Genomic DNA, 57,671 nt, shown 5'->3' with positions numbered 1-57,671 from the left:
GTCTAAAAGGAGATACTCACCTATTTTCTGACTTCAGCCGGAACAACGATAGGGGTAAGGACACTATCTTTGAGCATTTCTACACATTGAACCATATAAGCTCCAACCTTTTCCGAAGGATCCTCTGCGGGAATTCCCAGTGCTTTAGACACCAATTCCGTCAGGTCTGCCTGCTGAACTTTCGTCCCCATTGCATGACACGTCGCGTTAAACTGAGAGCCGCAACCGGCACAATTGGTAACCAGCCATTCGGCCTTTGTATTCTCTGCTTCTTGGACCCTCTTCATGCCACTATGAGAAACAGAAGCCAAAGAGTCAAAGGCTGATACCAACCCGCAACAAAGCCCCTGTTCTTTAATATGCTCCATTTCCCGCAGCTCTAAGCCGGGAATAGCCCGAAGCACATTGCGGGGCTCGTCATAATGGCCGAACCAGCGGCCAACATGGCAGGAGTCATGATAAGTCACCGTACTATGAACCGGCACTTTGAATTTAAGTCGACCCTCTCCAATCAATTCACTTAAATACACCGCAATATGCTTGAAACGTATAGTGCACTCCAGGCCTAATTCCATAGCTATTTGCCGATAATTCTCATTAAAGGTAGCGTAACATCCGGGACATGAGAAAAGAATCGTGTCAACGCCGGATTCATTAAACATATTTAAATTTCTGCGGACTATAGTCTGAAAATCCTCTTTGTATCCGCCCAGAGACAAATACAGTCCACAGCATTGTTCCTTTTCTCCATAATGAACAAAGGGTATCTCCAATGCATTTAAAATTCTTGTACTATTTTGCGCCATAGTGTCCATAATGGTGCTGGCCCAGCATCCGGACCAATAAGCAAGTTTGCCGTGAGTTTGTACCGGCACATCCAGCCAATTCAATCGCTCATTTCCCGGCACTCCCCAGAAATTACCTATATTCAAAACATTATTGCGAATGATCTCTAAGCCTGTATTATGAAGTTTATTCTTGCTGAATTCATAACGCAAAGACATCCAATGATGAGCATTATGGGAACGCACCTGGCAGACTGTATCACATTTTTTACAGGTTGTGCACGGATAAAGAGCCCTCCCCACTTCATCATCCAGCTTGATCTTGCCTTTGATATATTGATTGAGAATAAAGTATTTTCCTCTTGGGGAATTGCTTTCCCAGGGCACAGCATCAAATACAGTACAAATATTTCGGCAGTATCCACACATGGCGCAAGCAAAAGTATCATCCGTCAAGTCTTCCTCCAAAGGAGAACTGAATTCTCCCTTTTGCCATTTCGTTAATAAACGCCCGGCTAAACCGATCACACCACTTCCCGCATTAGCAATCTTCATCGCCCCGCTAAGCATTTTGATGGGAGATTGTTTATCCAATGATGGAGGTATGACCTTGCCCGGATTCATAATTCCTTCCGCGTCAATCGACTGTTTATATTCCCATATCCTCTCCAGTTCTTTTTGTCCATAAAAAGATTTGGCCCGATCTGTAAAATACATACCCAGGGTAAAGACCCTTCCGCCCATTTTTTCCGCCGCATCAATGACATCCAGGGCACAAGCATAGGCAAGGGGAAAACCTAATTTTCTTTCATCTGTAAGCATAAAACCAAGAAGGGAGATCTCCCCCACTCCGACCATGGTGCCCTCCATGGCAAACTCACCTTTATATTTTTCTTCTACTTCACTGACAAATTGGGCCAGTTTGCCGATCGGTAATACAACCTCACTGGCAACAAAGGTAGGACCTAACTTTTTAAACCGCATAGGATAGAACTTTTCCCGCCACTCTTCTTCAGCCAGTTTGTCCCGCATTACATTCCCGCCGTGTTTCGCTGTTAATTCCTTAACCTGCTTTTCCGCCGCTGATCGGCGGTGCTTTGGAAATACTATGGTGACCAAATATTCGTCTTCCGGAAGAGAATAGTGTTCCTGGGCTTTTTGCTTTAAAGCCGTAAATGAGGGTGTCGAAAAACCTACATTCCATACCGGTACCTTGGCTTTTGATAAATTGGTAAGAAAATCTGCCGCACTTTTTAAGTCTGGAAATGAGGAAAGCATCACTCTTTCTTCATCGATCTCCCTTAGTTTAACGATAACTTTCACAATGATACCTGTAGTTCCACATAAACCATAGACATTGGCTATTTCTTCACCGGCAAAAGTTTTCAATTCTCCTGTCGGCAGCACAACATCAACGGAGACAATATTTTCCCCGCACTCCCCATATTCGTAACCGCCATAGCCGCATCCCCCTTGAGCTACCCATCCTCCAACCGTTGAACTATTCGAACTGGAGGGATAGGTTCTCAACGTCTGCCCCTGCTTTACCAGCTCCGACTCCAGGTTACTCCAAATTACCCCAGGTTCAACAGTTGCCGTCCCCTTCTTATTATCGATCTCCAGCACCTTATTCATTCGCACAAGATCGAGAACAATTCCCCCTTTGGCAGGGACACTTCCTCCAAAACCGGCACTTGCTGCTCCTCTCGGAACTATGGGAATCTTTTCTGTTTGGGCCATTTTTACAATCTCAATAATTTCATCCACATTGATGGGCTGAACAACTGCGTCTGGAAGGCAACGGATCAAAGAGCGTATTTGTTCCGGCATAATCCCCATATCATGTGAATAAACCAACCGTTCAATCTTATCAAAACGAGCGCGGTCTCCCAACAATCTTTGAATTTTATTCATTTGACCTGTTGTCAGGTTGTTTTTCATGAACAAAACCTCCTTATACTCTTTGAATACACCCCTACCCCTAGTATCTTTCCGCAAGGTTCTTCATCCCAAAAGCAATCACATCCTTTTTTGAGGTTAAAAGTATTTTCACTAATATTAAATTATTATACAAAAAAATTTGATCCCCCCTTCTCTGTCTAAGGTTGAACGATCAGCAAAAACTTGCTTTTGAACCAAGGTTCAATTTAATTCAACCCCAACTAAATTATACTTAGCTATTCGACGGTAAACCCTATTCTCCTTCCGCTTTTTAGAGATAAAATGAAATTTTCAGATTTTACTACTCACTAAAAAAACTGCCTCCCGGCAGCTTTTATCTAATCTGAACTTAAACTGTTATGGTCTTTCTCCGCTTTAGAGGACAGCAGAGCTCTGTTGCGTTTGAAAAACTGAATATAATTAAGGATAAATTTCAAATCTCCGGCTTCAAAATCCCGAACGGCTCTTAATACAGATTGAACCCTGGGATCACCCAATAGGGATAAAACATCAGGATTAAGAGAAGATAAAAGATTTTCCACGTCTTCCTGCTCTAAGAGAAAGTAACAGACAGATACCCCTAATGCTTCTGCAATACTTTCCAGGGTATCAAGGGAAGGTTCCGCCTGATCATTCTCAATCTGGCTTATCATAGACGGACTGACTCCTGCCTTATCCGCCAATGTGGAACTTTTTAGCCCCAATTTTTCCCTTTCTCTTTTAATTCTCCCACCGATGGATAGTTTATCGGCTGACTTTTCCAGAAAATACCTCACCGTAACATTGAGTACCTCGGCCAACGTGTTCAGGGATTCAAAATCCGGCTTGTCGGAGCCTTCTTCATAAGCTCTGATAAGTTCAGGGGATATTCCCGAGAGTTCACTCAACTCTTCTATGGAGAGACTTCTACCTTGTCTGATAAACTTTATTTTTTCTCCATAAACCTTTTCTGTATCACTATCCAGAAGATAAGTGGGGGAAATGTTCAATACTTCGGAAATTCTTCGCACCATAGCTACAGAAGGTTTTTTTATCTCCCGTTCAACAGCACTGAGAAAAGAGCAGGAAACTTCCAACTGATCTGACAAAGCCTGAAGGGTTAATCCCCGTTGTTTGCGGAAATCGCGGACTTTCACACCTAGACCCATTTTAACTCCACCTTACAATCTATAGACTAGACTATTTTATTATAATTCAACACCTTCTTAAATACTCCTCCAAAACATCTCTATATAAGCGATTGAAAATAAATAAAGGGGTTGCCTGCCGACAACCCCTTTTGCTATCTTGGTTCAACTAATACACTCTTTTTGCTCCCACATAAGCATTTTTCCAATAGGGTGTAAAGCTATAAGTGATGACACCTTTACCGGATGTCGCACTGATAAATTGTCCGTCTCCCAGGTAGATCCCCACATGGCTGACAACACTGCCTGAGTTGAAATTAAAGAAGACCAGATCCCCTGGAATTAAAGAGTTAAAGCTCACAGCGGTACCTGTTTGGTATTGCTGGCTGCTGGTCCGCGGAAGAGTAATTCCATTTTTCTTAAATACATATTGGGTAAATCCGGAACAGTCAAAGCCGGAAGGTGTCGTCCCGCCCCAGAGGTAAGGGACACCGGTATAACCTTTGGCTGTGGATAAGATCTTTTGAGTTTTAAGGGAACGATTCGTGGTACTTTTGGAGCTCAAGGCTTTGGTCAATGCTTGTTGGGTTTTAGGTCCAACGATTCCGTCCACTTGAATCCGGGAATTCTTTTGGAAAGCCTGAACAGCTGTTTTTGTCTTGGCACCAAAAATTCCATCAACGGCACCCACCTCATAGCCAAGGGTTTTCAAATTCGATTGCAATGTTACTACAGCCGAACCTCTTGAGCCAACTTTAAGCAATGGGGTAGCGGCCTGAGTAATCTGAGCGCTAACCAGAACCATCACGAGTGTGACACTAAGCAGAAACACAATTCTATTCTTCAAAAAAAATACTCCTCTCCTCGTTGATTAAGGAAGCTTGTCCTTAAGTATAAGGAGAGGCGACTTAAAGGTAAATGCAAAGTTGTTTCATATTCTGGTCAATTTTTCCTCAATTGGCTTCCGATCCATGCGGTGCAGTTCAAATTATAGCCCCACACCAAAAATTTCTTTACCGCAAAAAGGACAATTTCCGTTGTGGAGAAGATTCCGGATTCGATAGTTCTCCCGTAAAATCACCTTTTTCCCACATTGAGGACAAATAGTGTTCTCTCCCCCAGCGATATTTCCCATATAGACGTAATCTATTTCTTCTTTGGCAATTTCCCAAAGTTCCATCAGCTTTCGGGGAGCCGTGGGCGGAGTATTGAGTTTATAAGCCGGAAAATAACGGCTTAGATGCCAAGCCAGAGGGGTATTGAGTCTGCGAAGCCATCTCCCTAATTCCCGAAGCTCTTTAGGGTCATCATTGGCTTCAGGAATGACTAAGGTCGTGATCTCCAGATGGACGCGCCCGGCTAATCGTTCTACCGTGTCGAGAACCCAGGACAGTTTGCCGCTGCAGAATTTTTGGTAGAATCCTTCATTGAACGCTTTAATATCGATGTTTACAGCATCGATTAAGGGAATAAGCTCTTCTACATATCGCGGAGCGATGGTTCCGTTACTGACGAATACCACCTTACCACCGTCCTTATGAACAAGGGGGGCTGTGTCCCGGATCATTTCAAACCAAGTGGTGGGTTCCGAATAGGTAAAACATAAGCCCAAAGAACCCCGGGCTTGTTCTGCCAGCTCATCCGGTGTAACACGCAATCCCCTTTGCTGGGATTGAGAAATTTCATAGTTTTGGCAAAAGGTACAGTTAAGGTTGCAGCCGAAGCCACCCACAGAAAATACCCAGCTTCCCGGATGAAAATGGAACAAAGGTTTTTTCTCGATGGGATCAAGGTGCCAGGATGCTGCTTCCCCATAATTAAGGGATTCCACACCATTTCCCCTGTTTCCCCGCACATGACAACGCCCGACCTGTCCTGAACGAAGCTGACAATTCTGGGGACAAAGCAGGCAGCTTGCAGTTTTTCCTTCCATGGATAACCCTTACCTCGTTTCCTTTGCATCAGTTACATCAGATGATGATGAATGATCACTCAAAATAGCGAACGACCTCAAACCGCCACATTTCTACCGGCTCATCCGGGCCTAATCCAGCTTTACGCTTGGCTATGTCCACTTGCTCCTGGGCTGTGTTGATTCCTTCCAAGCGGGGGAGCAGCAGCCCAGTTCTTCCCCGTCCCCGTACGACTACACCATAACGCCAGGGATCAAGCTCATCCATACCGCTGATTTTTTCCATCTCTCCCAATACATCCACAGAAATCGTCAGGAAGGGTAATTCCTCTGCTTCCACCGGCCAAAAGCGGGGATCTTCCCTTCCGGCGGCAATCGCATTATGCTCAATTTCTTGAGCCAGATTTTCCCGATAGGGAGCAGTGGTTCCAATACAGCCGCGCAAATCCCCATCTTTGTGAAGGGTTACAAAACAGGGGCGCCGCAGCTGCAGTAAGGGGACATCGGGAACTGTGAGTCCTTGAGTCGTGCCCTTGTTCAAATAGGCTTCAAGGCATTGTCTGGCCCATTGGGGTAAAGGAGAGGATTGGTACAGTTCAGCTGCGAGATATCCCACCCCGAAATGTCCTTCATAGGAAAGAACCCTGGGCAACCCTTGCTGTACCGCTAAGGCCAGGCGCAAACTCCGCCAACCGCATTCCCCGGCTTCCTCGGCCAAGTCCCGGGGGATCTTCTTGATGGCAGAGGGCTCTCTGGATAACCCTTCAAAAATCTTAGTGTCAAATTGAGGACCCGAAGGATGAAATCCATAGGGACCATCGTTTTTTAAGCGATGGGAAAGATCTCCACTGGCTACCAGGGCAATGGGCTCGGCATAACTTTTGAGAATATCACGGATGATCTCCCCATAGCCTTCAGGATTCTCCAAGGGCATACTCATTACCACAAGCTTACCGTCCCAACCTGCTTCCTGTAGGAAATACAAGGGGACAAGAGCTCCATGATCCAGTTTTCCGGATGTGAGCACCCCTCCGGGCAGTTCCTTGGCTAAAGTTCCGGCCAGGAGTTGATTATTGGAAAATAACAACTTAACTTTAGGCACTCCAAATTGGGCGAAATCCCCTCTAAGGGTCTCATCCTGAAGAATGACGACTCCATCCCGCAAGAGAGGAGTATGAGGAGAAACGAGGACAACGGTGTCGATCTGAGCTTCATATAAGCTCCTGGCAAGATATCGGTAAGCTTCCAGAGTAGCTGAGCATTTTCTTTCCTCTCCCTGTCCTATCTCAGGGACAAGGAGGGGCGGATGAGGGACAAAGATAGAATAAACCAAGGGCATAGCAATCACCTCTTTATATCTTCACTATCTTTACCGCCGGTGGTATTTCTATACCATCAATCTTACCTATCCTTTGACAATGAGTTCACTTATTTTCCCATCAAGCCGTTGGAGACATTCGCTCTCGTGTGCTTTCATTTCCAGCAGTTTTTCTATAATCATTTGCACCTGGTGTTTAATGTTTTCAACGCTGGCTTGGGATTCATTAATTCTGCTTTGCATAAACCAGTCCGCAATGATTCCATCGAAGAAGAAGTCGGCAAATTTGATAAATCCTTCTGTTTTAAGATTTAAGTCCGTGCCAATGCGGATATCTGTTAACTCCGTTCTAAACTGACGTAAGAGACTTTGGGTTTTCTCAATCTCGGCTTGGGCAGAATTAATATGGGAGTGCTTAGCCAGACCGGAAATCATTCCCCCGCCGAGAAGATCCCAAGTTCCCCACCCTTCCGCACTTGAAAGACTACCCAGAGCATTGTTAAGACTATCGAGAACCCGGTTTCCCACCGCAATGGCTTCATTAATTTCCTTAAGATTAATGCGCCTGTGAGATACCTCATCAGTAAGCGCAATGATTTCCTGAGCTTTTGCTCCCTTCTCTTCCAGGAGCATTTTTCGCTTTTGGGCATAGAGATCCTTATATTCTAAGGGGCAGTCAACATAATTCAACCGCTCAGAAGAGAGCTTGGCTATACCGGAATGGACTTCTTCAATATCTTTCAAAGCTTGATCATATTTAAGCCTGGCCGCAAGGGCCTCACTCCGCTCCTTCTCGATCCGCTCCTCTAAATTTCCCATCACTGAGTAGAAAAAAGCGGCCAGACCTTTATTTTCCAGCTTTTCCACATCAATATTCTCTTGCTCCAGAATCCTTTTCAGCTTTTTTTCATGGGTTTCGAGTTCCTGGAGCTCCCCTCGCAACTCCTTAAGCATGGCATCAATCTTCTGCAGACGGGCTGAACCTTGTTGGGCTTGGGCCAGCCTTGCGTTGAGATCCTGATTCATTCTATCACTCTCCAGTCCTTTAGGGATCATACTGAAAGTCGCTACTTTCTTCATTCAACATATCTCCCAAACCTCCTCCCCTCCCAGACTATTTTTATTATTGTCCATGAGGATATGTAGGTTAAGGGTAAGGGTAAGAGTAAAGGCCGGACAAAGAACGTCCAGCCTTTCCAAATACTTGGCTATACTACATGAACGATATAATCATTAATAATCACATTGACCAATCCGGCCCCGCTCTTTACCCTGGACTCCCTCTTCAGGGATTGGGCTTCCACATGGGTCACCGTACCGCCGGCTTGAATGATGTGCAGGATCTTATCTTCTTTAGGTCCGATAGGGATCAAGGAGACCAGATACCCTGTCTTTTCAGCATCAATCTTGGCAATGGCTATCCCTCGTCCGGCACGGCCCTGGGGTTTATATTCATCAAAGGAAGTCCGCTTAACATATCCTTGCTCAGTCACCGTGATCAGATCTCCTTCCTCCCCGTCAGCGGCGGGTTGAATCAGGAGGGCATCCACCACATAGTCCTCTGCGTTTAAGGTCATGCCTTTCACTCCTCGGGATTTCCGGCCCATGGGATTCACTTCAGCCTCGGCAAAACGTATGGCCTGGCCTTGAAAACTTGCTAAGAACAGATCTCCTTCCCCTTCGCTGAGGAATACCTTAATGATTTCATCCTGGTCCTTTAAGCCCATGGCCTCGGGAGTTCTTGCGTTGAGGAAATCTTTTACCGGACTTCTCATGACCTGCCCATCCCTGGTGACAAAGACAAAGTGCTGTCCTTCTTTGCCTTCTCTTAAGGAAAGCATGGCAACGATGCGCTCTTCCTCCGGCAAGGGGAACAGGTTATTGACGGCTCTTCCCTTATCCTTGGCTCCTCCTTCAGGAACTAATTTTGCTTTGGCATCATAGTATTTGCCATTGTGGGTGAAGAAAAAGAGGGTATCCTTTGATGTACAGGACAGCTGTTCCGATATTACATCCCCGTCTTTAAAGGCAAAAGCAACGGCATTAATCTGGCTCTTCCGGGTTGGGGTGGGCATCTGTTTGATGAAGCCCTTCTTCGTCAGTAAGACTTCCATGGGTTTTTCCGGCTCTTCAAAGGCGCTAAAATCGATGTCGTCCCCCGCATCCTCAGGAAGAATCAAAGTGCGGCGATCATCCCCGTATTTATCAGCGATCTCTTTAAGTTCATTTTTGATGATAGCATAGACTTTGTTCACATCAGCCAAAATGCTCTCCAGTTCAACGATTAGTTTTAAGATGTCCGCATATTCCTTGCGGATACCATCCAGCTCAAGATTGGTTAAATGCTGAAGCCTCATATCCAATATGGCTTGGGCCTGAGCCTCGGAGAATTCAAACCGGGTGATCAAACCAGCCTTGGCCAGGGTTGGAGTTTTACTGGAACGGATGATATGTAAGACTTCATCCAGATTATTAATGGCGATGACCAAACCTTCCAGGATATGAGCCCGGGCTTTGGCCTTTTCCAGTTCATATTCCGTTCTGCGTATAACTACTTCTTTGCGATGCTGAAGATAGGACCGATTAATCTCTTTTAACCCCAATACCCGGGGTGTTCCTTCTTCGGTAATGACCAGGTTGATGATACCAAAGGTTTCCTGGAGCTGGGTATATTTATAGAGAAGCTTCAGGATCTGTTTGGGATCCGCGTCTTTTTTGCACTCCACCACAAGGCGTATCCCTTCCCGGTCTGATTCATCCCGGACTTCACTGATTCCTTCGATCTTGCCATTTTCCGCTTGAGTTTCAATTTTGGCAGCCAAGGTGGATTTGGAGACTTGGAAAGGAATCTCGGTAATGACAATGAGATTTTTGCCGTTTTTCCCGGACTCGATGACCGCTTTTCCCCTCATGATCACTTTCCCCCGGCCACTCCGGTAAGCCTCGGTAAAGCCCTGGGAACCGATAATCAGGCCTCCGGTAGGAAAATCCGGTCCCTTGATCCTTTCCATCAACTGTTCTAAAGTGACATCTGGATGATCGATCTGGAAGATCAGGGCTGCTACGACCTCCCGCAGGTTATGGGGAGGGATATTGCTGGCCATGCCCACGGCGATTCCCGAGCCGCCGTTCACTAAGAGATTCGGGAAGGGGCTGGGTAAGACGATGGGCTCTTTTTGGCGCTGATCATAATTAGGCTTGAAAGGAATAACGTTCTTTTCAATATCCTGGGTCATCAGCTGGGAGAGAGGAGTCATGCGCATCTCCGTATAACGCATGGCCGCCGCACCATCCCCGTCGATGGAGCCAAAATTCCCTTGTCCGTCAATCAAAGGATAGCGGGTAGCCCAAGGCTGGGCCATACGTACCGCGGCATCATAGATGGAGGAATCCCCATGGGGGTGATATTTTCCCATGCAGTCCCCTACCAGGCGGGCGGATTTGCTGTAGGGTTTATCAGGATTCATACCCAGCTCGTCCATGGCATAGATAATCCGCCGGTGAACAGGCTTGAGGCCGTCCCGGACATCAGGAACAGCCCGCTGTAAGATCACATGTTTGGAATAGCCCAGAAAGCTCTCCGGCAGAACTTCTTCCAGGGAGCGCTGGGTTATATTTTCTTCAGGAATGCTCATTCTTTCACCTCAAGTTGAATTTACATATCATCTTCCGTAAATACGATATTTTCCATTAAGAACTCCCGGCGGGGGTCCACTTGTTCGCTCATGAGGATCTTCAGTTTCCGCTCCGCCTCCAAAGCATCATCGATGGTCACCTGGATCATGCGGCGATTGACAGGATTTAGGGTGGTCTCCCAGAGCTGTTCCGGATTCATTTCCCCTAATCCCTTATACCGTTGAATCTTGGCGCTTTTACCCAATTCCTTTAAGGCATCCTTCAGCTCAGCCTCGTCATAGGCGTAGCGGACCACCTTACCCTTTTCCTTTTCTGCCTTATACAAAGGTGCTTGAGCGATATAGACTTTCCCTCCTAAAATAAGGGGTTTCATATAGCGATAAAAGAAGGTAAGCAGCAAGCACCGGATATGAGCTCCGTCAATATCGGCATCGGTCATGATGCAGACACGGGCGTAGTTGGACTTATCCACTTCAAATTCTTTACCGATACCTGCTCCGATGGCTGTGATCATACTGCGGATCTCTTCATTTTCCAGGACTTTATCCATCTTGGCCCGATAGGTGTTAATGACCTTCCCTCTTAAAGGAAGAATAGCCTGGAAACGGCGATCCCTTCCAGTCTTGGCCGAGCCGCCCGCACTATCCCCCTCCACAAGAAAGAGTTCATTGCGGCTGCGATCTTTTTCACTGCAGGCAGCTAATTTGCCGCTGAGAGCTTTGACTTCAGCGTCCCGGGCTTTCTTCTTCAACTCCTTGGCTCTCTTAGCCGCCAGACGCTCCAGACAAGTGGTCAATGCCCGATTGATGGCATCCTTGGCCACGGCCGGATTCTGTTCAAAGAAGGTACTGATCCCCTCATTGGTCAGGGATTGTACGATACCCTCCACCTCTGTATTGGAGAGCTTGGTTTTAGTCTGCCCCTCAAATTGGGGTTCACGGACTTTTACGGAAAGAACGCAGGTTAAGCCGTCCTTAAGATCATCCCCAATCAGGCTTTCATCCTTTTTGAAGATGTTGTTTTTCTTGCCATAGGCATTAAAGACTTTGGTCAGAGCCGTACGGAATCCCGACTCATGAGTCCCCCCTTCATCCGTGGGAATATTATTGACATAGGAACGAAGGTGCTCATCTTCCCCATCGTTGTATTGAATCGCACATTCAACGATAATTTCATCCTTTTCTCCTTTGAAGAAGATAGGCTTTTTATGTACGGGGTTGTAATCGGACTCTTTGTTAAGGTGTTCAACAAAGCCGATGACTCCATTCTTGGATTGAAAGGTTTCACTTTTCGGCTCTTTGCGATGGTCTGTTAACACAATCATTAAGCCGGGATTAAGGAAAGCAAGTTCCATCAGCCGGCTGCGCAAGGTGTCAAACTTAAAGGATGTGGTCTCTTTAAAGATCAGCGGGTCCGGCTTAAAGGTGACTTTCGTACCGCTTCCTTTAATCCCCTTTTTAATGACCTTAAGATCGGATTTCAGTTTCCCTCCGCCTTCATATTCCAGTTGAAAGATCTTCCCCTCCCGGCTCACTTCCACGATTAAGAAGGAGGACAGGGCATTGACAACGCTGGCCCCGACGCCATGGAGGCCTCCGGAGGTTTTATAGGATTGGCCGTCAAACTTCCCTCCGGCATGGAGTTGCTCAAAGGCCAGCCGTACTGCCGGAATCTTCTTGACAGGATGAATATCAATCGGCACCCCCCGGCCATTATCCAGCACGGTCAAAGAGCCGTCAGCATTGAGAGTGACTTCGATGCGGGTGCAAAAACCGGCCCCCGCTTCATCGATAGCATTATCGATGATTTCCCAGGCGCAATGGTGCAACCCTTTGCTCCCTATAGAACCAATATACATACCCGGACGTTTGCGCACAGCCTCCAAACCTTCCAGGACTTGAATCGATTCAGCATTATATTTTGAATCCATGGACAAACTACTTCCTCCCTTTCGTCAAACCGGCAAATAGATAACTTGATCATACTACCATAAATAGCCAATCAAATGAATGTGGCAAGCTTTACTATTATACCATACAGTTTTTTTATGGAGTATTTTTCTCTTTTTCGCTAAACACTAAACATTTTCCTTTTATGAGGACGAAAAATAGCCCCCTGCAATCCTTATTTAGAACAATAAGGTTGAAATAATAAGGACATTACATTGAGTCATCGTGACTATGTAATGTCCTTTGATGTTTAACTGCCTTTTTTATTTTGGGTTTTGATTGGGCCGTTTCATAATCTCGATCAATTTAGCTATTCCCCAGCCTATCACCGCATAGACAATCATAGCGACAAGGGTAGCCGGTTCTAAAATAGCCTGAGTCTCAACCCCTCGGGCAGAAGCGGTGTGGAAAATTCCCAGAAAAGGACTCATCAACAGATTCGTCAAGGAATAGATTCCGGATACAAATCCGCTGGCCGGATTTGCTCCCAGAAGTTTAAAGATGAGGCGGAAAGCTAACAAGACTTCAATGACGCCCAGGATGTAATAAACGATTCGTTGCCAAGCCCGTATTTCTTCACTATGGTTCATATAGTTTCACACTCCAAAGTTTAGTCTTGGATAGTATGTGAGATAACCGAACCCTTTTATGTATAAGGTATGGTCCTTTTTTCCTATTTTACATATTTCGTTCTAAACCAGGTAAATAGTGTGGTATAATCGACGTAAAAGGTCATAAGAAAGGATGAAATAGTGAAAAAGGTAATTTTTACTCTAATTGCTTCATTTACCCTTGTGGTAAGTGCTTCTATAAGCGTCTACGCCAGCCCTTTGGCTTATCCGATAGAGCGACTATCCGGCCAGGATCGGGTTGGAACAGCCCTAAGTATATCTGAAAAGGGCTGGACCTCAGCTGATACTGTAATTCTTTGCGAGTATGCTGATTTCCCGGACTCTATTGCCTCCACTCCCTTTGCCGCTAGTCTAAATGCTCCGATCCTTCTTACCCAAGGTACCGCTTTGGATTCAAGGGTTCGGGACGAGATCAAACGCCTGCAGCCAAGCAAGGTGATCCTCCTTGGAGGAACAGGAGTGCTTAAACCCACCATTGAAGAGGACTTGGGAAAATTCGATTTTCCGATCACGGTGGAACGAATCGGTGGTCAAAACCGTTACGAAACCTCCATCCACCTTGCCCAGCGGGTTCCCAATGATACCGTTATCCTTGCCAATGGGGATGACTTTCCTGATGCCTTATCGGCGGCAAGTTTTGCCGGGATAAAGCAGATTCCCATCATCCTCACTTCGAAAAAAACGCCGGAATCCGTCCTGAATTATCTGAAAGAAACCCAACCCAGTCAACTTATTGTCATTGGCGGAGAGAATGCCATACCTTCTGAGGGGCTTACGAATCATGGTTTTTCTATAGAAACCCGCCTCGGCGGCCAGAATCGTTATGAGACCAACGCTGCCGTCATTTCTTTCGTGAAGGATTCCTATGAAACCGACGATCTCTTCTTAGCATCGGGTATTACTTTTCCTGATGCGGTAGCAGGAACCGTTCTGGCTGCAAAATATAAGGCTCCTCTTTTATTGAGCGAAAAAGAAGATATCCCAGCCCCTGTTTATACATACATGCGTGAACACATGAAAGTGGAGCCCCCTCGTCAGAGCCCGGAAACTCCAGCGACCCAGCCCAAGCAAGGGAAAATCACACCCTCCGGCGGACTGAACCTTCGTGAAAGCCCCTCCTCCTCCGGAGCAAAGATTGTTACCATCCCCCAAGGAACAACAGTCCCCCTGCTTGAGGAACAAGAGGGCTGGTATAAGACCACTTATGATTCCCAGGCCGGTTGGGTTGCTGCAGACTATCTAACCCTTATCAATTCATCGGATTCAGATAACCAGCCTGCAAAGCCGCCTGCTGAGCCGAAAAAACTCGAAGGAATGATTACCGCCGACAATGGCCTGAACCTGAGAAATAATCCTTCCTCTACCGGGGATAAATTAGTGACTATTCCTAAAAACGCAACCATTCAGATCCTCGCTGAACAAAGCGGCTGGTACCAAACCACTTATGAATCCAAGACAGGCTGGATTTCCGCAGAATATGTATCATTAATCTCTCCACCTGCCAAAAAAAATGGCATCATCACAGCTGCCAATGGTCTGAACCTTAGAACTTCCCCTTCCTCCACCGGAGAAAAAATAACGACAGTTCCGGTGGACACCCTTTTTGAAATCAATGAAGAGCAAAACGGGTGGTACAAAATAAGTTTTGAATCCCATACCGGCTGGGTATCCGCTGAGTATGTCGATATTGTGGAAAATATCAAGGACGATACACCAGAGGACTCCACTGCTAAAAACCCTGATACCAACCCAAATCCCCCCAGTAAAGAGACTCTTCCTGAGATAACCATAGATTTAAGTGTTAATGGGACAGTCTATATCTTAGGTGGTTCAGGAGTAATTAGTTCAACGGCTCAGTCCATTATTGAAGGCAAAGCATCTTCTAAATATAAGGAGAATTTGAGGGAATTCCCCGCCCTGCCTTCTGAAATCAAGAGCGAAGAGCCTCCACAAGAAGAGGAACCTAATAACCCGGAAGACCCTACCCCGCCTGCCAACACCGATTATGATCCTTCCCAGGAAGTCCTGGTGGATCCTTTTGCCGGTATTCCTGAGTACGCTTTAGCTGGAAAAGTGATTATGATCGACCCTGGTCATGGCGGACCGGATCCCGGGGCTTCGGGGCCATCCAAAACCCACGAGAAAAATAACACCTTACCCATCGCCCTTGCTTTAAAAGATATCCTGACTCAAGCGGGAGCGGAAGTACTGATGACCCGCGAAGATGACCGTTCACCCTCTACTGCTCCGGTATATACGGAATTAGAGGATCTTAAGGCCCGTGTGGCTCTGGCCAATTCCTGTAATGCCGACCTTTTTATCAGTATTCACAATGATTCCTTTACTAATTCTGAAGTAAGTGGTACCTCGGTCTATTATTCATCGGCGAATCCCAAGAATGGCGAAAGTCTTCATCTTGCCAGCAATGTCCGCACTTCCCTCATCAGCACGATCAACACCAAAGACCGGGGGGTAAAGCAATTAGGATTTTACGTTTTAAGCAATACAAAGATTCCAGCGATTCTTGTCGAGACAGCCTTCATATCCAATCCCTATGAAGAGGCGCGGCTCCAAAATCCAACGTTCCGCCAAAATGTAGCGGCAGGTATTTTCCAAGGAATCTATGGTTATTTCACTACCCCTATACCTAAGGATTAAATAAGGCTCAAAAGCTCCAGACCTTTAGATAAGCCCATGGAACCTGGCATTCCATGGGCTTATGTTTTATTGACTATATTGATCAATCGATTGGACAAAAAGAAGCATGCTGTATTTAGCATGCTTCTAAGGTATATATAGTTCTGTTATTCATCTTCTCAAACTATGACTTTCCTTTCTTACTATAAATTCCAAAAGCAGCGACTCCAAATAGATAGCCTATTCCAGTTCCTAAAGCAATTGTAAATACTAGAAAGCTTGGTTTGAAAAACATGCCAATAATTACACCAATAGCACAGCCAAAAATCATTCCCATTGGTATTAAACTATCCATTAAATCTTTAGCGTCTCTTGATTTTATCATCATACCTAAAAGTTCCTTCCTATGTTAACTTTATCATTCATATTAAATTAAACTTCATTCCTATAATACCATACGCATGAATTGTTTTGAATACACACAAATTTCCATAAAGAGTTTTAGGTAGTAATAGTGAATTGTCTGTCGAAATATTGATAATTTTATATAATTATAGAATTATTGTCGATACAATTATATTGACTATGAGCAGGAAAAATATAAAATAATAGTGAAAGAGTACACTTTCTTTTAATGGTATGACCATTCAGCCATATGACTATAAAACGAACACTTTCGTCTAATTACAAGTCTTTACCCTAATTTTCTTCGCTTATCCTTAAATTGCGGATAAGGTCTATCAAAACAAAGGAGGGCTGTGTATGGGACCATAGGTGTTTTCTTTTTAATGAAAACTGAATAGAAGAAGATGGAGGCGGATCCTTTATGACATGGACTCAAAACTATACTGCCCTTGGGGACAATTTATTTCTAACAGCCCTTGTCGTTGCTATCCCAATATTCTTCCTCTTCTGGGCGTTGGCCATTAAGAAGATGAAGGGCCATATTGCCGGTGTTTTGACTCTTATCATTGCCTTTGTGGATGTAGTGCTCCTTTATGACATGCCTGTTAGTGTGGCGTTCTCCGCTACGATTCTTGGTATTATGAATGGTTTATTTCCTATTGGCTGGATCATTATTACGGCTGTCTTCTTTTATAACCTGACAGTTGAGGCGGGGGCTTTTGATGTCATCAAAGGTTCTATTGCCTCCTTATCCAGCGACCGACGTCTACAAGCCCTGCTCATTGCCTTTTCCTTCTCTGCTTTCATGGAAGGGGCCGCCGGTCAAGGTGCTCCTGTCGCTGTAGCTGCCGCTATACTTATCGGTCTGGGTTTCCCGGCTTTACCGGCAGCTGTAATCTGCTTGGTTGCCAATGTTCCTCCTGTACCCTTTGGTCCTGTGGGAACGCCTACTATTACAATGGGCAAGGTAACCTCGATGAGTGATGCTGTACTGGCTCATGGATTAGCTATCAATATGTCCTTATTCTGTATTATTATCCCCATTGCCATGCTTCTTGTTCTATGTGGTTGGAAAGCGACCAAAGAAGTCCTTCCAGCAGCCCTTGTGAGTGGACTGAGTTTTGCCATCCCCTTCTATTTTCTGGCCAAATTTAATGGTCCTATGCTGCCCAGCGTAGTCGGTTCCGTTGTTTCCATAGTCGCCACGGCATTTTTCATTAGAGTTTGGAGACCCAAAACCCTATGGCGTTTTGAAAATGATCCGGAGGTTCCCAAAGTAGCTCAGCATCAGTACTCCGGCGGGCAGATCTTTAAAGCATGGTCTCCTTATCTCGTACTCATGATTTTAATGGGAATCTGGGGAACCCCCCAGTTTAAGAGCTTTGTCGCAAATGATCTCCAATGGTTCATCAATATTAAAGAATGGCCGGGTCTTCACGGCTTTGTTATGCAAGCCGCTCCCATAGTCTCCGAACCCACGATCTATGCCGCCAGCTATAAATGGGATATTTTTGGTTATGCTGGAACGGCAATGCTCATCTCGGCTATCATCACCCTGTTTATTTTGAGAATATCTCCTTCTACCGCCGTCAAAGTTTTTGGGAAAACCATGAAACAATTAGCTTTTTCCCTGATTACAGTTATGTCCGTCCTCGGTCTTGCCTGGTTGGCCAATTATTCCGGAATGTCCTTTACCCTTGGCTTAGCCTTTGCCTCGACGGGTATGCTTTTCCCCTTCTTCTCTCCGGTTCTCGGATGGCTTGGTGTATTCCTTACCGGATCCGTGACCTCTTCAGGTGCCCTGTTTGGAATGCTGCAAAAAGTTACCGCTACTCAGCTTGGTATGAACCCGGTTCTGACCGTCACGGCAAACTTGCTGGGGGGGTCTATGGGTAAACTCATTTCCCCTCAATCCATTGCTATTGCCTGTGCTGCGACGGGATTGATTGGCAAAGAAAATGAAATCTTCCGTAAAACGGCCAAGTATTCCGTTTATCTTTTGCTTATCGTTATGGTGATTATCTTCCTGGAAGCCTATCTTACACCTGGGCTGATGCCCGTCATTACCAGCGGTGGCTAATCCCTCCTAAGGATTAGATGAAACAAAATGCCCTTCTGGCTTACTAGCTCAGAAGGGCATTTTTATTTCCCAAGATCTTCCCAGTGTTCATAGGCCTCATAGAGCAACTGCAGACCGCTGGATTTATCCTGGGCCTCTATCGCTCCTCTTAAGCGGGCAATACTTACGGTGAAATCATTGATCTCATTGCGTTCCGCACTAAACTGGACACGCTTAACGACTTTATCCCAGTCCTTAGATAAATTATCCCAATGATTCTTGGCTGAATCCCAATTTTCTGTTTGGATTTCTTGGATAATCTGCTCTATCCTTTCCGGTATCCCCATTTCATTTCCAAGTGGATTTTTCAAATAATTTCCGCTTTGCATTATGAGAACAAAGAACGCAATGGTAATTATCGGCATACCAATCACTAAAAACTTTCTCATTAATTTTCTCTCCTTAGTAAGGTCCTTTATAATCCCCTATGTCCACAGGATTTTGTAAGCGGTCCTCATAAAGATCGACATAAAGGCTGCCCGCGGGATTCAGGGAGGCAAAAAACACTTCCGATACATCCTTTATCCCTTGTTTTTTCAACTCTTTACGAAGCCATTTTTCATCTTTTTTAAGCTGCCTTAAATTTTGCTCAATAATTATACCATCATAGATCAGTTCAGAACTAATGCCTGAAAAAGAAGCTTTCATCTTCATATCCTTAGGAGTTAAAGGCAGATACTCCGGCTTTTGCAATACAGAGAGCTGGCCATTAGGTTCCAGTATGGCAAAATCCACTTGATTGGCATCGAAAATTCCTTTGTTGCGGAGAAGTCCCATAATCTCGGTTACACGATAGTTCATCTTTCTTAACACATTTTCCATAATCTTACCGTTCATAATGACGATGACCGGCTCCCCCTCTAAAACTTTAGCTGCATAAAGCCATTTCACCGTAATCTTTTCCATGATGTATCCCAGAGCAGCCCATGTTATCAAGGCCACCCAATGGGGCCACGCTCTGCTGGACAGATCGGTTGCTAACGAAGCCGCCATGGAGCCAATCGTAATCCCCAGTACATAATCAAAAAAAGTCAGCTGACTGATTTGAGATTTGCCAATAATTCTCGCAAAAATAAACAGGGAAAAGAACCCGATCAGCGAACGTACAACAACAACTAAACCCTCACTCATTTTTTCACCCTCGACATGTTCATTACTTACCCCTTATTATCCATTCATTAGCGCTGTTTTATTCTCTAATTTATTGATCAGAAATAATAATCTTTTTATCTTATAGTCGCGGGAAATCTAAAAACCCCCTAGGCCTGAGCTTAGGGGGGACAGCTTCACTATGGGTAAATGACACTTATTCATATGGAACTAAAAGATATGACTGAGAGGCATGATGATAATTCCGGCAAATGTAGCGAACAAGGCCAGGCGAGGGTGTCCGTATTGCCGGGAAGAGGGAATGAGTTCTTCAATGGCAATATAAATCATAATTCCGGCCACGATGGCGAAAATTGCCCCTAAGTTAAAGCCGTTGATGAAGGGACGAAGTACCAAAAAAGCCAGTAAGGCACCTAAGGGCTCCGCCATCCCCGATAGTAAAGTGTATTTAAAAGCGTCTTTCTTTTTTCCTGTAGCATAATATATGGGCATAGCCACGGTAATCCCTTCAGGTATATTATGCATACTAATAGCGACCGCTATGGAAATACCCATGGCTAAATCCTCATAACCGGCACTGAAGGTAGCTATCCCTTCCGGGAAATTATGAAACATGATAGCCAGCATGGAAACAAACCCCACGCGATATAGATTCTGATGAGGCTTATCCTTTTCGTTGGGGTCAGGCTCTTCGTGAGGAACAAAGTGGTCGATACCCAAAGCAAAGAGAATTCCGCACAATAAAAAGGCTACAGAAAGAACCAAGCCCCTTTTTTGTCCCATGTATAGAATTAAGGACTGTTGGCTCTGAGTCCATAAATCCAAAAACGAGACGGAAAGCATCACCCCGGCAGCAAAGCCCAGAGAAGCTGACAGGATCTTTTCGTTTTTTGATTTAGTGATAAAGATGATTAAAGCCCCTAATAAGGTAGCCATCCCTGCAATGAAGGACAATAAAAGTGCAATCAATGCGCGTTCGTCAAGCATTGTTATTCTCCTAAATCCTAAAATAGTTCGTAGCTTAACTAGTGTAAGGTCTATTATATCATTAGGATACAGGATTTTCTACGCTCAATCCTGGTTAAACAGTGTTACAGAGTAGCCATTCATAAATCCTGGAGAATTGACTTCCGGCCCTTTTTCAGGGCAGAGTAGTCAAGAAATGGCTGCCCATACTCCATAAAGGGCAGCCATTTTCAAGACATTTATTCTGATAATAACCGCTTCTCCCCGGTAATCGCTTGAATATCCTTGATATCCTGGGAAATTTCCATAATTCCCAGATATTCACCCTCTGCATTCCGTACTGCATAATAGCGAATCAAGACATATTTATCCCCCATTTTAATCCAAAAATCTTCATGGTCTTTCTTACCGGACCTAAGCTCTTCCACCACTTTTTCAACCACATGAACGCTGGCGGGGGGATGGCAGTTTTCTACTCTGCGTCCCAGTACGGTTTTAGCACGAGCGAAGATCCGCTCTTTTCCCTGAGTGAAGTATTTTACAGTGCCGTCACTGCCGACAAAGGTTATATCGAAAGGCAAGGTGTTCATCATTGCGTTGATCTCTTCTGGAAGCAATTTTCCGGCGTCAAGCTCTACATATCCATCTTGAATGGATCTATGATCCTGTTGACCGTCATTCCGAGCATTGCCCTGACCTTGAACATGGCTTGGCTTCCATACTCTTTGGGGCTCATCAATCAGACAATAGCCGATCTCACGGCCGGCTTCAGCAATAGCAGTCCACTCATCTTCAGAAAATGTCTCCAAAATCATGGGGAAAAGAATGTTTTCTTCTTTAAAGATCATCTCAGGAACCCGGGTTACTGCTTCTTTAGCTTTTTCCAGGATCTCCTCTTTATTGGGAGGTTCACTGCTCAGAAGTTTACGGGTTTCTTTAATGACTGCCCGGATTTCATCATCTACTCCCCACATGACTTTAGGGGGTGCTGTAATTCCGTGTTTTTCCATGATGGGGAAGAGGAGATTTTCCTTACGGCTATAGTGTTTGTCGATTTCCCACAAGCTCTGGAAAGCTGCGCTTAAAGTTTCCAAAGCTTCCCGATCACTGCTGGCTTCATAGCGTTCTAATTCAGGAGTAATGACATTTTTCAATAAAGCTTCCAATGCCTGATTTTCCAATTGAAAAGTATGGACAGGATGTCCCCCTTGCTCTTCACCTTTATCCGCTGTATGAATTTGCTGGACGGAGGTCCCCAGAACAGCTGCATGGACATCACAGAGGCGCTGGATCTCCTCCACCGGCATCCCTTCCTGAATGAGGGCTTGTTCCATCTGGGAGATTTCCGTTGCGGCAAGGCCTTCAATCAGTTGACCAAAACGTTCTTTTACTTCTTCTACAGGTTGACCGTTGTGCAATTCCATAATGAGCTCTTTTAATACTTTTTGACGATATCCGCGATTATTGATCAGTTCACTCATACTATTCACTCCTATTCAATAATTTCATAACCATTTTGCGCAAAGACCTCTTTTATATATTCCATGCTGATCTTTTTCATAGCCGCACCCTTTGGTACGGTCATAAAACGTCCGGCTGTATTAAGCATTCCTGGATTGGTGATATCCTTAAAGCCCAGTTCTTTCATGATTGCCACCGCTTCCGGGTTTGCGGAGCATATTTCGTAGACGGTCTTTGATAAATCGATGGTTTTCATAGCATCACTCTCCTACAAGACCAGCATAAGGCTTAGCAGCGATTCGATCTGTGATTTCACTCATACATTTAGATATTTTTTGCCTAGTCGCTAAAATCATACTTTAGATCTTGGTCTTTTCCCTATGAAGAAACCTCCATATGAAATAATAACCGGCTGCTGTGATTAAAGCCGTCAATGATCCGCTAAGCAGATCGGACATAGTGTCCTCTAGGCCTCCTTTCACCATTTTCACCGGCAATAGAATATCTCCCGTAAACTCAAACATTTCCCAAAGAGCACTGCAAGCGATGGAAAAACATAGTGAAAGTATCGCTAAAAACAGAGTGAACCTTGAATCCGATAGTTGGCTCACTTTTTTAAAATTAGATTGCATAATATACAAAGCAAATAGAACAGAGAGAACCCCAAAAGCTCCATGAAGAAAAATATCCCACCACCATAGCATTTGATAAAACTTCCTGATCTCCCCGAAATATTGAGCAAGAAAAATGAAAACAACCCCGGTCAAGAGAAATCCTGGCGGAAGCTTTAATTCCGCCCGATTGGCAAGATAGTTGAGTAAAAATGGTAGGATTAGGAGGGCCATTGCCAAAGCCGAGAGACCCAGATCCTCCCACTGCTTTCCCCATAATGCCGAAATCCCATTGATAAGGACAGTCATCTCAAAGATCAGCGCAATCACAACCGTAAATTTGCCAGTCTTATTCATTCCTCTTCTCCTTTAGCATAGCTCCATACGATGGCAAGCATATTATCTCAATACTATGTTTCCCTTGCATAGGGTTATAATTCCCGCACTTTTCTTTTACAATTTGCTCTATAAAGGATACAATAAGAGTTGTATAATGATAGGCAATAACTTAATTTGTCGAGCTAGACACAAAAGGAAGGTATCTATGACCATAGAGAACGAAAACTTGACTCGCTTGACCCTAGATGGCAAGGAAATTATCTTAATTGGTACTGCCCATGTGTCCAAGCAAAGTGCCGATTTGGTTAAAGAAGTGATTGAAGCAGAAAAACCCGACTCCGTCTGTATTGAGCTGGACGATCAACGCTATAAGTCCATTGTCGAAGGGGAACAATGGAAAGAAACTGATATCTTTAAAATCATTAAGGAAAAGAAGGCGACCCTGCTTTTAATGAACTTGGCGATTTCCTCCTTCCAAAAGCGTTTAGCCAAGGAATTTGGCACCAACGCCGGGCAGGAAATGCTGCAAGGGATTGAATCTGCCAAAGAAGTGGGAGCCGACTTGGTACTTGCTGATCGTAATATTCAAATCACCTTCTCCAGAATATGGCATAATGTTGGCTTCTGGGGAAAATGCAAGCTTCTCATGGAAATTATCCTCAGTATCTTTGATGATGAATCCATCTCCGAAGAAGAATTGGAAAAATTAAAATCTCAGGATATGCTCAATGGTATGCTCAAGGATTTCACAGAAAGCTTTCCCAAGCTTAAAACCCCATTGATCGATGAGCGGGATCAATATTTGTCCCAAAAAATCAAAGAAGCTCCTGGAGATAAAGTCGTAGCAGTATTAGGAGCGGCTCATGTTCCGGGTATCAGAGAAGAAATCCATAAAGAACATGATTTGAAGGCTTTAACTGAGCTCCCTCCCAAATCTATTGTCCCCAAAATTATCGGTTGGTCCATACCTGCCCTGATTATCGCCATCATTGCTTATACCTTTTACTCCAATCCTGATGCGGGAATTCAACAGACCCTGAGTTGGGTTCTGTGGACGGGCTCTCTCTCTGCCTTAGGAACTACTCTGGCCTTTGGTCATCCCCTGGCAATCGTGACGGCATTTCTTGCCGCCCCCATTGCGGCCTTGCATCCCCTCATCGCCGCCGGCTGGTTTGCAGGGTTGGTCCAAGCCTATTTCAAACGTCCTAATGTCAGGGATTTTGAGAACCTTTCCGAAGATATTCTCAGCGTCAAAGGCTTTTGGAATAATAAAGTGACGAGGATCCTCCTCACCGTCGTTTTTGCCAATATCGGCAGCTCCATGGGCACCTTTATTGGTGGAGCGGATATTGCCCGTTTATTTTTCCAGAATCTATAAAGGAAACTTACTTCAGGTGGAGTTGTGACTCCGCCTGAAGTTTAGTTGACTTATCCTCTCGAGGATAAAGGAAACTTGACTCATCCTCTCGAGGATAGAACCGGCCTATTAAACAGCGAAAGCCAAGAACCGCCTTCTACTATGGATGGCGTGGTTCTTGGCTTTCTTCATATTCTTCATCTAAACGTCTTTCAATTTCCTCATCCGTGAGATCAAATTCCCGGGCATAGTCTCTGGCCCGTTGACGTTGTTCATAGTAATATTGGCGGCGCCTTTCCCTTTCCTCATAGGGATCTGGATTTCTGCGTTGGCGATGGCGTATAGTCTTAAAAATCATATAACTTATCAATGAGGTCAAGAGAAGCATAAGTATGCTTTGTATAGGATTCCCGAATCCAAAACCAATGATCATCCCTATCACGTTCCTTCGCTCCAACCTTTATCAATAACCAGTTTCACTTCCATTAGCCAAGCGGAACTCTCCGACCTGGCGATCATAAATAAAAACTTCGCCGGTTTCGATCATATAGTGCCAGCCGCTAAGGAGAAGCTGCCTGCCCATGACCTTCTCATAAATATACGGGTAGGTCATTAAATGCCGCAATTGCTCCACCACATTGATCTGCTCCATCATCCATTCGCGGACCCTTGGTTCATCCTCCGGGAATTCTGTAAGGACTCTATTTCTTACAGATTCCATAAGCTCCAGCCACTTTTTAGTGTGGGGCAGCTCTTCCAGTTTATGCGGTGCATTTAAACTGGCTGAACAACCTCCGCAGTTTGAATGTCCGCAGACGATGATGTTCTCCACTCCCAGCATTTGTACGGCATACTCTATGGCTGAAGTAGTGCTTACATATTCTGTTGTTTCCCGATAAGGGGGAACAATATTAGCTACGTTGCGTACAATGAACAGCTCTCCGGGCAAGGTTCCCGTAATCATACTGGGATCGATGCGGGAATCTGAACAGGTAATAAAAAGGGTATGTGGTTTTTGGTTGTCCTTCAATTCATTAAAAAGTTGCTTATGAGTCTCGAAATCCCCATTGCGGAAATTCACGATCCCTTTCAATAGTTTTTCCGTATCGATCACTCTCCCTTAACACATTATACTATGATTCTATTGCAGGTGTAAAAAACTAAAAACAAAGCGTGTACGCCGCTTTGTTTTTAGCTGCTATGGTCTATATACTTTAGTATAATCCTGACTGGACAAAGCTCGGATAGTCTACAGGATTTTTGAGCAGTCCTTTTTCTTGAAGCCAGTCCAGAACCTTATTGACGTCCTTTTCTTCAGGAAGCTGTGGTTCAGAGTAATGCTGGACCTTGTAGGATGCGGCGATGCTTTCTGGTATGTTCACATTCTTAACCAGAAGCTCCTTATACTGATCCGGTGAGGCATTGATAGCCTGAACCCCTTTGGTATAGGCTTGATAATAACGGTTTAAGGCATCTTTCTTCTCGTTGAGGGTGTTACTGCGGACAATGGTCACCGATTGAGAAAGATTCTCCCCTTTAGTGTCTTCCGCAATGATTTTGGCACCTTCCGAAACCACGTAGGATATCTGAGGATCCGGTACCACAATAGCATCGATCTGATTGCTCAAGAGCATTTCCACACGCAGAGGGAGTTTCGCAACCGTCGTCTTATTGACTTCCGATGGATTGACTCCTCCTTCTAAAAGGAGCTTATCTGTAACGTATTCAATAATGGAATTGTTGGAGATGCCGATACTTTTTCCTTTTAAGTCGGAAACGGTCTTAACATTGCTGGCGGGTGAGGCTATAATGGCAAAACGTCCTTCCTCCGGTGTTGCGCCAAGGGCTATAGAAGTAACCCGCAGATCTTCTCCCGAGCTTTTAAGCAAAGCGGCAATCATGATATCCGTAATCATACCATCCAGCTGTCCCGTCTGAAAAGCACTTTGCAACTCCACCGGGCTCTGGAAAGGAATTAATTGGACCTCCAGATTCTGTTCAGCAAAATAGCCATTTTGCTGAGCAACCAATATAGGCAGATTTTCTTCAATATTCATGGACCCGATGGTTAATTTGTTCGTTGATTGGGGGTTTCCCGGGTTGGCGGTATTCTGTTGTCCGCATCCTGTGACCAGGGATAAGACAAGAACCAAGGTCAACAAAAAGCTGAAAAAGGATTTACGACCCATTAGATTTTCCTCCTGCTTATTTCAAAATATGAACTTAAGTTCATTTCTTGATTTCTATTAAACTCTCTTTTTTTATAAGTGTCAATAGTTTTTTAATAGAATTAGGTTATCCCTATTGTTATGGATTAACCCAAGAGCAGAAGAACTTTTCGCAGGTATCGAGCAGAAGATAGATAAAGAATCCCATTAAACCCATGGCGATGATCCCGGCAAACATTTTTTCATAGGCTAAACTGCTCCAGGAATTCATGATAAAATAGCCAATCCCCTCTTGAGTCGCATAAGTCTCCACTAAGAAAAGGATGGCCATTGCCGTTCCTAAGCCCAGTTTTAGTGAGGTCAGAATGGACGGAAGGCAGGCCGGAAAATAAACATGCCTATAAAGCTCCAGGGTTGAGGCCCGCAAGGACTCCACGGAGAGGACATATTCATGCTGCACATTACGTGCAGCATCCCTTGTCGTCACAACAATCTGATAGAAGACAATCAAGGTAATCATGACAATTTTAGAAACATCGCCAATTCCCAGTAAAATAAGAAAGAGCGGCAGGAATACCACTTTAGGTACGGGAAAAGTCAGGTAAAGAAAAGGAGCGGACAAGTCATCGGCCCGTTTGTTCTTTCCTAAAAATAAGCCAAGAGGGATTCCTAAAACAGCAGCCACAATCAAGCTGATTCCCACCCGATAAAGGCTCACCCGCAAATGGGGCATAAGGTCGCTAAAAAACAATTCCCCAAAGGATTGGAGGGCTTCCATGGGAGGGGGGAAGGCCACGGTCTGAAGAAGCATGGACAGTATCTGCCAAACAAATCCGATGAGGATTACTGTTACAAGGGTGGCCAACAGTTTGGAGGTGAAGGATTTTAAAGGCATGCCTCACACCTCCCACGCAGGCTTAAGCGCAAAGTGTTGCATACCTTAAGAAACTCCATTTTTCCCCGGGCTTCATAATCCCCTGCTAAAGGATTGTGGATCTCTTGGGTAATGGTTCCTGGACAAGGGGACATGACGAAAATCTTATGGCCTAAAAACACGGCTTCCTCAATATTATGTGTAATAATCAGGATAGTAAGCCCCGTCTCCTGCCAGACATTGAGAACCAAATCCTGCATCTCTTCCCGGGTCAGGGCATCCAGTGAAGAAAAGGGCTCATCCATAAGGAGAAGTTCCGGACTAAGCACCAAAGAACGTGCAATAGCCACCCTTTGCCTTTGCCCCCCGCTTAATTGAATAGGAAAACGCTTCCGTAGATGCAGCAAGCCTAACTGCTTGAGAATCTCTTCTGTACGTTGAGCGGCTTGAGCAACCTTTATTCCTTTTATCTGCAAACCCAGTCTGACATTATCCCATACCGTTTTCCAGGGCAAAAGTCCGTATTCCTGCAAAATCAAAGCAACCTCGTTGCTTTCTTTGGGGGGAGCGCCTTTTAAAAGAACGTTTCCCTGATAGTTCTTATTCAGGCCTGCCACCACACTTAAAAGGGTACTTTTGCCACACCCGGAGGGACCAATAATGGCTCCTATTTGTCCCTTGGGAAGATTTAAGTTGACATCCTTCAGGGCGGGGGTTAATTGACCGTGCTGGGAATAGACCACATTTAATGATTCAATTGCTAAATAATCCATACCTTTATCCTTCTTCATTAACTTTAAATCTCCCAATCCCGCGCATGTTGTAATCAATGAGCGTCTTATAGGCCAAATCAATATCCTTGGGTTCACCCTTGCCAATCCAGGAGAGAATGACTTCACGAAAGGTTCCCACAAAGGCTGTAGCGGTGACCTGGGTATCCTGCCAGGGAATCAAATGCTCCTCCATGAGCTCATCCAAATCAACCTTAGTCAAGCGGATCAAATCTTCTTCAATATCTGCGTATTTAGTGTTCAATGCCGTATGGATCTGCGGAAACTGTTCCAGAAGGATTTTGGCTAAGTACTTCTCTTTCAAAAACAAGTGAATACAAACTTCCATGGAGGCTTGCAGCTTGTCAAAGGTATTGCTGTACTGAGCCCGTTCCTGCTTGATTTTTGCCAATAATTCCGCATAGATCTCTTTAACAATCATGTCCACCAGGGACTCTTTATCGGTAAAATAAAGATAAAAAGTCCCCGTAGCGATTCCGGCCCGTTTGGCGATGGACTTAATGGAAACCTTGCCGATCTCTTCCTCTTCAGATAGGATTTCCTTCGCGGCTTTGATTATCCTTTTCCGACGCAATTCTTGTTTCTCAAGGACTTTATCCGTTTTATTGTAAACCATAACTAACTCCCTTTTTATAATGAAAACCCCGAAAACGCAGCTTACCTACCAGTACAAAAATGTCCATAAACTGAACTAGGATTCAATTTCTGGACAAATTGTACTCTTTATTATTTTTCCAGTCAAGTAGTAAACATAAGTTGATTTAGAATACCTGCGATATCATTGGAAACACCAAACAAACTACAGTTTAAAATAATTAGAAAAGGATTTATCAAGGAGACACCTAATTAATAAAGGAAAACCAAAGGGTTATCGGAGGTGCTTTATGATTTATGAAGGAGCTGTTTTTCGTCCTCCCAGTGAGGCTTCCAGCCTGATTCTGCAAGTCACTCTTGGCTGCCGCCATAATCAATGTACATTTTGCAGTATGTACAAAGGAAAAAGCTTTCGTATCCGCAGTATTGAGGAGATTATGACCCTTATTGATGCCGGATATAGGGCCTATCCCCATACAGAACGAATTTTCCTCGCCGATGGTGATGCACTGGCCATTGAAACAGATGTATTGGCTAAAGTCCTGCAAACACTTTATCAGCGTTTTCCCCGCCTGAAACGGGTAGGTATTTACGGAGGGCCCAAGGATATCCTGGAAAAAAGCCCCGAAGAACTTGCCCTGCTTAAGGAGCAAGGGTTGAGCATCGTCTATCTGGGGGTGGAAAGCGGCAGCGGGACGATCCTTAACCTTATCCATAAAGGAGTCACCCCTGAGGAAATGATCAATGCTGGTCAAAGAATTGTGGCCAGCGGGCTGAAATTATCCTGTACCATTATTTTGGGGCTTGGGGGCAAAGAACATTCCCAAGAACATGCCGTTGAGACCGGAAAAGTCATCAGTGCTATTGATCCCCACTACCTGGGAGCTCTCACCCTCATGCTGGCACCGGATGCTCCCCTCACCCAAAAGATACAATCCGGCGAATTTACCCTTCTCAGCAAATGGGAAAGTCTGATCGAGCTGGAACTCATGGTTCAAGGCTTAAACTTAAAGGATTGCTTGTTCCGCAGCAATCATGCTTCCAACTACCTCCCTCTCAAGGCCCATCTTCCCCATGATAAAGAGGTGCTTTTATCCACCTTAAAGGAAGTCATCGAGGACAATCGAGAAGAAGCCTTAAGGCCGGAATACTGGCGAGGGCTCTAAAAATAAAAATCCTAGCAAGGCATGCTGCTTTTGCTAGGATTTTTTAGGGTTATTCCATCAATACAGAAGGGGTTTGAAGATTATCGGTTCTGTTTTCTATTAACCCGATATAGGCTTCTTTATATTTTACTGCAATAAGCCCTATTGATATCCCTATAAACATCAGACCGCTAAAGATAACCATACTATCATCTCCCTGAGTTGTATTCTATAAGCATTTTACTGTTTAAGCTGCGACAGTTGTAATTCTATATAAATAGTATCACCATTTGCGGCAATAAAAAAGACTGCCTAAAAATGTCAGGCAGTTCCCTATAATCTGTATTATTCGAAAGTTAATACAACTATCCAATTGATGTGTAAACGCACTTTATTGTGCTAAATATCTCCTATAGTGCTAAAGCCGCTTTCCTTTTTTGATGAGGAGAAACCAATTTTTAGATTCTTGACGCATGAGAAAGTAAACCGCTAAAACTTGGATAGACATATCGATAAACTGCAGCAATCCATTTAAAGGGGTCATAACAAAAACAGCAAGCAATTGAGGCAAATAAACGAGGAAGGTGACCAGGGTTAAGATGATATAAAATTTACGTGCCCAGTCTTTATTCTGGGAAACATGATATACAAAATATATATTAATCAGAACACCTAGGAATATAAGGTAAATATAAGCTTGAAAATAGTCTTGACCCGGAGCAGTAGGGATATTAAGATATCCGACCAAGGCCCCTAGAGCTGTAGCAGTGAGCATTAACTTTATAGCATAGTCGACCTCTTTAGGCCGAATCACTACCGGTGAATAGATCTCTTTCGCCATACAACTCCCTCCTCATTCGAAAGCTTGAAAAGAAATACTCTCATCAGCGGCATAGGCTTCAACTAAAATTTGTACAGGATGGACGACTTGAACATCAGAGCCGGCTTGCTTCAGTCCATAACCTAATTGCATAGTGCAGGTCGGGCAGGACGTTGCGACAAAATCCGGATTAACAGCCAGGGCGGCGTTAATCTTTTTTTCTAAGACTTTCATGGACAGGTCATGATGCATCACTGTAAAGCTTCCGGCGGAGCCACAGCAGCGGTCTGCATTTTTCATTTCTACAAATTCTACACCTGGAATTTGGGTGAGGACTTCCCGCGGTTCCTTGAATATTTTTTGTGCCCTTTTGAGATGGCAAGGATCATGGTAAGTCACTCTAATCTTACGTTCTTTTTTACCAGGTCGGATTCCCGTTTTCTTCACAAGGAATTGACTGAGATCCCAAGTCTTTGCAGACAACTGCCTGGCCATTTCATATTCGTATTCCCCTTCCGAAAAAAGATGAGGATACAGCTCTTTAAAGGTTGAGGAACAGGATGCACAGTCAGATATAATCGCGTCATAATCTTCTTTGAATAGAATCTCCATGTTGTGCTTCGCCATCTCTTTTGCCGTAGCTAATTCGCCATAAGCCATATGAGGCATTCCACAACATTTTACCCCTTCCACTGTAACGACTTCACACCCGTTATAGCTCAACACCTTTACTCCTGCCACAGGAACATCCGGATAGATATGGTTGGTGGCACAACCTAAGAAATATGCAACTCTAAATCTCTTTTCCCCTTGGGCTGGGGTTACCACGGGAATACGCGAACGAGCCGGTTTTTTATTCACATCCGGCATTATCTTTGCACAAGCATTTAACTTCTTGGGAAGGAGATCAAAAAGCTTCGTCTTACTTAGAGCGCAGTGTAAGCCTGCTTTTTGATAAAGCCCGGCTAAGGACATGCTGGCATAAAGCAGCCCCGGACGGGTTAAGAATCCTTTGAGCAGTGCTCCTTTCATAGCAGGCTGTCTCATCACTTCATGGAGATAATTGCGGGAAGCCATGATAATCTCATCGGTGATCACACCGGAGGGACATTCTACGGCGCAGGTCTTGCAGAGCAGGCATGTATAGACAATCTCCGCTAACTCCGGGGTGGGCTTAATCTTGCCCTCCTGAAGTTGCTTAATGAGAGCCAGTCTTCCTCGGGGAGCGCCATATTCTCCCTTAATCTCGGCAAAGAGGGGGCAATGGGCGCGACAGGTCCCGCATTTGACGCATTTCTTAAGTTCTTCCGCAAAGTTTAAATGGTACGCAGATTGCATCTTAACCCCTCCCCAGCGTCCATATTTTCCCGGGATTCATAATGAGTTTGGAATCGATAGCTTTTTTAATAGACCACATGACATCGAGAGCAATTCCATGCTCTTCCTGCATATACGGAACTCGTGCAAAGCCTACCCCGTGTTCTCCAGTTGTTGAACCACCCATTTCTAAGGCCAGGCGATGAATAGCTTCAGCCACTTTATGAGTTCTTTCCACTTCATCCGGATTTAAAGGATCCATGATCGGTGCAGTATGCATATTGCCATCCCCAATATGACCATAGATCACCACGGGAATCTCGTATTCAGCACCTATATTGCGAATAGCTCTTAGGGCTTCAGGAACTCTGCTAATGGGAAAGCAAACATCTTCACCGGCAAATATCCGTGTTTTTCCTTCCATGAACCGTGCAGAAGCTGCCCCTATAACCGCTCTCCCTTGCCAAAGCTTCGCCATACGGTCCGCATCAGTGGCCCACTCCACACTGGAAGCTCTTTTTTCAGCTATCGCCTTAACTTGGGCCCCTTCCTCCATGACCGCTGCCTTTGACCCATTAATCTCAAAGAAGATGGCTGCTTCCATTTCAGGAATGTTCAAATCAGGTTTAAACTTATTGGCGCAGCGGATTCCCCCATCGTCGAGGATTTCGATTCCAGAAGGTATCAAACCAGCCTTAAAGACATCAAGAACAGTCAGGGCACTATCTTCGAGCTTCTCAAAAAGCGCTAACATAATTCCACGCGATTGGGGCTTAGGCAGAACCTTCAAACGGATTTCCGTAATGACACCCAAAGTCCCTTCAGAACCACAATAAAGCCGGGTTAAGTCAATACCGGAAACGCTCTTTAAAGCTTTAGATTTTAAACCGCCGGTTTTCATGACCTCCCCGTTAGGCAGGACCACTTCTAAGCCCAGAACATACTGAAACGTTGCTCCATATTTTACCGCCCGCAAGCCACTGGCATTGTTACAGACCATCCCCCCCACTGTCGCCATTTTCGAACTTCCAGGGTCCGGCGGAAAAAATAGCCCATAGGGGGACAAAGCATCATTTAAATCCGCATGAACAATTCCCGGTCTGACAATCACCTGCATATTCGCATCATCGATCTCAACGATACTGTTCCATCCGGAAAGATCGAGAACAATGCCCCCGTTAATAGCTACACTACCGCCCGTTTGACCGCTTCCTGCTCCTCTGGGAGTTACCGGAACTTCGTTTTCCCAGGCATACTTCATCAACCGGGATACATCTTCTGTACACTCAAGACAAACAACCACGTCCGGATAATATTCTGTTTGCTGAGAAACAAAGGAACTGTCATAGGTGTAACAATAACGTTGAAGCTCACTCTTGAGCACTCTCTCTGGTTTAAACATCCCTTCCAGGTCTTGAATAAGCTGTTCTTTTGAAACCATAGACTCTCCCTCCTAGAATATTCAGTGTGTAGAATTTTAAACTACTGCCGGGGTTCCGAGATTTTTCCCCTAAGGGCTGATTGGGCAACGGTCAAGGGGGAAGCTAAATAAATCTCAGCATCTTCTGAGCCAATCCGTCCCGGTGAGTTTCTAATGGTCGTTGTAATGGCTGTATCCCATGGCGAAAGCAATCCGAAGTGCTTGCCTGGGCATGGACCGCAGCCGGGTGGCATAATGACTGCACCACTGCTGCGTAGGATCGTGGAAAGGCCTAGTTCATCCATTTTGTTAGCCACAGTTCTTGAAGCGGGAGTAATTATTAACGTAACTTGAGGATGGACCGTTTTCCCTTCCAGTACAGAAGCACACACTTTCATATCTTCTAAACGGCCGGCTGAACAACCGCCGATTATAGCTACTGTGATGTTTCTCCCTTTTAGATTCTTTACCGGTAAGACGCTTGTTGGCGCCGGTGGTACAGCAATCATAGGTTCCAGGGAACCGGCATCAATGGTAAAATCTAATCCTTCCCCTTTTTCTGGGGTAGGTATGATAAAGGCAGTAACGACTCCTCCTTCTGGAAGTAAATTGCATAATGCCATTTTGGAATCCATACTAGCCTGCTCGAAATAAGAGCCTGATAAAGCCACCGCTTTCCCTTTGATCTCCCCACTAAGGGTTCCGAGAATTTTTAATGCGATATCCCGAGCTGAAACATTGGCCCGTGGATTATTTTCTATGGTAATGTTCACTAGTTCAGGAACGATTAATGTAAAATAACCTGTTTCCAGCGGTGTAATAAGTTGTTCAGCTGAGAGGGAAAAAGCAAGGACACCAAAAGCTCCCGCTGTAGCCACATGTCCATCCGCCCCCACGATGATCATTCCAGGTGATAAAGTCTCTTCTTCAGCGAGAACTTGATGCAATACCCCTTCACCATGGGTATACAACTTAAGGTCTTTCTCTTTTCCTAACTGATAAAGTTCTTGATGAAACATCCGGTCTGAGATCGATGGGGCCGGATAAGCATGGTCCAGTGTGACCACTACCTTAGCCTGATCAGCCAATTTGTAACCAGAGTTCTTCCAGGCTGTTAAAACCTTGGGCCATGTACCATCATGTCCGAGAATGAGATCCGGCTTGAGTTTAATGTCTTGCCCGGCAACGACATTCGGCAGAGAAGACGCTTTAGCTAATGACTGATAAAAAAAGTTCAAATCAATTCCCCCTCTTCTTAAAAAGTGCATTGGTTGGCTAGTTCCGATTGTGTATTCAAGGGGAGCCCCCCTATGCAGGGGGGCTAAATACCAGTGCTTTCTACGCGAGACCAAGAACCGTAAAGAGCAACCAACAAAGTATTGCGCCAAAGACCGACATGGAAAGACCCCAAATCATCATCCCCTTGAAAAGAGGCTTAGAATCAACGGAATCCGGAGCACCCGAGATAAAGACCGCTCCTGTCGTGGAAAGTGGACTCATATCGGTGAGGTGACCTGCCACCACAATCGTTGTGATTAATGCCGGCAGCGCCGAAGGATCTGAGCCGATTTTTTCCAGGAGAAGGGGAGCCATGGGCAAGAACGCAGGCATAATAACTCCTGAAGTGCTGGCATAAGCAGATACTATGGCTGAGAAGAAACCAACCACCAAGGTTGCTGTAAACGGTGTTGAAAAATTGGCCATGATTTCGGCGAAGAGTTCGATTCCGCCGATGTCTTGCATGAGACCAACCAAGACGCTAACCCCTGTGACCAGAATAATTGCTCCCCAGGGCATGGCCTTAAAGGCAGACTTTTCATCAGCACAGTTCATTAAGATCAGGATAGAGCCCAGTAGGAACGATACTAATCCGATATCAAGCTTGAAGCCGATAACACAGATAATCAAGATCCCGACTGCCCCAAGAGTTGCTTTTTGAGCAAAATTGAAAGGTTCAACCACCATTGCGGCTAATACTTTAGCAGGGCTATTGGTATCATGGCGTACTTTCCAAAGCTTTCTTCCCCCAAAAAGGAAATAAGCAACTCCTGCAACCAAGATATGGACGAGCAGCATGCTGATCCACATACTTATGGCCATATCCGTGATCCCCATTCCGGCCAGAACGCTGTTCCCGACGATTCCATTGGGTGCAAGGGGAGACATAGCACCGGCTTGGGCACCGTTTCCTACCACAAGCGCCATAAGAAGTGGGGGAATCCCGACTTCAGCGGCAAGAACCATGACAGGAGCAGCCATCAGGGCAGAAATTGAAATCTGTCCCGGGCCAATTGAGGAAAGAATGAAGGCAAGAAAGAAAAGCACGATTGGGATTATGGCCACATTCCCTTTGGCCGATTTAACGGTATACTTTGTAATCTTATCCAAAGTTCCATTGACTTGGGCGATTCCAAAAAGGAAGGTTACCCCGGCCAGCATAATGAACAAACTGACAGGATACGCTTTAATAAGCTCTTTAACCGGAACACCACCGATCAAATGCCCAATGACAAGAGTTAAACCCAGGGCCAAGGTTCCCAGGTTTGTATTTCTCCAGATGGATACAATAATAGCTAATACCAAGGCGACTAGAGACAGTACATCCATATTGCTCGCTAGAAAATCCAACATACTACTCCCCCGCAATTTTATTTTTTAGCATTTCAGTTTGCCTATAGTACACTATGTTCTTTAAGCGCTCGCATCAATTCATCTTCACAATCTGCTCCACCCTTGACATTTGAGTCGAAGGGGATAAATCGGTAATTGTCGGCTTTCTCTCCCAAAACTTCGGCTGTAACTCCAAGAGCCATGACCAGGCCATTAGGTTTTAATCCCTTGGTTACATCACTTACTGCAAATAAGCTATTATCCAGTACTACGATAACATCTGGAGTGGTCTCATGTTCTGAGCGTTCAATAATGACCTTTTCAGAAATTCTTATGGTAGAGTTGGTGGGATTGCCAGGTCGAAATGCTCCAAATCCATCAAACACCTGGACATGTTTACCTTCGGCCATAAGCTGTTTTCCTATTGTTCTGGTTATTTTTCCTACAGGCTGCCCAAAACGCCCCAAGAATTTTATTTCGATCATGGATCTCACTCCCCTCGCCCATAATAGGTATCCACAGATTTTTGAAAACTTGAAATGTGATCCTCATTTAAATGTTTAAAACGTCCTTGGGATTTAAGATAATCTGCTACTGGAGTAAAGCTCGGCTCGTAAGTCCGGGTTCTTTTTCCTTCATCGACTTCAAAGAGTTCCCAGAGCCCGCATTCAGTTGCCTTCCTGGAGATTTCAATCGTTTCTTCGGGTTTGATCTGCCAACCGCGGTGACAAGGGGCCAGGATATGAAGATAGGAGAAACCTTTCTTAGCGGCAGCCTTTTGAAACTTCGCCATGAGATCTTCAGGGTAAGCTATATTCGCACTGGCAACATAATTAATACCGTGAGCTTCCATAATAGCCAGCATGTTCTTCTTATGAACTGTTTTCCCTAAAGCACTATTACTGGTCATAGCATATAAGGGAGTTTGGCTGCCGGTTTGACCGCCTGTATTCATATACATTTCATTATCATAGAGAACATGAATCATGTGTTCTTGACGCTCAGCCGCACCTGTAAGGGATTGGAACCCGATATCCGCACTCCCTGCATCTCCGCCCCAGGATACAACATGAACATCCTTAATTCCCTGGATCTCCAGGGCTGCTCGAATTCCTGAGGATACCGCCGGAGCACATTCAAACAAGGTATGGTAGAAAGGCACTCCCCACGTTGTTTTGGTATTATTACCACCCAGGGTGGCCATACAAGATGCCGGGATTGTGATAATAGTCCGTTCGCCAAGAACCTTCATAGCCTGTCTTCCGGCGATTGCTGCTCCGCATCCTTTACATCCCACATTGCCCTGTCCAAACAGTTCTTCTTTTGGAAGCTCTTTAAAATCTATCATCATTCATCCCCCCTTTATAATCCGATCCATGCGGAAGTATTTGTCTTTGAGTTACTGTTCTCCGTATGTTCCACTGCTTCTTTTACTTCTGGAATGCCGCATTGGCGTCCGCCTAGTCCAAGGATTACCCCATTGATCACTTGGTTTCCATAACCATAGGAAGCTGCCTTAATCTCTGTGGCTAAAGCTCCTCCCACACCGAAAACAATATTTTTATCCAGCACTGTCACATACTTAGCATTTTTTATTTGGGCTAAGATCGCTTCTGCTGGGAAGGGCCTCCAAACCTTGACTTTTAATACTCCGATCTTCTTGCCCTCTTTTCTCAATTCATCCACTAAAACCCTTGCTGTACCGACAATAGACCCCATGGCCACGATCACATGTTCAGCATCTTCTGTTTTATATCCCTCTACAAGCCCACAAGAGGTTGTGCCGAACTCAGCATTATAGGCGTCAGCTGTTTGCGGAATCAGGGTTAGTGCCTGAAGCATGGCCTGGTTTTGTTGATACTTATAATCAGTGTAGAATTCAGGGCCGGTGACGGTATTTACTCCCCTAGGGTTATTAATATCAAGAGCAGGTTGACGGTTTAAAGGGAGGAATTTTGCCACTTTCTCCTGTTCCGGTATATAGACCTCCTCCAATGTATGGGATTGGATATAGCCTTCGTAGTTCACCATAACGGGAGTGCGTAGTTCCTCGGCAACACGGAACGCCTGAATGGTGTTATCCATAATATCCTGATTGTTTTCGCAGAACATTTGAATCCATCCGCTGGCTCCTTGGGAGATCGCATCACCATGTTCCGGAAAACGGCTGTGAGGAGCTGATAAAGCTCTATTGGCTACTCCCATGACAATGGGTTGACGAAGACCTGCCGCGTGATAAACGACTTCCGTCATGAGCAATAATCCCTGAGAGTTCGTTACTGTATAACTGCGTGCTCCGGCTAATGAGGCCCCCAGCACCGCTGCAAGGGCACTATGATCGGATTCCACTCTTATGAACTTACAATGAAGTTCTCCGTCCTCAATATATTTGCTTAGTCTTTCCATAGCTGGAAAAGCAGGGGTAATAGGGTAATACCCCAGCACTTCGATCTGAGCGAGCTTGGCACCTAGGGCAGCTGCTTCACTTCCTGTAATAAGTGCTTTATTCATTAGATTTTCTACCTCCTTGCCCTAAAAAATTCCTCGTGGACCTGTGTATTCCGGCACCATCTCAATTCCTTCACTTTCTTTGGCACAGATGCCGCAACCTTTGCAATGCTTATAACTCACTACGATCTCGTCTCCCTTTAAAAAGAGGGCTCCATCCGGGCAATAAAGCAGAACAATGGGGTTGACCAAGGTCTGATCAATAATCACCGGACGAACAATACGTTGAATGGCTGAATTCGGTGATTCCGCCAGGGAACCTGGTTCAGCTGAAGGAACAACAGGCAGCTCCTTTAATACCATATCTTCAACACCTCCTTGCTTTTTGGTTACGCCATAGATTAGAGCAAGAAGCATGCCAACCCCATTGCCATAAATGGATAATCTCAAAAATAGCGGCTATTCTTATTGAGAAATTTTCTTTAAACCCTTGATTTTCAAGAATTTATTGAATTAAATAAAATAGTATTTTCGAATACTTTATTTAATTGTTTAATTTAATTGATGAATAATTTCGAAGATAAAAAAATAAACGCCCTGAATGTTTCAAGTCTGAAACATTCAGGGCGTTCAGATATGTAACGCTTGTTCACTTATGAAACACTCACCCCTTCTGTGTTACAGCTAGATTACCCCTGAAGTTTTCTCCACAAAGTAGTCCTACTTATTCCCAAGCGTCGGGCGGCTTCCGTTTTGTTTCCTCCCACTTCCTCAAGAATTTGTAGGATCACTTGTTTTTCTAATTGATTCATAACTTTGTCGCCAGAAGCGGGCAGAGGAGCAAAAGAAAACGTCTTATTGTCGGGGTTCTGGGGCTTTGGAGTAGCTGGTCTTTTTTCCGCCGAAATTGCCCCTTCATCCATGAAGAGGACATTTGAGATTTCCTGGGACGTAATTTCGTCCACCCATGGGCGCATAGCCAATCTTTCCATGGCATTGCGGAGCTCGCGAAGGTTTCCGGGCCAGGCATAATCTAAGAGGCATTTCTCTGCTGCGGGAGAAAATTTGCCCATAATCTTTCCTCGTCGGGAACAGAATTCATTTAAGAACCGGTAAGCGATTAATAGGATATCCTTGTCTCTGACCCGAAGGGGAGGGATTTTGAGGGAGAGCACATTGAGTCGAAAATAGAGATCCTCCCGGAAGGCATTGCTCTCTACCATTTTCCTCAGTTCCCGATGAGTTGCAGCGATAAGGCGTATATCCACAGGAATAATGCTGCTATCCCCTAAGCGCATAACCTCACCTTGCTCAATAACCCTTAACAAACGTGCCTGCAGCATGGGAGACATTTCCCCTACTTCATCAAGAAAAAGTGTTCCTTGATGAGCCATTTCAAACACACCTGCTTTGCCACCCTTGCGGGCACCTGTAAAGGCTCCCTCCACATATCCGAATAACTCACTTTCCAGAAGGCTTTCAGGCAAAGCTGCACAATTTATCGCTACAAAAGGCTCATTTTTTCGTTTGCTTGCATTGTGAATAGCGTGAGCAAACATTTCTTTTCCAGAGCCTGTTGCTCCTTGAATCAAAACAGTTGAGTCAACCCCCGCATATTCTTTGGCTAAATTCTTGGCATTCACCAAAGCCACACTATGACCAAGGATATCACGAAAATGATATTTGGCCGCTAAGCCTCGATCGGCAAGCTTTCGTCTGACTTTCCCTTCTAATTTTTGCAACCTCTCGATTTGCTGAAAGGTGGTAACAACCCCTTCGATCTTATGGTCAACAAGAATAGGCACCCGATTAGCCAGAACTTTGGTGCCTCCAATCTCCATGAATTCTGCGATTTCAGCCTGACCACTGCTCAGTAATCTTTGACATCCAGCATGGGGAATGATATGGGTAATGTATTTTCCGATAGCATCTTCTGCCTTCCAACCGGAAATAGTTTCGGATGCCTTATTAAAGACCGTAATCTTTCCTTCCCTATCAAGAGCAATGATTCCGTCATAAGAAAATTCCAAAATGGCTTTGAATTGTTCCGCTTTTTTCGCTTCTTGCTTGCGGACAAAATTAACCCGGCGGGCCTCCTCTATGGCTCGCCGAACAGAATCCATCCCTGAAGAAATAACCACGGACTTCATCCCTTGTCTCCCAGCTTCATTAGCCATAGCGACTTTACCCATGACCACTTCCACTCCCTGCTCCCGCAGGTATTGAACCCCTTTGCTGATATCTTCCAGATCATTATGGCAAATATATTTCACGAGTTCATCCTCGACGGTCTCGGTGAAAGCATCTAAATCTAAATTATTCACAACTTCCTCTACATCCACAATTCCGACGCGCCGCCCCATTTTCTTCGCTTCGAAAAAAGCTCGGACAATATCATATCCGCCGATGGAAACTTCCACTAAAGGAAGATCAAGGCCGGCATTGTGCAACTTCCAAAATGTAACTCCCCGAGTAATCAATACATGATAACCCATCTTTTCCGCTTTCCTGGCCAGTTCTACAGCAGCATCCATTCGGGATACACTAATGGTTACATCATTGCTTCCCTGGCAAACTTTTTGAGCCACCTGAGCAATATCTGAATAAGGTGCTAAGAATAAAATCTCCGGCACAATAGTTACCTCCTGGATTAATTCTATTTCTTAAAAAAGGATTCGATAAAGATTTCTAAGATTCCTGCTTAATAGTTTGATTTTTCTAATTATTTAAAACAGCTCTTCAATAGGAATTTCTTCATATATAAATAAAAAACACTCACAGGGAGTGTTTTTTATTTATAGGTAAACTTTATCAATCTTTAATTTATTTCATTAAACCTAATCTTTGGATCAGATGAGGAAGTGCCCGCTCGAAGCAGACTCCATATCTGCGCTCTTGATTAGCTTCTACGGTAAGTTGAATGCATTTCAAGGTATAATCCACCGCAATTTGAGTAGCCTCTGCTAAAGAAAAATTATTGAGAAGACCGGATAATAAGGTACTGCCAAAGACATCTCCTGTGCCATGGAAGTAGCCTTCCACCCGCTCATTAAAGGCATAGCTTACACTATCCGTCTTCCGATCATAGCAGGCTGCGCCAAGTTTTGCGGAGTCAAAAGAAATACCCGTTAAGACGACTTTTTCAGCTCCCATGTCGGAAAGTTTTCTTAGAGTTTTCTCGATATATTCCTGGGAATAGTCATCTCCTACATACTCTTCCTCAAGCATAAAGGCTGCTTCAGTTAAATTTGGCACGATGATATCGGCCATGGAGCAGAGCTTTGCCATCCCTTTAGCCATCTCCGGAGAGTATACCGAGTAGAGAACCCCATTATCCGCCATAACCGGATCCACCATAACTAAGGTGTCTTCTCCTCCAAAGGTTTTAAAGAGATCGGCCACTAAATCTATCTGGGCAAAGGAGCCTAAAAAGCCGCTGTATAAGGCGTCAAACTTTAGATTAAGAGATTGCCAATGCTTGGATATGGGCTCAATATCTTCAGTCAAATCCCGATAGGTGAACCCTTCAAATCCTCCCGTATGGGTTGACAGGACTGCTGTGGGCAATACTCCTGTATCAAATCCTGCAGCCGAAAGAATAGGCAATGCTACGGTTAATGAGCATCTTCCTACACAGGATATATCATGGATAGCCCCTACTCGTTTTTGTCTTTCCATAGTCACTTCTCCTTAACAAGATAATTAAATAAATTAGCAACGGTTAATTATAGCTTAAATAGTTCCCATTGAAAAGGTCAGCTATAAAAGCAGGATCATTAAGTGTTATGCTTTCTTATTTAGTCTTAGGTTTATTCTTTATGAAGTAATGAATAATATTCGGATTGCTGGTTTTGCGGGGTTGGATTTCAAATTGCTTTAATGAGGAAATAAGGGGGGTCAGCTTAGTATGCCCATAGTTTCTGGTATCAAAATCCGGATAGCGTTTATTCAGTCTTTTACCCACTTCACCTAAAAATGCCCAACCATCCTCGTCAGAGCTTTCCGTAACAATAATGCGAATGGTGCGAATCAAATCATCCAGGGAAGCCATCCCATCTTTCGTAGGATCATGCTTCTCATTTTTTAATTGAGCACCATTATCAGAAGCATTGGTAGAGACGCCGGCGAGAACTTCTAAATACTTAAATTTCTCGCAAGCGGCGATAAAAGGTGTGGGGGTTTTTTTCTCGCCCATACCGATGACATACATTCCCGCCTCCCTTAAGCGAGCGGCCAGCCGGGTGAAATCACTATCGCTGGACACGATACAAAATCCATCTACATTTCGGGAATACAGGATATCCATGGCATCAATAATCAAGGCTGCATCGGTTGCATTCTTACCTGTAGTGTAACTATATTGTTGAATGGGTGTGATGGAATAATTAAGGAGAACGTTTTTCCAGGACGATAATTGAGGTTTAGTCCAGTCCCCATAAATTCTTTTATAGGTAGGAATGCCATGATTGGATACTTCATCTAAAATCGACTTAATGTATTTTTCCGAAACATTATCAGCATCGATGAGTACTGCAATATTTTTATCATTATCCATAAGATATCCCCTTCAAAACGAATTAATTTCAATATGTAGCGCAATCTATCCTTACCAGTATTAGTATAATGGAACTTCATTTTACTTACAATACGAATCGCACCCCCTTATAAAAAACCGCTTCTTCAAGCGAAGAAGCGGTTCGTTGTTTTGTTTTGTTTATTTTATGATAAGGATTTTAGTCGCCCATGGCTAAGGCTGGCTTTTTGTACTTTTTAAGTTCAAAGAATAAGAATGTTCCTGTCACAAAAACAGCCAAACCATCCGCTATGGGTGCAGTGACCCATACCCCTTCAATACCGTAGAACTGAGGGAGCACCAGCAGGAGGGGAATAAAAAGAAGCACTTGTCTGGAAAGACTTAGGATCGTAGATTGAACCGGTTTTCCTACTGCCTGGAAGTAGCTGGAGCCCACGATTTGAAAACCGATAATTGGCATCAATGCCAGGAAGATGAGGGATGCATGGACGGTTAGTTCTGTGAGTGCTACGTCGTTTTTACTAAAAAGCCCCACCACTGGAACGGCAAAAAGATGCAGCAGAATATATCCGCCTGTGGCCATAGCGGTGCTTACAAGAACTGCCTTTTTCAAAGTCTCTTTGACCCGCTCATAATTTTGAGCTCCGTAATTATAGCCGATAATGGGTTGTGCTCCCTGGCTGACTCCGACAATGGGCATAAGGAGCAGCATGGATATACTCATGAGAATTCCCACTGCTGAAAGAGCCAAATCTCCGCCATATTCCCTTAACGTATTGTTCAATAGAGTTTGTTGAACACTGTTCGCTATTTGCATGGCAAAAGGTGCAAAACCAATGGTTAAGGTCTTTAAGACAATGGACATATCCAGCTTTAGATATTTGGCTCTCAGCTTAATTTTACTGCGTCCAAGAAGGAAATGGCTCAGAACCCATATTGCCGAAACGGTTTGACCGGTAACTGCTGCCCAAGCGGACCCTTGAATGCCCCAATTAAAAATAAAAATGTAAATGTAGTTGCAGACAATGTTAATGACTGCACCTATAATCTGAGTCAACATGGCGATACGAGGATTACCTTCGGCACGAATAAAGTTGTTCATACCAAAGGCGATAGAACCCGGTACTGCTCCCAGCATAATAATGTGGCTGTATTCTTTGGCATAGGGCAGAGCCTCCGGGCTGGCGCCAAACATAATTAAAAGAGGTTCGGCATTAAGGAAGTACACGATGGATAAAAGAAAAGGCAAAAAAATAAGAAGAGCGGTAGCGTTGCCCGCGATTTTTTCTACTTCGTCCATCTTTTTTTCACCCATGCGAATGGAGATTAAGGCAGTGGCCCCCACACCCACCAGCATGGCGACGGCCATCAGCAGAATCATCACCGGCATGGCGACGGTAACCGCTGCGATCGCTATATAACCAACACCCTGACCAACGAATATGCGGCTTATAATATTGTAGAGAGCATTAACCAACATCCCGATAATCGCCGGTAAGGAAAATTCCCAAAGTAATTTTCCAATGCTATCATTTTTAAGACTAATCATTCAAACACTTCTTTCTCACTCGATAATCTTCTTTTTATTTTGATGCAATGCGTTAAACTTGCACACGTTTAAGGAAATCAACGACCTGCTGCAAATTATCTTCAAAAGACTGAATATCCTTTGCATCAAAAGCAGCCAAAGACTCTTCCATCTTTTTTGTAAAAGCAGCAATACGCTGATTGATTATATCTTTTCCTTTAGGACTTAAGTAAATCAAATTTTTTCGGCGATCCTTGGAGTCAACGGAACGTATAATCAGTTCCCTTTCCTCCAGTAGATCAATCAAGGCTGTCAAGCTTCCTTTTTCAATATCCAAGCCCTTACCGATCTCAGTTAGGGTTTTCGGATTCTCATGATAAAGGAGATTGAGAATTTTTATATGGTTTTTCTTCAAATCGGAAGGATTATCTACATCATTACGAAATTGGAGACAAAACTTCTCATGGTATAACCCCATAAATGCAATCATTAATTTATGAATCTGCTTTGTATTATCATAGTTCATTACAACCACCTACCTTTAAATAAAGAAAATAAAACATAAGAATTCAGACAGTTAGTAAACTAACAATAAGCATACTTAAATATTATAGTGATAAACAGTCTATAATGCAAGCCCTTTATTTCGAAAGCTAGGGCATGGGAAACCTGATATGCACAAAGAAAGGGATATCCTTAAGACATCCCTTTCATGAGTAACTATGTATTTCACGATTTTCGATGATTATCGGTCTTGAAAGACGGGTTTGCGTTTTTCAAAAAATGCCGCTACCGCTTCATCCTGATCTTGGGTTCCGCAGCAGAAAGCCGTTTGAATCTGTTCCAGAAGCAGACCTCCCGCAATGCTGCTATCCGCCGCCGCATTGATCGCTTTTTTGCCGAAACGCACGGCCCACGGCGGATTATTGGCAATCCGTTTGGCTAATTTCATCGCTCTTGCTTGTAACCCTTCGTAATCCTCTTCGACAAGCTCAATAAATCCCATCTGCAATGCTTCCCGGGCATCGATTTCCTCACAGGCTAGAATCAGCCGTTTAGCTTGCCCCGGACCTATAAGGCGGGGTAAACGCTGGGTCCCTCCCATATCCGGTGCTAAACCAAAACGAGCCTCGGGTATTGCAAAGCGGGCATCGGCTGAAGCCAGACGAATATCACAAGCCGTGATCATTTCGAATCCCGCCCCATAACAAATCCCGTTGACTGCCGCAATAACCACGGCATTCATCTCTTGAAAACGGGTGTAGGTACGCTGGATTTTCGGAATATTGGTAATGACCGATTTTGAGTCGAAGCTCTTAAGTTCTTTCAAATCGATTCCGGCAGAAAAGTTGGGTCCTTCGGCATTGATAATAAGCACACGAATTTCAGGGTTATCTTCGATGTCATCCTGTATTTTTTGAATTTCCATCCAAGGTTCGTAACCGAGAGTATTCATCTTCTCAGGCTGATTTAAGGTCATGGTAGCTATTGGGCCATTGCTCGTTACACGAAAATATTTATACTCCTCCATGTTATTACCTCCATAAGTTTTATTTGAGTTTTAAGTGCTTAAGAATAGAGTAATCTAAGGGTGGAAAGGATTCTAATAGCATTTGGATGGTCACCTTTCCTAAAGATTCTTCAAGAGCCTTTTTCGCTTCCTCAAAAGGTGGTCGAAGCACTTCGTTGATCCTGCTACCTATAGGACAATATAGATTAGGATGATCGTGGAGACCAAAGAGGGCATTTTGATCTGTTAATTCCACCGCTCGATAGATATCCAATAAAGTGATCATCTCCGTATTTCTGGTTAGCTTCGCCCCTCCGGTACCCGAAGGAATGGAAATAAGCTCTACTTTTTTTAAATACCTCATAATGCGCCGTATCAGAGCCGGATTGGTATTGACACTCACGGCAAGGACTTCACTGGTTACTTTTACATCCTCAGGACACCAGGCAATAATGATTATAATTTGCACAGCTACAGGAAATCTGCTGCTTAATTGCATTATCTAGTACCTCGATTCATTTGGATGACTTTACTTCCACCCGGCAGGGAATCCGGCGATGAATGGGAGTGCACATCTCATCTCTGTCCGTGCTATGCACCAATTCATTGACATTGACCCCATATTGAGTGCCCTCATAGATCAGCCCGCCCCCGTGTCGAATATAGACACAGCCTTGGGCAGCGTAAGGACTAATCTCAACTTCGATCTCCGCCGCAGATGCCTTTGTGGTTATTTTAGCTTTATCCCCGTCGCTAATTCCCAAATCTTTGGCATCTGCCTCGTTCATAAGCATAGTTGCCCAACGCTCTGATCCATTCCACTGAGGATTGCGCATCATGGTGTTGGCAACGGTCTCATGATGAAGTCCTGCGTGCAGTATCAGGGGATAGTTCTCAGGCAACTTCAAATCGGCCCTTTCCTTATCAATAGTGGCTGCTTGAAGAGGTTCAAAGAGTTCTTCAATTTTCAAGGCAAGCTTTTTATCTTCCGTGCGCAGCATTTGGAAATTGTCGCCCTGAAATTTGGCCAAGACTAAACCTTGGGGATGCTCAAGGATATCCTGAAACATCTTTTCAACCATAGTCATATCTGCGGGATAGCCCATGGCCACCGCTCCGGTTTTAAAGGCTTTACTGCTGTTTATCAGCAGACCCACGATTAAAGCCTGGTTAACGGATCCGAGAGCCTTTCCCAGAGTTTCCGCCAGGATAAGAGGGGCAAACCTGGCGTATTGAGGGTTTTCCATAAGATAAGCATTCATAGTTCCTAAATATGGGGTAATTCCTTTCTTCCCTGCCTCATAGAGACTATCCGGCAGTTGCGGCAAAAAACCCATGGCCTTGATTAGTTCTAAAATGATGGCTGAACCCTCCTTGGCTTCAGGACTGATGGGCTCAAGGACAGGCTGACGCATCTGAAAATAAAACTCCGGGTAGGAGTAATTAAAGCAAGTCGTATCGTAGGACTCCAAATAACTGAGACTTGGCAGGATATAGTCACACAATCGGGCGGTTTCTGTATAAGCAATATCAATACAGACTGAAAGCTCCAAGGCCTGGAAAGCCTTTTCATAAGCCAAGGTATCCGGCCAGGAGCGGAGCGGGTTACAAGCGCTGACGATCATTGCGCGGATCCTCTCCGGATGATCGCTGATTATCTCATCCGGCAATATGGTCGGTGGAAATACCCCCAACACGGGAAACATCTTATGTTTGACCGTACGCCAGGTTTTAGGGTTTCGTTCATCACTGTCACTTCCCATAGGATAAAGGAAGGCGGGGAAAATCTGACCCCCTTCCACAGCCAAGCGTCCCGTCATGGCCCGCAAAATATGCAGTAAGTAATTATTGATAGTGGAATTGCGATTCATATAGATTCCCAAATCCTGATGGATACAGGACTTCGTCTGGGAAATCAGGCGAGCTACTTCTACCACATCCTCATAATTAAGTCCACAGACCTCTTCCACGGCTCTCTTAGACTCGAAGCCGTTAAAGAGTGGAGCAACTTCATCCCACCCGTTCACATGGTCTTCAATAAACTTTTTGTCTTCCCATTCCTGATCCAAAATAATACGGATGATGGCTTTTAAGAGCAGAGTATCGGACCCTGGGCGCAGGGCTAAATGAATATCCGCAAACTTAGCCGTTTCGGACAGGCGAGGGTCAATAACAATCAGTTTTTTCTGGGGATTCTCAGCAAATTCCTTAAGTAAAATACGAGTGCGTGGTTCCTGGTGACTCATCCAGCCGTTCCAACCCCAGGCCACTAAAGTGTCCGCCCGATGGGCATCCGACATCGAGGTCAACCCCTGTTTTCCAGCAATACGGCCATCCACCCAAAAGACATTGGAAAACTCCTGTGCCAATGAAGAGTAATAATAACGTGAACCCAGGAAGCTTAAGAGTCTTAATCCTGTCCCTACTTCCATCTGTCCGCCGACATTACCTCCGCCCACATAAGCAAAGGATTTAGGTCCATAGTGTTCTTTTATGGACAACAACTTTTCGGAAATTTCACCAATGGCCTGTTCCCAGCTGATTCTCTCATGATGGTCTCCTACTTTTTTCAGGGGGTAATGAAGGCGATCCCCGTTGCGCGCATAATGGGCAATCCTTAGGCCTTTTCGGCAGCAATAACCAAGACTTCGGGGATTATCCTTATCCCCACGTACTTTAATGATATGATTCTTTTCTATCTCCAGTTCCAAACCGCAATTCTGTGCACAGAGTATGCAACCGCTCTTTTTCCATTCTCCCATGTTTTCTCCCCTCTTTTGCAATCTATTGTTGTAACTATTTTAGTTACATCTTAGCATGTATCTAAATATTCTGTCAATTGCGAGGTAGAAAAAAATGACAGCGCGAAACACTCCGCAAACTGCCATTTTGAGACTTCCATTCCTTAATTGCTTATCTATAGTATTGGTTCTCCTGATTTTCGCAGGGGAATTTTTAATAGGCAGACCATCCTCCATCAGCGACAATAACAGCTCCATTGACGAAGCTGGATTCCTCCGTAGCCAAGAATAATGCTACCTGAGCAATTTCATCCGGTTTGCCCATTCGGGGATTAGTAGCCATACCAACATAGGCACGTGAGGAACCGAATTGATGAGGATCGGTAATCGTGGTGCTAATATTAGTCTCTACTGCCCCCGGGGCGATGGCGTTGCAGCGAATACCCTGCTGAGCATACATAAAGCCTGTATTTTTAGTGAAACCGATGACAGCATGCTTAGAGGCAGTGTATGTTGCCCCTGCTCTCGCACCATTTAAACCACCTGCAGAGGCAATATTGACAATTACACCACTTGTTTTTTCCAAGAATATGGGAATAACTTTCCTTGTTGCACGCATAACGCTTGTGGTGTTTACCGCAAATAGTCTTTCCCAATTCTTATCTTCTATATCAGCGGCAGGTTCGAAATTATCCATTATCCCTGCATTATTAACGAGAATATCTACCGTACCATAAGTACTTACAGTAGTATCAACCAAGGTTTGAATATCTTCTTCCACAGCAACATTGGTCTTGATTGCAAAGGCGGTACCACCTGCCGAGGTAATTTCTTCAACTACCTTATTTGCGCCATCAAGATTGAGATCCGACACAACAACTTTCGCCCCTTCTTTTGCATAAAGAAGAGCGATTGACTTACCCATACCGGAAGCTGCTCCCGTTACAATGGCCACCTTATCTTTTAATTTCATGATTTTTTCCTCCTTAATCATATTTAAAAACTATTTCCTATACCCCCTTCTCTTAATTATAATCACTTAAACGTTTTGACTATTTTGAATTACCTAAATTCTAGCGTATTCTTATCCTTTTGACCAGGTTTAAATCATAAAAAATACAATTTAGATAAGATTATGTTTTAATTATGGGTTTAAAAGAGTTATTATGAAGTCAGGATAACTTTAAACTTATAAGTCCATCCTATGCTCAAGGGAGGGAAGAATTCATGACAGTTGATACAATGAATGTGGAGGTTGCCACCTTAGCCGGGGGTTGCTTTTGGTGTATGGAGTCAGTATACAGACCATTGGATGGGGTTCTGGAAGTTCTATCGGGCTACACCGGTGGCCATGTCGAAAACCCGACCTATAACGAGGTATGTTCCCATACAACCGGACATATGGAAGCAGTCCAAATCAAATTCAACCCGAACCGTGTGAGCTATAGGGAAATATTAGATCTCTTTTGGCAGCAAATCGATCCCACCGATCCCGGCGGACAATTTCACGATCGTGGCGAATCCTACCGGACGGCAATTTTTTATCACAATGAAGAACAGCGCCATCTAGCCGAAGAATCCAAAAATGCCTTAACCCGAAGTTTACGTTTCAATAAGCCCATCGTTACTAAAATCCTTCCTGCTGCCCCCTTCTATCCAGCAGAAGATTACCACCAGGGCTATTATGAAAAAAATGCCTTCCGCTATGCTCTCTACCGCCAAGGCTCAGGTCGAGATGCATTCTTAAAAAAACACTGGTCGGAAGAAAAGGACTCATTAAGAAAACGTCTAACCCCTATGCAATTTCATGTAACTCAGGAAAAAGGAACAGAACCTCCCTTTCAAAATGAGTTTTGGGATAACGAGAAAGAGGGTATCTACGTTGATATAGTTTCCGGCGAACCTCTTTTCAGTTCCAAGGATAAATTCGACAGCGGTTGCGGCTGGCCCAGTTTTGCCCGGCCAATGCTAAAAAGCAATATCCTTGAAAAAATTGACCTAAGCCATAATATGACTCGTACTAAAGTAGTCAGCCGCAACTCCAGCTCCCATTTGGGTCATGTCTTTAATGACGGACCTGGGCCGGATGGGTCACGTTACTGCATCAACTCCGCTGCTCTGCGCTTTATTCCCAAGGAAGACCTGGAACGTGAGGGTTATGGGGATTTTCTCTATTTGTTTTCTGATTTCTAAGCATCTTTCCCGATCAAGAGACTTTCAACATTATAGAGAACTTCACAGTCGCACTCTCCACCATTCTTCTTGAAAATCTCAAGAATATCATTGATTTTGCCTCGGTTAAACTGCATCTGGGTTAATATTTGACGACTAAAACGATAGGTATGGTCACAGTGAAAAGCCGATAGTTTTTCATTTAGCCGATAAAAGAACATACGATGAAAAAGCTGGCTCAATAGCTCAGAGTCTTTATTTAGGCTGGATTTCTCATGACTATAGAGTGAATCGTATTCCAGATTAGCTTTCTTAATCCCATGAACTAACCGCCGGTTAACTTCTTCTTTAATCAATTTCTTATCCTTGAGAAGGGGGTGTTCCTGTTCCTCCTGTCCTTCTTCTCTAATGCTCTCCCATAGCATGGCTATCATCTCCTTAGGTACCTTTTTAAGTCTTTGGACTTTGTCTCTGGCTACTATGCGTATTTGCTATAAGAACCGGGTTTTTATTGTTTTATATTTAACCTTAATGCTCTTATTATAAGCGTAGAAGAAGCTTTAATTCATATTTTTTTATACACATAAAGAAGGTGGAGTTCGGCTCCACCTTCATACTTTTATTCATTATGCAGTTATTGTCACACCTGTTTCAAAGACTTTATCCCGGGCAACTAATTTAACTTGGTATTTCCCTGATAATCCCGTTTTATTGATAAAGGTATCCACATTGCGCGGATCTTCTTTTTGAAAGGTTCCAACACACATAGCTTGGAATAATTGGGGTACGGTATTAATCGGATAGCGCAAGGTTTCGCCGGTTGCACCGACCAAAAGCAATTGTGCCATTTCACCGGTTTCAAAAATCCCATTAAAATTAAAACGGTCCTCTTCTTCAACGATGTTCCCATGATAATCTTCCGGAATAAGCTCCCCTGTTTCCGGTGCTTTGATTTTCATCTTTGTTTTTTCTGTATCGATGAGGCTGCCCAGAATTTCCCCTTCTCCTAATTCTGCTGTTTCATGTGCATAATAAAGGGGTAATTTTTCAGCCCGATAATAATTACCAACAATCTGCATCTCATAGACCAATTCGTCATCGATTAATTCACAGGTTATGGAATTAAATTCGAATTTCCTGTCTTTAAATTCTGGTTGAGTGGATTTGATTACGGCCATTCCTTCACAAGTCTCACCATTTTCATAACCGATACCTCCGGAATGGACCATGTAATGACCTTCATCGTAGTATTCCACATTGCAGATATAGGGAGAGAAGAATTCGGCCCCTCTCTCTTTTCCATACTGCCAAACTTGTTCAATGGTCATTTTTTCGGTATCGATCTTATAACGGACGCCCCGTGTATAGTTCTCCTTGTTGGGAAGGTAGCTTGCCTTGTTTTTTGAACGGAAATGACCGTTATCCAGAAGCATTACATCTCCGTCAGGAAGGATAATGCAGGCATGCTGCTCATACTGCCACTCAAAATCCCCCCCTACTGGAGTAAAGAAATATTTGTCCACCATGTCTTGCGGCCATCCTTCCGGGTCACCAATAATCCAGTTCAATTTTCCACTTTCGAAGTCGATGTTGATGACGGCATCCTGATGGCGACCGGATAAGGTAAGGCTGTTGGTTTTTTTATCATACCATACTGCATTATTGTGGAACCAATCGTGGGGATCTTGACTGCCTGAACCAGCCACATCCTGGGGTAAAACGGTTTTATAATCCCAGGTTTTAATAATATTTCCTGTCTTGGGATCCACAAGAGCACACATATCCTCTACTGTCTGGGAATGAGCGTCAAAGATAAGCACCAAAATATTTCCATCTTCCATCATGAATTGATCGTGGTGATAACCACTGGGAATGCGGTACTCTTTAAAGATTTTACCGCTGAAAGCCATTTCATAAAGCCCTGAAGTGAAGTAAGGCATTTTTACCAAGCGTTCGGTACCGACCAGAATATGACCGTTAGGCATCCGCTTCATATCAAAAGACAAAGCAATTGTGGTATGCCAACGGACTTCGCCTGCATAATCGATACCCACTGCCATAGTACGGGAGGTCGCAGACGTCAAGAACATCAGGTTGTCCCTAAAATATTCCGGTTTGGTTTTGATCGAAGTAGCCGGTACAACTTCCGGATGGAGTGGTTCTGTTTTGATGGTAATGGCATTTCTCTTGCCATTTGCCAGGATGATTTCCACGGTATTGTCATAGCCGGCATATAAGCCATAAATCGGGAGAATGTGGGTTTTATTTGCCGGAAAGGTATGGCAGATATCTCCGGGATGGGCTTTACCCTTGACTACGATAGTAACTCCGGTGGCTGCCGGAGTCTTAAATAAAACCATGGCCGTCAGTGGGCAAATTTCATAGGGGTTCAATTTGACCAAAGGGTTATTTAGCGTGTAATTCCCTGCCTCAAATTCAGACAAAAAGGCTTGCTCCAGCTCCTTTTGCCGAGTCATAATATGAGGCACAAAAGTGTACTTGATTGAGTCTTCCACTATCTCACCACTCCTAACATAAAAACTTGAAAGTTAGCATTCTTGTTCACATGTCCTTAATCCCATGTTATCATGTCAATGGTTTTCATCATATCAACACTATGTAGTACACTCTACAATGAAGTGTTTTTTGACTTAATAATAGTTATTTGGTTAACGCTGATTATGATCTATTCCGTAAAAGAAAAATCAGGCCATGACGACCTGATTATTTCGTTACTTCATATTTGTAATTAATTCTATACTCCATTCCCTTACTGTCGGTGAAGGATCATGCTTTCTTTCATCGTTACCCCATCAATATTGACAATTTCCTCTAAGACTCTGATATAGTCAATATTTTTAGGAACTCTGATTCGAAATTCAACCGGAATATCATTAGAAATTTTAATCGGTAGAATGGAAACATGTTTCATAGCGATTCCATGTCTCTCGAAAATTTCACCAATTTCTCTTAGTTTAAACTCATGTGTAATAGATACTTTCAACAATTGCTGGTTGCGAAAAAGAAGCTTCTCAAAAAAACCGTCTAATGTCAAGAACACCAGGAATGTAGTTATTAATGCAGAATAATACATACCTGTCGCCACTGCCATGCCAATCGCGGCCACCACCCAAATACTGGCGGCAGTTGTTAACCCTTTTACTGAGGTACCCTCGCGCATAATGGTGCCTGCGCCCAAAAATCCGATACCTGTGACAATATTGGCCGCTATTCTTCCAGGATCTTTATTTGCGTAATTGAAGGAAGTAAAAGCATACATAGAAACAATGGTGACCAAAGCAGCCCCTAACGCTACAAGTATATGTGTTCTTAATCCTGCAGGTTTGTGGATCTTCTCCCGTTCCCAACCGACAATCCCACCTAGGATACAGGCTAACAAAAGCCTTAAGGCCATTTCATAATCATTAATCAACAACCGAGCCACCTCCTGAATTGATACAATGGGTACAGGGCATTAAATATAATTTGCATAAGTATTAATCTATTTTAACTCTACGCAGCAAAAAAACAAAGAGACCATCGATAAGCGATGGTTCCCTGTACTATTTCTATCCATCAGCAAATTGATCCAGCATTTCTAAAACCCGTTTTTCCCTGTCATCGTCAAGCTGTTCCAGATAGGAGTTCAAATAATTCCGCAAGGTCTGTTCGGCTACCGGCAAATAAGCTGCTTGTTTCTCTTCTTCATAAGGATGCCTTTTGATCAGAGCCGCAATTTCCACATCACTCAGCAGATCCAGTACCCCAAAGACCTCCTCTTCCTTCAGCAGGGCATCGGTGAGCAAGTCTTCCAAATCGGCAAAGGATTTGACCTGTTCTTTGATAAGTTGGAGTTTATCTTCGAGATAACGACAAACAAGCAATTCGTCGATCAATTGGCGATAATCTTCGTCATTCATCTTCAGACCTTCTGAAAAGTAAATTTTGGGGACTGAATCCGGATCAAAGGGAGGAACGAAAGTTTTATCCAAAGTGTTCAGCTCCAGCCCTCGAGAGATATTGGCGAGAATACCAGGAAGGCTTTTCGTTACATATTCCCCCAGGGAAGTGCCGGTGATGTTCAACTCTTCCAGTACCAGTTCAGCGGCCTTGCCGATCTTCCAAGCCAAGGCCGAAGAATCATTCTGTACCAACTCATTATGCAAGCGTTTAATTTCTTCTCCGGAAATCTGCAAACTGAGAACGCAGCGCTTCGCTAAAGCACAAGCTAAGGCTGCAGTCAGGACCTGTTCAAAGATATTGATCAGCAAATCCTTATATCCTGGATCATAGCCGCAAAGGAGGTGGTGAACTGCCTTGGGGGAAAATCTCTTGCAGAATTCATTTTCCAGCCATAAGTTTTCCAGATAGCTGTACATAAACTCGACACCTGTCAGTTGGTTGACCGGGTTGCACAATTGATAATCAATGGATGCCGGAGTCTCATGAGTCTCATAATCCGGCTTGTAGGATATGAAGAAGAGTCCGGCTCCTTCTTCACTGAGGGTCTCATTATAGGTAAAGTTCAAAGTAGGCAGTTTATTGTTTTGGGTTTGCTCATAAATAGCCTGAACTGCCGCCAATTTAACAGTTATCAGTCCTCGGCCCTTTTGATAGATCTCTGAAATCTTTTTCGTTTTGAGTTCCTCGATAGCCCCGGAAGTATCCGCCAAAGATTTCAAATACAAGCCTATGGTATAGAGGTTGGACTTCATGATACTTTCGGCAGCTTCCACCCTTATGGAGCAGCTTTCCCCTCCATTATATTTTTTACATTTATATGCTAAGAACTCAAGGCAATGAAGCTGAATGCTCTCCACTTCGGAGGCAGTGAAAAACCCCTGGGTATATCCCTCCTGAAGGAGGACTGTAAAATATACTTCACTGCTGAGATCAGGCGAAATAAAGATCCGCCCCTTCTCAATATCCGTTATCGTTTTGCTCATCTTCGTCATCTCCCTCATCCTCATCCTCAGCCGGGTATTCCCAATAATTCGGAGCATAGCCATACCGCAAATTGTTGGCCATATTATAAAGCTCCCGTCCTGCCAACAATTCCAAAGATCCCTGGCAGATCCCGTTAAAGCGGCTCCTCATAAATTGAATCAGTTCATCGTCGCTTAGCAAATCCAGGGTCTCATTCTTATAGTAATAAAACATTTCCACAAGCTCATGGAGGGTTTCCGCATAGTTATGGCTGGAGATATAAGGGGAATAGCAGAACCCACGAATTATCTTTTGAATGACCCCTCCCCCGAATTCAATTCGCCCGTTGCCTTGCAAGGCGAGGGTACGAGTTTCCACCAGCTCTACTGCCTGAAAATGAGACAGGGTCAGACCAAATTGTGCAGAAAAGTCATTGCATTTTTCAATTTCCATTACTGCTTGCCTTTGGATAAGAGCTGAGGATAGGTTCATGATTTCCAAAGCCACGCCGGTCACCTCCATATAATCATGAGTTTAATAAAAATCGCTTTTCATTTATCTCCTGCTTAAGAACCAAAATCCAGTACGGTAGCAATGGATAAATTTTTTTCTCCACACTATTGACATTCATTAACGAGTATGTTATGATTTAATAGGAATAATTTAATCATAATGCAATTATTAGGTGGCAACCTTCATCATACCATAGATTCAAGTCAATGACAATGGGTATTACTAAGCGATTTTTCGCTTTTTTTATTTTAGTGCATTCTTTAATCTCGAACAAGAAAAGACCATAGAGAGCGAACCGGATCGTTCTCTCCATGGTCTTTTTTATGTCCCAGGAATGTCAAATTGGTCACTGGGGGTCGACAAATAGGGTAAATCATAGCGATTAAGGACCATTAACAATAATTAACTGAGAGATTTCTCTGCAGACTTACTATCCTCAGCTTAATTTGCGGATAGGAGACAGCTGGCCTGAGCGGTGCTGTCCCATACTTCACCAATCTTTTCAGGTTCAGGGCCATTGCCGAAAAGAGGCATTGTTCCTGGACTTTCTCAATGCCTCGCTTGCGAGTGAACCTTAGATTGTGACATCGCTTTTGAAGAGCAAAATTCCCTTCACATATTACCTGCCGCTTGCGCATGACGTAGCGGTATAAGGCTGTTCCGACTAAGGCGTGATGGCGTTCCTGATCTTCTTGATAGAAATCCCGTCTGACTTCTTTGTAATTCGCCTTCCCGGCAATACATTGGCTTTTCAAAGGACAGTTTTTACAATCTTCTGATCGTGTAAATGATCTAATCTTAAACTTACTTGTCATATCTCGATGTTGGCTGACAAGCATCTGTGCTTTTGTCAACAGACCCGCGCTTGGAAATTTGGCCGAATTCCTCATCTATAACTCAAATGGACTACGCATCACTGCATAGTCCATTCGCTTACCTGGCAACGACTTACTTTCCCAGGACCCTGCGGTCCAAGTATCATCAGCCCTGAAGGTCTTAACTTCCGTGTTCGGGATGGGAACGGGTGGTACCCCTCCGGTATAGTCACCAGATCTTTATGTGGTTATCTTTGAGTGAACTTCCTGTTCCCTCAAAACTACACAGAGTCTTCTTCACTGTAATTAAGCTTCCATCTTTCCTCACCTTAGTCTTGAGCCCCTCAGTGAGGTTACCTTTCCATGACCTTACGTTAGGTCAAGCCCTCGACCGATTAGTACCCGTCCGCTCCATGCGTCGCCGCACTTCCACTCCGGGC

At 44.3% G+C, this 57,671-nt stretch carries 52 protein-coding genes and 1 rRNA gene; 5 read left to right on the top strand and 48 right to left on the bottom strand.

The window, feature by feature from the left end; genetic code table 11:
• Nucleotides 1-20: 20 nt before the first annotated feature.
• The 9 genes from DESPCE1_RS0110655 to DESPCE1_RS0110615 form a co-directional block, all read right to left on the bottom strand.
• The gene (locus DESPCE1_RS0110655; protein ID WP_014794005.1) at nucleotides 21-2,726 is read right to left on the bottom strand and encodes an FAD-binding and (Fe-S)-binding domain-containing protein; all 2,706 of its coding nucleotides are present in this window, start codon (nucleotides 2,724-2,726) and stop codon (nucleotides 21-23) included.
• A gap of 338 nt (nucleotides 2,727-3,064) precedes the next feature.
• Nucleotides 3,065-3,874: a helix-turn-helix domain-containing protein gene (locus DESPCE1_RS0110650; RefSeq protein WP_014794004.1), complete on the bottom strand. Its 810-nt coding sequence runs from the start codon at nucleotides 3,872-3,874 to the stop codon at nucleotides 3,065-3,067.
• A 148-nt stretch (nucleotides 3,875-4,022) separates the two neighbouring features.
• The gene (locus tag DESPCE1_RS0110645) at nucleotides 4,023-4,700 is read right to left on the bottom strand and encodes an NlpC/P60 family protein (protein WP_014794003.1); all 678 of its coding nucleotides are present in this window, start codon (nucleotides 4,698-4,700) and stop codon (nucleotides 4,023-4,025) included.
• 141 nt (nucleotides 4,701-4,841) lie between these two features.
• Nucleotides 4,842-5,786 carry an AmmeMemoRadiSam system radical SAM enzyme gene (gene amrS / locus DESPCE1_RS0110640; protein ID WP_019850469.1) on the bottom strand — a complete coding sequence of 315 codons (945 nt, stop codon included), beginning with the start codon at nucleotides 5,784-5,786 and terminating at the stop codon, nucleotides 4,842-4,844.
• 55 nt (nucleotides 5,787-5,841) lie between these two features.
• Nucleotides 5,842-7,104, bottom strand: coding sequence for an AmmeMemoRadiSam system protein A (amrA, locus tag DESPCE1_RS0110635; RefSeq protein ID WP_019850468.1), 1,263 nt, complete (start codon nucleotides 7,102-7,104; stop codon nucleotides 5,842-5,844).
• Between the two features lie 66 nt (nucleotides 7,105-7,170).
• Entirely contained in the window at nucleotides 7,171-8,163 is a 993-nt protein-coding gene (locus DESPCE1_RS0110630) for a hypothetical protein (RefSeq protein ID WP_019850467.1), read from the bottom strand.
• Nucleotides 8,164-8,291: 128 nt separating this feature from the next.
• A complete protein-coding gene (gene gyrA / locus DESPCE1_RS0110625) occupies nucleotides 8,292-10,718 on the bottom strand; it encodes a DNA gyrase subunit A (RefSeq protein WP_019850466.1) in 2,427 nt (808 codons plus the stop codon).
• 20 nt (nucleotides 10,719-10,738) lie between these two features.
• Nucleotides 10,739-12,655 (bottom strand): type IIA DNA topoisomerase subunit B, encoded by a 1,917-nt coding sequence (locus tag DESPCE1_RS0110620; RefSeq protein WP_019850465.1) that lies wholly within the window; start codon nucleotides 12,653-12,655, stop codon nucleotides 10,739-10,741.
• Between the two features lie 276 nt (nucleotides 12,656-12,931).
• Nucleotides 12,932-13,258 carry a YggT family protein gene (locus DESPCE1_RS0110615; protein WP_014793997.1) on the bottom strand — a complete coding sequence of 109 codons (327 nt, stop codon included), beginning with the start codon at nucleotides 13,256-13,258 and terminating at the stop codon, nucleotides 12,932-12,934.
• Between the two features lie 162 nt (nucleotides 13,259-13,420).
• Here DESPCE1_RS0110615 and DESPCE1_RS0110610 point away from each other — a divergent pair, with 162 nt between their 5' ends.
• The gene (locus DESPCE1_RS0110610) at nucleotides 13,421-15,958 is read left to right on the top strand and encodes a cell wall-binding repeat-containing protein (protein WP_019850464.1); all 2,538 of its coding nucleotides are present in this window, start codon (nucleotides 13,421-13,423) and stop codon (nucleotides 15,956-15,958) included.
• 163 nt (nucleotides 15,959-16,121) lie between these two features.
• Here the strand turns inward: DESPCE1_RS0110610 and DESPCE1_RS21860 are convergent, their stop codons facing one another.
• Entirely contained in the window at nucleotides 16,122-16,325 is a 204-nt protein-coding gene (locus DESPCE1_RS21860) for a hypothetical protein (RefSeq protein ID WP_019850463.1), read from the bottom strand.
• 438 nt (nucleotides 16,326-16,763) lie between these two features.
• On the opposite strand from DESPCE1_RS21860, the gene DESPCE1_RS0110600 reads away from it, so the two are divergent.
• Nucleotides 16,764-18,422: an L-lactate permease gene (locus DESPCE1_RS0110600; protein WP_014793994.1), complete on the top strand. Its 1,659-nt coding sequence runs from the start codon at nucleotides 16,764-16,766 to the stop codon at nucleotides 18,420-18,422.
• 62 nt (nucleotides 18,423-18,484) lie between these two features.
• Here the strand turns inward: DESPCE1_RS0110600 and DESPCE1_RS0110595 are convergent, their stop codons facing one another.
• The 6 genes from DESPCE1_RS0110595 to DESPCE1_RS0110570 form a co-directional block, all read right to left on the bottom strand.
• Nucleotides 18,485-18,850: a DUF4363 family protein gene (locus DESPCE1_RS0110595; RefSeq protein ID WP_014793993.1), complete on the bottom strand. Its 366-nt coding sequence runs from the start codon at nucleotides 18,848-18,850 to the stop codon at nucleotides 18,485-18,487.
• Between the two features lie 13 nt (nucleotides 18,851-18,863).
• Nucleotides 18,864-19,592: a DUF421 domain-containing protein gene (locus DESPCE1_RS0110590; protein ID WP_019850462.1), complete on the bottom strand. Its 729-nt coding sequence runs from the start codon at nucleotides 19,590-19,592 to the stop codon at nucleotides 18,864-18,866.
• Between the two features lie 189 nt (nucleotides 19,593-19,781).
• The gene (gene zupT / locus DESPCE1_RS0110585) at nucleotides 19,782-20,558 is read right to left on the bottom strand and encodes a zinc transporter ZupT (protein WP_019850461.1); all 777 of its coding nucleotides are present in this window, start codon (nucleotides 20,556-20,558) and stop codon (nucleotides 19,782-19,784) included.
• 218 nt (nucleotides 20,559-20,776) lie between these two features.
• A complete protein-coding gene (locus tag DESPCE1_RS0110580) occupies nucleotides 20,777-22,018 on the bottom strand; it encodes a DUF438 domain-containing protein (RefSeq protein WP_019850460.1) in 1,242 nt (413 codons plus the stop codon).
• A gap of 11 nt (nucleotides 22,019-22,029) precedes the next feature.
• Complete coding sequence (locus DESPCE1_RS0110575) at nucleotides 22,030-22,254, bottom strand: DUF1858 domain-containing protein (RefSeq protein WP_014793989.1); 225 nt, start codon at nucleotides 22,252-22,254, stop codon at nucleotides 22,030-22,032.
• 103 nt (nucleotides 22,255-22,357) lie between these two features.
• Nucleotides 22,358-22,966 (bottom strand): hypothetical protein, encoded by a 609-nt coding sequence (locus DESPCE1_RS0110570; protein ID WP_014793988.1) that lies wholly within the window; start codon nucleotides 22,964-22,966, stop codon nucleotides 22,358-22,360.
• A 187-nt stretch (nucleotides 22,967-23,153) separates the two neighbouring features.
• Between DESPCE1_RS0110570 and DESPCE1_RS0110565 the strand changes: the two genes are divergently transcribed.
• On the top strand, nucleotides 23,154-24,326 hold the full coding sequence (locus DESPCE1_RS0110565; RefSeq protein WP_014793987.1) for a TraB/GumN family protein: 1,173 nt from the start codon (nucleotides 23,154-23,156) through the stop codon (nucleotides 24,324-24,326).
• A 139-nt stretch (nucleotides 24,327-24,465) separates the two neighbouring features.
• Here the strand turns inward: DESPCE1_RS0110565 and DESPCE1_RS0110560 are convergent, their stop codons facing one another.
• The 6 genes from DESPCE1_RS0110560 to DESPCE1_RS0110535 all read right to left on the bottom strand — a co-directional run bounded on the left by DESPCE1_RS0110560 (nucleotide 24,466) and on the right by DESPCE1_RS0110535 (nucleotide 28,754).
• Nucleotides 24,466-24,738 (bottom strand): hypothetical protein, encoded by a 273-nt coding sequence (locus tag DESPCE1_RS0110560; RefSeq protein ID WP_172637653.1) that lies wholly within the window; start codon nucleotides 24,736-24,738, stop codon nucleotides 24,466-24,468.
• 30 nt (nucleotides 24,739-24,768) lie between these two features.
• Nucleotides 24,769-25,419 carry a carbonic anhydrase gene (locus DESPCE1_RS0110555; RefSeq protein ID WP_014793985.1) on the bottom strand — a complete coding sequence of 217 codons (651 nt, stop codon included), beginning with the start codon at nucleotides 25,417-25,419 and terminating at the stop codon, nucleotides 24,769-24,771.
• Nucleotides 25,420-25,519: 100 nt separating this feature from the next.
• The gene (locus DESPCE1_RS0110550; RefSeq protein ID WP_019850458.1) at nucleotides 25,520-26,494 is read right to left on the bottom strand and encodes an ABC transporter substrate-binding protein; all 975 of its coding nucleotides are present in this window, start codon (nucleotides 26,492-26,494) and stop codon (nucleotides 25,520-25,522) included.
• 118 nt (nucleotides 26,495-26,612) lie between these two features.
• On the bottom strand, nucleotides 26,613-27,368 hold the full coding sequence (locus DESPCE1_RS0110545) for an ABC transporter permease (RefSeq protein ID WP_019850457.1): 756 nt from the start codon (nucleotides 27,366-27,368) through the stop codon (nucleotides 26,613-26,615).
• On the bottom strand, nucleotides 27,359-28,138 hold the full coding sequence (locus DESPCE1_RS0110540) for an ABC transporter ATP-binding protein (protein ID WP_019850456.1): 780 nt from the start codon (nucleotides 28,136-28,138) through the stop codon (nucleotides 27,359-27,361). Before DESPCE1_RS0110540 ends, DESPCE1_RS0110545 begins: the two co-directional genes overlap by 10 nt.
• Nucleotides 28,125-28,754, bottom strand: coding sequence for a TetR/AcrR family transcriptional regulator (locus tag DESPCE1_RS0110535; protein ID WP_014793981.1), 630 nt, complete (start codon nucleotides 28,752-28,754; stop codon nucleotides 28,125-28,127). Before DESPCE1_RS0110535 ends, DESPCE1_RS0110540 begins: the two co-directional genes overlap by 14 nt.
• Before the next feature lie 268 nt (nucleotides 28,755-29,022).
• Between DESPCE1_RS0110535 and DESPCE1_RS0110530 the strand changes: the two genes are divergently transcribed.
• Complete coding sequence (locus tag DESPCE1_RS0110530; RefSeq protein ID WP_019850455.1) at nucleotides 29,023-29,898, top strand: radical SAM protein; 876 nt, start codon at nucleotides 29,023-29,025, stop codon at nucleotides 29,896-29,898.
• 49 nt (nucleotides 29,899-29,947) lie between these two features.
• Here the strand turns inward: DESPCE1_RS0110530 and DESPCE1_RS24000 are convergent, their stop codons facing one another.
• From DESPCE1_RS24000 to DESPCE1_RS0110435, 19 genes are all read right to left on the bottom strand, one after another.
• Nucleotides 29,948-30,082, bottom strand: coding sequence for a hypothetical protein (locus DESPCE1_RS24000; RefSeq protein WP_019850454.1), 135 nt, complete (start codon nucleotides 30,080-30,082; stop codon nucleotides 29,948-29,950).
• Nucleotides 30,083-30,295: 213 nt separating this feature from the next.
• On the bottom strand, nucleotides 30,296-30,718 hold the full coding sequence (locus DESPCE1_RS0110520) for a hypothetical protein (RefSeq protein WP_019850453.1): 423 nt from the start codon (nucleotides 30,716-30,718) through the stop codon (nucleotides 30,296-30,298).
• Nucleotides 30,719-30,730: 12 nt separating this feature from the next.
• Complete coding sequence (locus DESPCE1_RS0110515) at nucleotides 30,731-32,035, bottom strand: (Fe-S)-binding protein (RefSeq protein ID WP_019850452.1); 1,305 nt, start codon at nucleotides 32,033-32,035, stop codon at nucleotides 30,731-30,733.
• Between the two features lies 1 nt (nucleotide 32,036).
• The gene (locus DESPCE1_RS0110510; RefSeq protein WP_014793976.1) at nucleotides 32,037-33,455 is read right to left on the bottom strand and encodes an FAD-binding oxidoreductase; all 1,419 of its coding nucleotides are present in this window, start codon (nucleotides 33,453-33,455) and stop codon (nucleotides 32,037-32,039) included.
• A gap of 41 nt (nucleotides 33,456-33,496) precedes the next feature.
• Entirely contained in the window at nucleotides 33,497-34,672 is a 1,176-nt protein-coding gene (locus DESPCE1_RS0110505) for an aconitase family protein (protein WP_019850451.1), read from the bottom strand.
• A 100-nt stretch (nucleotides 34,673-34,772) separates the two neighbouring features.
• Entirely contained in the window at nucleotides 34,773-36,065 is a 1,293-nt protein-coding gene (locus tag DESPCE1_RS0110500; RefSeq protein WP_014793974.1) for an SLC13 family permease, read from the bottom strand.
• Nucleotides 36,066-36,106: 41 nt separating this feature from the next.
• On the bottom strand, nucleotides 36,107-36,529 hold the full coding sequence (locus tag DESPCE1_RS0110495) for a 2-oxoacid:acceptor oxidoreductase family protein (protein WP_019850450.1): 423 nt from the start codon (nucleotides 36,527-36,529) through the stop codon (nucleotides 36,107-36,109).
• Between the two features lie 5 nt (nucleotides 36,530-36,534).
• Nucleotides 36,535-37,395: a thiamine pyrophosphate-dependent enzyme gene (locus tag DESPCE1_RS0110490; RefSeq protein ID WP_242835384.1), complete on the bottom strand. Its 861-nt coding sequence runs from the start codon at nucleotides 37,393-37,395 to the stop codon at nucleotides 36,535-36,537.
• Between the two features lie 11 nt (nucleotides 37,396-37,406).
• Nucleotides 37,407-38,555, bottom strand: coding sequence for a transketolase C-terminal domain-containing protein (locus DESPCE1_RS0110485; RefSeq protein ID WP_019850448.1), 1,149 nt, complete (start codon nucleotides 38,553-38,555; stop codon nucleotides 37,407-37,409).
• Between the two features lie 21 nt (nucleotides 38,556-38,576).
• The gene (locus DESPCE1_RS0110480; RefSeq protein ID WP_014793970.1) at nucleotides 38,577-38,855 is read right to left on the bottom strand and encodes a 2-oxoacid:ferredoxin oxidoreductase subunit alpha; all 279 of its coding nucleotides are present in this window, start codon (nucleotides 38,853-38,855) and stop codon (nucleotides 38,577-38,579) included.
• Nucleotides 38,856-39,181: 326 nt separating this feature from the next.
• Complete coding sequence (locus DESPCE1_RS0110475) at nucleotides 39,182-41,125, bottom strand: sigma-54-dependent Fis family transcriptional regulator (protein WP_019850446.1); 1,944 nt, start codon at nucleotides 41,123-41,125, stop codon at nucleotides 39,182-39,184.
• A gap of 190 nt (nucleotides 41,126-41,315) precedes the next feature.
• The gene (locus DESPCE1_RS0110470; RefSeq protein WP_014793968.1) at nucleotides 41,316-42,170 is read right to left on the bottom strand and encodes a pyridoxamine kinase; all 855 of its coding nucleotides are present in this window, start codon (nucleotides 42,168-42,170) and stop codon (nucleotides 41,316-41,318) included.
• A gap of 115 nt (nucleotides 42,171-42,285) precedes the next feature.
• Nucleotides 42,286-43,047, bottom strand: a complete 762-nt coding sequence (locus tag DESPCE1_RS0110465) for an NYN domain-containing protein (RefSeq protein WP_014793967.1) — start codon at nucleotides 43,045-43,047, stop codon at nucleotides 42,286-42,288.
• 178 nt (nucleotides 43,048-43,225) lie between these two features.
• Nucleotides 43,226-44,575, bottom strand: coding sequence for an MATE family efflux transporter (locus DESPCE1_RS0110460; RefSeq protein WP_014793966.1), 1,350 nt, complete (start codon nucleotides 44,573-44,575; stop codon nucleotides 43,226-43,228).
• A 52-nt stretch (nucleotides 44,576-44,627) separates the two neighbouring features.
• On the bottom strand, nucleotides 44,628-45,080 hold the full coding sequence (locus tag DESPCE1_RS0110455) for a MarR family winged helix-turn-helix transcriptional regulator (RefSeq protein WP_019850445.1): 453 nt from the start codon (nucleotides 45,078-45,080) through the stop codon (nucleotides 44,628-44,630).
• Between the two features lie 219 nt (nucleotides 45,081-45,299).
• Complete coding sequence (locus DESPCE1_RS0110450; protein WP_019850444.1) at nucleotides 45,300-46,085, bottom strand: enoyl-CoA hydratase/isomerase family protein; 786 nt, start codon at nucleotides 46,083-46,085, stop codon at nucleotides 45,300-45,302.
• Between the two features lie 19 nt (nucleotides 46,086-46,104).
• Entirely contained in the window at nucleotides 46,105-46,563 is a 459-nt protein-coding gene (locus DESPCE1_RS0110445) for an Rrf2 family transcriptional regulator (protein ID WP_019850443.1), read from the bottom strand.
• Nucleotides 46,564-46,579: 16 nt separating this feature from the next.
• A complete protein-coding gene (locus DESPCE1_RS0110440) occupies nucleotides 46,580-48,826 on the bottom strand; it encodes a molybdopterin-dependent oxidoreductase (protein ID WP_019850442.1) in 2,247 nt (748 codons plus the stop codon).
• A 193-nt stretch (nucleotides 48,827-49,019) separates the two neighbouring features.
• A complete protein-coding gene (locus DESPCE1_RS0110435; protein WP_014793961.1) occupies nucleotides 49,020-49,778 on the bottom strand; it encodes an SDR family oxidoreductase in 759 nt (252 codons plus the stop codon).
• 254 nt (nucleotides 49,779-50,032) lie between these two features.
• Between DESPCE1_RS0110435 and msrB the strand changes: the two genes are divergently transcribed.
• Entirely contained in the window at nucleotides 50,033-50,998 is a 966-nt protein-coding gene (msrB, locus tag DESPCE1_RS0110430; protein WP_019850441.1) for a peptide-methionine (R)-S-oxide reductase MsrB, read from the top strand.
• Here msrB and DESPCE1_RS0110425 read toward each other — a convergent pair.
• The 7 genes from DESPCE1_RS0110425 to rrf all read right to left on the bottom strand — a co-directional run bounded on the left by DESPCE1_RS0110425 (nucleotide 50,995) and on the right by rrf (nucleotide 57,468).
• Nucleotides 50,995-51,402, bottom strand: a complete 408-nt coding sequence (locus DESPCE1_RS0110425) for a DUF2695 domain-containing protein (RefSeq protein ID WP_019850440.1) — start codon at nucleotides 51,400-51,402, stop codon at nucleotides 50,995-50,997. The genes msrB and DESPCE1_RS0110425 overlap by 4 nt on opposite strands.
• Before the next feature lie 201 nt (nucleotides 51,403-51,603).
• Nucleotides 51,604-53,454 carry an aryl-sulfate sulfotransferase gene (locus DESPCE1_RS0110415; RefSeq protein WP_041952657.1) on the bottom strand — a complete coding sequence of 617 codons (1,851 nt, stop codon included), beginning with the start codon at nucleotides 53,452-53,454 and terminating at the stop codon, nucleotides 51,604-51,606.
• A 293-nt stretch (nucleotides 53,455-53,747) separates the two neighbouring features.
• Entirely contained in the window at nucleotides 53,748-54,422 is a 675-nt protein-coding gene (locus tag DESPCE1_RS0110410) for an MgtC/SapB family protein (RefSeq protein WP_172637607.1), read from the bottom strand.
• Nucleotides 54,423-54,546: 124 nt separating this feature from the next.
• The gene (locus DESPCE1_RS0110405) at nucleotides 54,547-55,923 is read right to left on the bottom strand and encodes a DUF6179 domain-containing protein (RefSeq protein WP_019850437.1); all 1,377 of its coding nucleotides are present in this window, start codon (nucleotides 55,921-55,923) and stop codon (nucleotides 54,547-54,549) included.
• Nucleotides 55,898-56,410: a DUF6323 family protein gene (locus tag DESPCE1_RS0110400; RefSeq protein ID WP_014793955.1), complete on the bottom strand. Its 513-nt coding sequence runs from the start codon at nucleotides 56,408-56,410 to the stop codon at nucleotides 55,898-55,900. Before DESPCE1_RS0110400 ends, DESPCE1_RS0110405 begins: the two co-directional genes overlap by 26 nt.
• A gap of 398 nt (nucleotides 56,411-56,808) precedes the next feature.
• Nucleotides 56,809-57,231, bottom strand: coding sequence for a transposase (locus tag DESPCE1_RS0110395; protein ID WP_242835432.1), 423 nt, complete (start codon nucleotides 57,229-57,231; stop codon nucleotides 56,809-56,811).
• A 120-nt stretch (nucleotides 57,232-57,351) separates the two neighbouring features.
• Nucleotides 57,352-57,468: ribosomal RNA gene (gene rrf, locus DESPCE1_RS0110390) — 5S ribosomal RNA — on the bottom strand.
• Between the last annotated feature and the right edge of the window lie 203 nt (nucleotides 57,469-57,671).

Source organism: Desulfitobacterium sp. PCE1, assembly GCF_000384015.1.
Classification (GTDB): domain Bacteria; phylum Bacillota; class Desulfitobacteriia; order Desulfitobacteriales; family Desulfitobacteriaceae; genus Desulfitobacterium; species Desulfitobacterium dehalogenans.
The sequence above is the reverse complement of the archived record's forward strand: the minus strand, read 5'-3'. Positions and strand labels throughout refer to the sequence as shown.

What these genes read in the sequence shown, in the direction of transcription:
- DESPCE1_RS0110655 (WP_014794005.1), bottom strand. Translation starts at nt 2,726, where the DNA reads ATGAAAAACAACCTGACAACAGGTCAAATGAATAAAATTCAAAGATTG.
- DESPCE1_RS0110650 (WP_014794004.1), bottom strand. Translation starts at nt 3,874, where the DNA reads ATGGGTCTAGGTGTGAAAGTCCGCGATTTCCGCAAACAACGGGGATTA.
- amrS (WP_019850469.1), bottom strand. Translation starts at nt 5,786, where the DNA reads ATGGAAGGAAAAACTGCAAGCTGCCTGCTTTGTCCCCAGAATTGTCAG.
- amrA (WP_019850468.1), bottom strand. Translation starts at nt 7,104, where the DNA reads ATGCCCTTGGTTTATTCTATCTTTGTCCCTCATCCGCCCCTCCTTGTC.
- DESPCE1_RS0110630 (WP_019850467.1), bottom strand. Translation starts at nt 8,163, where the DNA reads ATGAAGAAAGTAGCGACTTTCAGTATGATCCCTAAAGGACTGGAGAGT.
- gyrA (WP_019850466.1), bottom strand. Translation starts at nt 10,718, where the DNA reads ATGAGCATTCCTGAAGAAAATATAACCCAGCGCTCCCTGGAAGAAGTT.
- DESPCE1_RS0110615 (WP_014793997.1), bottom strand. Translation starts at nt 13,258, where the DNA reads ATGAACCATAGTGAAGAAATACGGGCTTGGCAACGAATCGTTTATTAC.
- DESPCE1_RS21860 (WP_019850463.1), bottom strand. Translation starts at nt 16,325, where the DNA reads ATGATGATAAAATCAAGAGACGCTAAAGATTTAATGGATAGTTTAATA.
- DESPCE1_RS0110600 (WP_014793994.1), top strand. Translation starts at nt 16,764, where the DNA reads ATGACATGGACTCAAAACTATACTGCCCTTGGGGACAATTTATTTCTA.
- DESPCE1_RS0110595 (WP_014793993.1), bottom strand. Translation starts at nt 18,850, where the DNA reads ATGAGAAAGTTTTTAGTGATTGGTATGCCGATAATTACCATTGCGTTC.
- DESPCE1_RS0110590 (WP_019850462.1), bottom strand. Translation starts at nt 19,592, where the DNA reads ATGAGTGAGGGTTTAGTTGTTGTTGTACGTTCGCTGATCGGGTTCTTT.
- zupT (WP_019850461.1), bottom strand. Translation starts at nt 20,558, where the DNA reads ATGCTTGACGAACGCGCATTGATTGCACTTTTATTGTCCTTCATTGCA.
- DESPCE1_RS0110580 (WP_019850460.1), bottom strand. Translation starts at nt 22,018, where the DNA reads ATGAGTGAACTGATCAATAATCGCGGATATCGTCAAAAAGTATTAAAA.
- DESPCE1_RS0110575 (WP_014793989.1), bottom strand. Translation starts at nt 22,254, where the DNA reads ATGAAAACCATCGATTTATCAAAGACCGTCTACGAAATATGCTCCGCA.
- DESPCE1_RS0110570 (WP_014793988.1), bottom strand. Translation starts at nt 22,966, where the DNA reads ATGAATAAGACTGGCAAATTTACGGTTGTGATTGCGCTGATCTTTGAG.
- DESPCE1_RS0110565 (WP_014793987.1), top strand. Translation starts at nt 23,154, where the DNA reads ATGACCATAGAGAACGAAAACTTGACTCGCTTGACCCTAGATGGCAAG.
- DESPCE1_RS0110560 (WP_172637653.1), bottom strand. Translation starts at nt 24,738, where the DNA reads ATGATCATTGGTTTTGGATTCGGGAATCCTATACAAAGCATACTTATG.
- DESPCE1_RS0110550 (WP_019850458.1), bottom strand. Translation starts at nt 26,494, where the DNA reads ATGGGTCGTAAATCCTTTTTCAGCTTTTTGTTGACCTTGGTTCTTGTC.
- DESPCE1_RS0110545 (WP_019850457.1), bottom strand. Translation starts at nt 27,368, where the DNA reads ATGCCTTTAAAATCCTTCACCTCCAAACTGTTGGCCACCCTTGTAACA.
- DESPCE1_RS0110540 (WP_019850456.1), bottom strand. Translation starts at nt 28,138, where the DNA reads ATGAAGAAGGATAAAGGTATGGATTATTTAGCAATTGAATCATTAAAT.
- DESPCE1_RS0110535 (WP_014793981.1), bottom strand. Translation starts at nt 28,754, where the DNA reads ATGGTTTACAATAAAACGGATAAAGTCCTTGAGAAACAAGAATTGCGT.
- DESPCE1_RS0110530 (WP_019850455.1), top strand. Translation starts at nt 29,023, where the DNA reads ATGATTTATGAAGGAGCTGTTTTTCGTCCTCCCAGTGAGGCTTCCAGC.
- DESPCE1_RS24000 (WP_019850454.1), bottom strand. Translation starts at nt 30,082, where the DNA reads ATGGTTATCTTTAGCGGTCTGATGTTTATAGGGATATCAATAGGGCTT.
- DESPCE1_RS0110520 (WP_019850453.1), bottom strand. Translation starts at nt 30,718, where the DNA reads ATGGCGAAAGAGATCTATTCACCGGTAGTGATTCGGCCTAAAGAGGTC.
- DESPCE1_RS0110515 (WP_019850452.1), bottom strand. Translation starts at nt 32,035, where the DNA reads ATGCAATCTGCGTACCATTTAAACTTTGCGGAAGAACTTAAGAAATGC.
- DESPCE1_RS0110510 (WP_014793976.1), bottom strand. Translation starts at nt 33,455, where the DNA reads ATGGTTTCAAAAGAACAGCTTATTCAAGACCTGGAAGGGATGTTTAAA.
- DESPCE1_RS0110500 (WP_014793974.1), bottom strand. Translation starts at nt 36,065, where the DNA reads ATGTTGGATTTTCTAGCGAGCAATATGGATGTACTGTCTCTAGTCGCC.
- DESPCE1_RS0110495 (WP_019850450.1), bottom strand. Translation starts at nt 36,529, where the DNA reads ATGATCGAAATAAAATTCTTGGGGCGTTTTGGGCAGCCTGTAGGAAAA.
- DESPCE1_RS0110490 (WP_242835384.1), bottom strand. Translation starts at nt 37,395, where the DNA reads ATGATGATAGATTTTAAAGAGCTTCCAAAAGAAGAACTGTTTGGACAG.
- DESPCE1_RS0110485 (WP_019850448.1), bottom strand. Translation starts at nt 38,555, where the DNA reads ATGAATAAAGCACTTATTACAGGAAGTGAAGCAGCTGCCCTAGGTGCC.
- DESPCE1_RS0110480 (WP_014793970.1), bottom strand. Translation starts at nt 38,855, where the DNA reads ATGGTATTAAAGGAGCTGCCTGTTGTTCCTTCAGCTGAACCAGGTTCC.
- DESPCE1_RS0110470 (WP_014793968.1), bottom strand. Translation starts at nt 42,170, where the DNA reads ATGGAAAGACAAAAACGAGTAGGGGCTATCCATGATATATCCTGTGTA.
- DESPCE1_RS0110465 (WP_014793967.1), bottom strand. Translation starts at nt 43,047, where the DNA reads ATGGATAATGATAAAAATATTGCAGTACTCATCGATGCTGATAATGTT.
- DESPCE1_RS0110460 (WP_014793966.1), bottom strand. Translation starts at nt 44,575, where the DNA reads ATGATTAGTCTTAAAAATGATAGCATTGGAAAATTACTTTGGGAATTT.
- DESPCE1_RS0110455 (WP_019850445.1), bottom strand. Translation starts at nt 45,080, where the DNA reads ATGAACTATGATAATACAAAGCAGATTCATAAATTAATGATTGCATTT.
- DESPCE1_RS0110450 (WP_019850444.1), bottom strand. Translation starts at nt 46,085, where the DNA reads ATGGAGGAGTATAAATATTTTCGTGTAACGAGCAATGGCCCAATAGCT.
- DESPCE1_RS0110445 (WP_019850443.1), bottom strand. Translation starts at nt 46,563, where the DNA reads ATGCAATTAAGCAGCAGATTTCCTGTAGCTGTGCAAATTATAATCATT.
- DESPCE1_RS0110440 (WP_019850442.1), bottom strand. Translation starts at nt 48,826, where the DNA reads ATGGGAGAATGGAAAAAGAGCGGTTGCATACTCTGTGCACAGAATTGC.
- DESPCE1_RS0110435 (WP_014793961.1), bottom strand. Translation starts at nt 49,778, where the DNA reads ATGAAATTAAAAGATAAGGTGGCCATTGTAACGGGAGCAGCTTCCGGT.
- msrB (WP_019850441.1), top strand. Translation starts at nt 50,033, where the DNA reads ATGACAGTTGATACAATGAATGTGGAGGTTGCCACCTTAGCCGGGGGT.
- DESPCE1_RS0110425 (WP_019850440.1), bottom strand. Translation starts at nt 51,402, where the DNA reads ATGCTATGGGAGAGCATTAGAGAAGAAGGACAGGAGGAACAGGAACAC.
- DESPCE1_RS0110415 (WP_041952657.1), bottom strand. Translation starts at nt 53,454, where the DNA reads ATGACTCGGCAAAAGGAGCTGGAGCAAGCCTTTTTGTCTGAATTTGAG.
- DESPCE1_RS0110405 (WP_019850437.1), bottom strand. Translation starts at nt 55,923, where the DNA reads ATGAGCAAAACGATAACGGATATTGAGAAGGGGCGGATCTTTATTTCG.
- DESPCE1_RS0110395 (WP_242835432.1), bottom strand. Translation starts at nt 57,231, where the DNA reads ATGACAAGTAAGTTTAAGATTAGATCATTTACACGATCAGAAGATTGT.